General features: G+C 73.8%; 49 protein-coding genes, 2 pseudogenes and 1 CRISPR repeat array (2 of these 52 running past the window's edge). Of the genes and pseudogenes, 18 read left to right on the forward strand and 33 right to left on the reverse strand.

From position 1 onward, the window contains the following. Window positions 1-746: the 5' portion of a D-alanyl-D-alanine carboxypeptidase family protein gene (locus ACFQRF_RS23205; RefSeq protein WP_379873290.1), read on the reverse strand. Its footprint begins 508 nt before the window's first position; the window shows 746 of its 1,254 coding nt (coding positions 1-746); the start codon lies at window positions 744-746; the stop codon falls past the left edge of the window. Window positions 747-1,381: 635 nt separating this feature from the next. Between ACFQRF_RS23205 and ACFQRF_RS23210 the strand changes: the two genes are divergently transcribed. The 4 genes from ACFQRF_RS23210 (at window position 1,382) to ACFQRF_RS23225 (ending at window position 6,213) form a co-directional block, all read left to right on the forward strand. Then, complete coding sequence (locus ACFQRF_RS23210; protein ID WP_379873291.1) at window positions 1,382-4,435, forward strand: sensor histidine kinase; 3,054 nt, start codon at window positions 1,382-1,384, stop codon at window positions 4,433-4,435. 230 nt (window positions 4,436-4,665) lie between these two features. After that, complete coding sequence (locus tag ACFQRF_RS23215) at window positions 4,666-5,067, forward strand: roadblock/LC7 domain-containing protein (protein ID WP_379873292.1); 402 nt, start codon at window positions 4,666-4,668, stop codon at window positions 5,065-5,067. A 20-nt stretch (window positions 5,068-5,087) separates the two neighbouring features. Beyond that, the gene (locus tag ACFQRF_RS23220; protein WP_379873293.1) at window positions 5,088-5,588 is read left to right on the forward strand and encodes a DUF742 domain-containing protein; all 501 of its coding nucleotides are present in this window, start codon (window positions 5,088-5,090) and stop codon (window positions 5,586-5,588) included. A gap of 34 nt (window positions 5,589-5,622) precedes the next feature. Then, entirely contained in the window at window positions 5,623-6,213 is a 591-nt protein-coding gene (locus ACFQRF_RS23225) for a GTP-binding protein (protein ID WP_379873294.1), read from the forward strand. Window positions 6,214-6,294: 81 nt separating this feature from the next. Here ACFQRF_RS23225 and ACFQRF_RS23230 read toward each other — a convergent pair whose 3' ends face one another. Beyond that, entirely contained in the window at window positions 6,295-6,801 is a 507-nt protein-coding gene (locus tag ACFQRF_RS23230; protein WP_379873295.1) for an Lrp/AsnC family transcriptional regulator, read from the reverse strand. A 162-nt stretch (window positions 6,802-6,963) separates the two neighbouring features. On the opposite strand from ACFQRF_RS23230, the gene ACFQRF_RS23235 reads away from it, so the two are divergent. Next, window positions 6,964-7,467: a DUF2000 domain-containing protein gene (locus ACFQRF_RS23235; protein ID WP_379873296.1), complete on the forward strand. Its 504-nt coding sequence runs from the start codon at window positions 6,964-6,966 to the stop codon at window positions 7,465-7,467. 352 nt (window positions 7,468-7,819) lie between these two features. On the opposite strand, the gene ACFQRF_RS23240 is transcribed toward ACFQRF_RS23235, so the two are convergent. From ACFQRF_RS23240 to ACFQRF_RS23250, 3 genes are read right to left on the reverse strand one after another with little or no spacing between them, the layout of a single operon-like run. Continuing rightward, a complete protein-coding gene (locus tag ACFQRF_RS23240; protein WP_379873297.1) occupies window positions 7,820-8,974 on the reverse strand; it encodes an acyl-CoA dehydrogenase family protein in 1,155 nt (384 codons plus the stop codon). A 5-nt stretch (window positions 8,975-8,979) separates the two neighbouring features. Further along, window positions 8,980-11,331, reverse strand: coding sequence for an ATP-binding protein (locus ACFQRF_RS23245; protein ID WP_379873298.1), 2,352 nt, complete (start codon window positions 11,329-11,331; stop codon window positions 8,980-8,982). 56 nt (window positions 11,332-11,387) lie between these two features. Continuing rightward, window positions 11,388-12,998 (reverse strand): carboxyl transferase domain-containing protein, encoded by a 1,611-nt coding sequence (locus ACFQRF_RS23250; protein WP_465262340.1) that lies wholly within the window; start codon window positions 12,996-12,998, stop codon window positions 11,388-11,390. A 162-nt stretch (window positions 12,999-13,160) separates the two neighbouring features. On the opposite strand from ACFQRF_RS23250, the gene ACFQRF_RS23255 reads away from it, so the two are divergent. Next, on the forward strand, window positions 13,161-13,814 hold the full coding sequence (locus ACFQRF_RS23255) for an SACE_7040 family transcriptional regulator (protein ID WP_379873300.1): 654 nt from the start codon (window positions 13,161-13,163) through the stop codon (window positions 13,812-13,814). On the opposite strand, the pseudogene ACFQRF_RS23260 reads toward ACFQRF_RS23255, so the two are convergent. Next, window positions 13,769-14,212, reverse strand: a pseudogene (locus ACFQRF_RS23260) (PucR family transcriptional regulator); the annotation flags it as partial. The gene ACFQRF_RS23255 and the pseudogene ACFQRF_RS23260 sit on opposite strands and share 46 nt — an antisense overlap. Window positions 14,213-14,299: 87 nt before the next feature. Between ACFQRF_RS23260 and ACFQRF_RS23265 the strand changes: the two are divergent. Both ACFQRF_RS23265 and ACFQRF_RS23270 read left to right on the forward strand, forming a co-directional pair. After that, window positions 14,300-15,022, forward strand: a complete 723-nt coding sequence (locus ACFQRF_RS23265; RefSeq protein ID WP_379873301.1) for a DUF998 domain-containing protein — start codon at window positions 14,300-14,302, stop codon at window positions 15,020-15,022. A 285-nt stretch (window positions 15,023-15,307) separates the two neighbouring features. Then, window positions 15,308-16,678, forward strand: a complete 1,371-nt coding sequence (locus tag ACFQRF_RS23270; protein WP_379873302.1) for an NAD(P)/FAD-dependent oxidoreductase — start codon at window positions 15,308-15,310, stop codon at window positions 16,676-16,678. A gap of 60 nt (window positions 16,679-16,738) precedes the next feature. Here the strand turns inward: ACFQRF_RS23270 and ACFQRF_RS23275 are convergent, their stop codons facing one another. Continuing rightward, window positions 16,739-17,026 (reverse strand): metal-sensitive transcriptional regulator, encoded by a 288-nt coding sequence (locus ACFQRF_RS23275; protein WP_379873303.1) that lies wholly within the window; start codon window positions 17,024-17,026, stop codon window positions 16,739-16,741. A 326-nt stretch (window positions 17,027-17,352) separates the two neighbouring features. After that, window positions 17,353-17,958 carry a hypothetical protein gene (locus ACFQRF_RS23280; RefSeq protein ID WP_379873304.1) on the reverse strand — a complete coding sequence of 202 codons (606 nt, stop codon included), beginning with the start codon at window positions 17,956-17,958 and terminating at the stop codon, window positions 17,353-17,355. Between the two features lie 186 nt (window positions 17,959-18,144). Here ACFQRF_RS23280 and ACFQRF_RS23285 point away from each other — a divergent pair, with 186 nt between their 5' ends. The 3 genes from ACFQRF_RS23285 to ACFQRF_RS23295 all read left to right on the forward strand — a co-directional run bounded on the left by ACFQRF_RS23285 (window position 18,145) and on the right by ACFQRF_RS23295 (window position 19,907). Then, a complete protein-coding gene (locus tag ACFQRF_RS23285) occupies window positions 18,145-18,393 on the forward strand; it encodes a DUF2630 family protein (protein ID WP_379873305.1) in 249 nt (82 codons plus the stop codon). 121 nt (window positions 18,394-18,514) lie between these two features. After that, window positions 18,515-19,120, forward strand: a complete 606-nt coding sequence (locus ACFQRF_RS23290) for a DUF4126 domain-containing protein (RefSeq protein ID WP_379873306.1) — start codon at window positions 18,515-18,517, stop codon at window positions 19,118-19,120. Between the two features lie 112 nt (window positions 19,121-19,232). Then, on the forward strand, window positions 19,233-19,907 hold the full coding sequence (locus tag ACFQRF_RS23295) for an HAD family hydrolase (RefSeq protein ID WP_379873307.1): 675 nt from the start codon (window positions 19,233-19,235) through the stop codon (window positions 19,905-19,907). A 129-nt stretch (window positions 19,908-20,036) separates the two neighbouring features. On the opposite strand, the gene ACFQRF_RS23300 is transcribed toward ACFQRF_RS23295, so the two are convergent. The 7 genes from ACFQRF_RS23300 to ACFQRF_RS23330 all read right to left on the reverse strand — a co-directional run bounded on the left by ACFQRF_RS23300 (window position 20,037) and on the right by ACFQRF_RS23330 (window position 30,558). Then, complete coding sequence (locus ACFQRF_RS23300; protein ID WP_379873308.1) at window positions 20,037-20,651, reverse strand: superoxide dismutase; 615 nt, start codon at window positions 20,649-20,651, stop codon at window positions 20,037-20,039. Between the two features lie 206 nt (window positions 20,652-20,857). Further along, window positions 20,858-21,085: a hypothetical protein gene (locus tag ACFQRF_RS23305; RefSeq protein WP_379873309.1), complete on the reverse strand. Its 228-nt coding sequence runs from the start codon at window positions 21,083-21,085 to the stop codon at window positions 20,858-20,860. A gap of 198 nt (window positions 21,086-21,283) precedes the next feature. Then, complete coding sequence (locus ACFQRF_RS23310; protein ID WP_379873310.1) at window positions 21,284-21,538, reverse strand: hypothetical protein; 255 nt, start codon at window positions 21,536-21,538, stop codon at window positions 21,284-21,286. Between the two features lie 114 nt (window positions 21,539-21,652). After that, window positions 21,653-25,843: a TIGR02680 family protein gene (locus tag ACFQRF_RS23315; RefSeq protein WP_379873311.1), complete on the reverse strand. Its 4,191-nt coding sequence runs from the start codon at window positions 25,841-25,843 to the stop codon at window positions 21,653-21,655. Window positions 25,844-26,479: 636 nt separating this feature from the next. Then, on the reverse strand, window positions 26,480-27,892 hold the full coding sequence (locus ACFQRF_RS23320; protein WP_379873312.1) for a TIGR02678 family protein: 1,413 nt from the start codon (window positions 27,890-27,892) through the stop codon (window positions 26,480-26,482). After that, entirely contained in the window at window positions 27,889-29,496 is a 1,608-nt protein-coding gene (locus tag ACFQRF_RS23325; RefSeq protein WP_379873313.1) for a DUF2397 domain-containing protein, read from the reverse strand. Before ACFQRF_RS23325 ends, ACFQRF_RS23320 begins: the two co-directional genes overlap by 4 nt. Window positions 29,497-29,583: 87 nt before the next feature. Then, a complete protein-coding gene (locus ACFQRF_RS23330) occupies window positions 29,584-30,558 on the reverse strand; it encodes a GlxA family transcriptional regulator (protein WP_417498561.1) in 975 nt (324 codons plus the stop codon). Window positions 30,559-31,315: 757 nt separating this feature from the next. Here ACFQRF_RS23330 and ACFQRF_RS23335 point away from each other — a divergent pair. Then, window positions 31,316-31,804: a hypothetical protein gene (locus tag ACFQRF_RS23335; RefSeq protein WP_379873315.1), complete on the forward strand. Its 489-nt coding sequence runs from the start codon at window positions 31,316-31,318 to the stop codon at window positions 31,802-31,804. Window positions 31,805-32,367: 563 nt separating this feature from the next. Here the strand turns inward: ACFQRF_RS23335 and ACFQRF_RS23340 are convergent. The 6 genes from ACFQRF_RS23340 to ACFQRF_RS23365 form a co-directional block, all read right to left on the reverse strand. Next, window positions 32,368-32,823, reverse strand: coding sequence for a MaoC family dehydratase (locus ACFQRF_RS23340; RefSeq protein ID WP_379873316.1), 456 nt, complete (start codon window positions 32,821-32,823; stop codon window positions 32,368-32,370). A 158-nt stretch (window positions 32,824-32,981) separates the two neighbouring features. Next, the gene (locus ACFQRF_RS23345; protein ID WP_379873317.1) at window positions 32,982-33,353 is read right to left on the reverse strand and encodes a hypothetical protein; all 372 of its coding nucleotides are present in this window, start codon (window positions 33,351-33,353) and stop codon (window positions 32,982-32,984) included. A gap of 116 nt (window positions 33,354-33,469) precedes the next feature. Then, complete coding sequence (locus tag ACFQRF_RS23350) at window positions 33,470-35,650, reverse strand: phosphodiester glycosidase family protein (protein ID WP_379873318.1); 2,181 nt, start codon at window positions 35,648-35,650, stop codon at window positions 33,470-33,472. A 367-nt stretch (window positions 35,651-36,017) separates the two neighbouring features. Next, entirely contained in the window at window positions 36,018-37,157 is a 1,140-nt protein-coding gene (locus ACFQRF_RS23355) for an enolase C-terminal domain-like protein (RefSeq protein WP_379873319.1), read from the reverse strand. Window positions 37,158-37,410: 253 nt separating this feature from the next. After that, complete coding sequence (locus ACFQRF_RS23360) at window positions 37,411-37,587, reverse strand: DUF397 domain-containing protein (RefSeq protein WP_379873320.1); 177 nt, start codon at window positions 37,585-37,587, stop codon at window positions 37,411-37,413. Further along, on the reverse strand, window positions 37,580-38,347 hold the full coding sequence (locus ACFQRF_RS23365) for a helix-turn-helix domain-containing protein (protein WP_379873321.1): 768 nt from the start codon (window positions 38,345-38,347) through the stop codon (window positions 37,580-37,582). Before ACFQRF_RS23365 ends, ACFQRF_RS23360 begins: the two co-directional genes overlap by 8 nt. Before the next feature lie 176 nt (window positions 38,348-38,523). Here ACFQRF_RS23365 and ACFQRF_RS23370 point away from each other — a divergent pair, with 176 nt between their 5' ends. Then, window positions 38,524-38,796 carry a hypothetical protein gene (locus ACFQRF_RS23370; protein ID WP_379873322.1) on the forward strand — a complete coding sequence of 91 codons (273 nt, stop codon included), beginning with the start codon at window positions 38,524-38,526 and terminating at the stop codon, window positions 38,794-38,796. A gap of 136 nt (window positions 38,797-38,932) precedes the next feature. Here the strand turns inward: ACFQRF_RS23370 and ald are convergent, their stop codons facing one another. Continuing rightward, complete coding sequence (ald, locus tag ACFQRF_RS23375; RefSeq protein WP_379873323.1) at window positions 38,933-40,054, reverse strand: alanine dehydrogenase; 1,122 nt, start codon at window positions 40,052-40,054, stop codon at window positions 38,933-38,935. 578 nt (window positions 40,055-40,632) lie between these two features. Further along, window positions 40,633-41,928, reverse strand: coding sequence for an amidohydrolase family protein (locus ACFQRF_RS23380; protein ID WP_379873324.1), 1,296 nt, complete (start codon window positions 41,926-41,928; stop codon window positions 40,633-40,635). Window positions 41,929-42,239: 311 nt separating this feature from the next. On the opposite strand from ACFQRF_RS23380, the gene ACFQRF_RS23385 reads away from it, so the two are divergent. Then, window positions 42,240-43,292: a class I SAM-dependent methyltransferase gene (locus ACFQRF_RS23385; protein ID WP_379873325.1), complete on the forward strand. Its 1,053-nt coding sequence runs from the start codon at window positions 42,240-42,242 to the stop codon at window positions 43,290-43,292. A gap of 480 nt (window positions 43,293-43,772) precedes the next feature. Then, window positions 43,773-44,042: a CRISPR direct-repeat array (repeat unit 29 nt; unit sequence GTGCTCCCCGCACGCGCGGGGATGGTCCC). A gap of 322 nt (window positions 44,043-44,364) precedes the next feature. On the opposite strand, the pseudogene ACFQRF_RS27720 reads toward ACFQRF_RS23385, so the two are convergent. After that, window positions 44,365-44,505: pseudogene (locus ACFQRF_RS27720) on the reverse strand (pentapeptide repeat-containing protein); the annotation flags it as partial. Between the two features lie 560 nt (window positions 44,506-45,065). Between ACFQRF_RS27720 and ACFQRF_RS23390 the strand changes: the two are divergent. Both ACFQRF_RS23390 and ACFQRF_RS23395 read left to right on the forward strand, forming a co-directional pair. Continuing rightward, complete coding sequence (locus ACFQRF_RS23390; protein ID WP_379873326.1) at window positions 45,066-45,209, forward strand: hypothetical protein; 144 nt, start codon at window positions 45,066-45,068, stop codon at window positions 45,207-45,209. A 25-nt stretch (window positions 45,210-45,234) separates the two neighbouring features. Then, complete coding sequence (locus tag ACFQRF_RS23395; RefSeq protein ID WP_379873327.1) at window positions 45,235-47,268, forward strand: bifunctional copper resistance protein CopD/cytochrome c oxidase assembly protein; 2,034 nt, start codon at window positions 45,235-45,237, stop codon at window positions 47,266-47,268. A 156-nt stretch (window positions 47,269-47,424) separates the two neighbouring features. Here the strand turns inward: ACFQRF_RS23395 and ACFQRF_RS23400 are convergent, their stop codons facing one another. The 3 genes from ACFQRF_RS23400 to ACFQRF_RS23410 all read right to left on the reverse strand — a co-directional run bounded on the left by ACFQRF_RS23400 (window position 47,425) and on the right by ACFQRF_RS23410 (window position 49,628). Next, window positions 47,425-47,829 carry a hypothetical protein gene (locus ACFQRF_RS23400; RefSeq protein ID WP_379873328.1) on the reverse strand — a complete coding sequence of 135 codons (405 nt, stop codon included), beginning with the start codon at window positions 47,827-47,829 and terminating at the stop codon, window positions 47,425-47,427. Window positions 47,830-47,902: 73 nt separating this feature from the next. Next, a complete protein-coding gene (locus ACFQRF_RS23405; protein WP_379873329.1) occupies window positions 47,903-48,616 on the reverse strand; it encodes an AAA family ATPase in 714 nt (237 codons plus the stop codon). Between the two features lie 622 nt (window positions 48,617-49,238). Beyond that, window positions 49,239-49,628, reverse strand: coding sequence for a YbaK/EbsC family protein (locus ACFQRF_RS23410; RefSeq protein WP_379873330.1), 390 nt, complete (start codon window positions 49,626-49,628; stop codon window positions 49,239-49,241). Window positions 49,629-49,646: 18 nt separating this feature from the next. Between ACFQRF_RS23410 and ACFQRF_RS23415 the strand changes: the two genes are divergently transcribed. Then, window positions 49,647-50,798, forward strand: coding sequence for an exonuclease SbcCD subunit D (locus ACFQRF_RS23415; RefSeq protein ID WP_379873331.1), 1,152 nt, complete (start codon window positions 49,647-49,649; stop codon window positions 50,796-50,798). A 140-nt stretch (window positions 50,799-50,938) separates the two neighbouring features. Beyond that, window positions 50,939-53,947: an AAA family ATPase gene (locus ACFQRF_RS23420; RefSeq protein ID WP_379873332.1), complete on the forward strand. Its 3,009-nt coding sequence runs from the start codon at window positions 50,939-50,941 to the stop codon at window positions 53,945-53,947. Window positions 53,948-54,051: 104 nt separating this feature from the next. Here the strand turns inward: ACFQRF_RS23420 and ACFQRF_RS23425 are convergent, their stop codons facing one another. From ACFQRF_RS23425 to ACFQRF_RS23450, 6 genes are all read right to left on the reverse strand, one after another. After that, window positions 54,052-54,384 (reverse strand): hypothetical protein, encoded by a 333-nt coding sequence (locus ACFQRF_RS23425; RefSeq protein ID WP_379873333.1) that lies wholly within the window; start codon window positions 54,382-54,384, stop codon window positions 54,052-54,054. A gap of 222 nt (window positions 54,385-54,606) precedes the next feature. Further along, window positions 54,607-54,903 carry a hypothetical protein gene (locus ACFQRF_RS23430; RefSeq protein WP_379873334.1) on the reverse strand — a complete coding sequence of 99 codons (297 nt, stop codon included), beginning with the start codon at window positions 54,901-54,903 and terminating at the stop codon, window positions 54,607-54,609. Between the two features lie 215 nt (window positions 54,904-55,118). Further along, window positions 55,119-55,217, reverse strand: a complete 99-nt coding sequence (locus ACFQRF_RS23435) for a type II toxin-antitoxin system RelE family toxin (RefSeq protein WP_379873335.1) — start codon at window positions 55,215-55,217, stop codon at window positions 55,119-55,121. Window positions 55,218-55,380: 163 nt separating this feature from the next. After that, on the reverse strand, window positions 55,381-55,650 hold the full coding sequence (locus ACFQRF_RS23440) for a type II toxin-antitoxin system Phd/YefM family antitoxin (protein ID WP_379873336.1): 270 nt from the start codon (window positions 55,648-55,650) through the stop codon (window positions 55,381-55,383). Window positions 55,651-55,718: 68 nt separating this feature from the next. Further along, window positions 55,719-56,378, reverse strand: a complete 660-nt coding sequence (locus ACFQRF_RS23445; protein WP_379873337.1) for an O-methyltransferase — start codon at window positions 56,376-56,378, stop codon at window positions 55,719-55,721. 64 nt (window positions 56,379-56,442) lie between these two features. After that, window positions 56,443-56,852, reverse strand: partial view of an ABC transporter ATP-binding protein gene (locus ACFQRF_RS23450; RefSeq protein WP_379873338.1) — the 3' portion only. The gene runs 346 nt beyond the window's last position; 410 of the gene's 756 nt are visible here — the last part of the coding sequence; its start codon lies beyond the right edge, outside the window — the gene reads right to left on this strand; the stop codon is at window positions 56,443-56,445.

A 56,852-nucleotide genomic window follows, 5' to 3' on the forward strand; every position in this document is an offset into this window, starting at 1 on the left:
CGTTCCAGTCCGGCGGTGTCCTGCCGGGCGGCGGCGAGCCGCTCCTCCAGTTCCGACTGCTCGGCGAGGATGCCGGCCATCGCCGCCTGCTGCTCGCGCACGGCGTCCAGCGCGGCGTCCCGGGTCTCGGCGGTGCTCTCGGCGGCCAGCCGGCGCTCCTCGCGGGCCGCCGCTGCGCGCCGCCGCAACGTTTCCGCGGCGACCCCAGCGGCCTCGGCCCGGTGCAGGACGGCGTCCTGACGTTCGGCGAGCAGCTGCATGTAGCCGCTGCGCTCCAGCACCTCCTGAGGGCCGCCCGGCTCGGTCCAGGCGTGCATCATGCTCAGGTCGGCGCCCTGGTACGCCGAGCGCGCGTAGCCGGCCGCGCCGCGGCGCCGCTGCTGCCGGGCTTCGGCGGCGCCCGCCGCGACGCGTTCGGCCGCCGCCAGCTCCTCCTCGGCCTCGGCGAGGCGGTCGGCCTGCGCCTGGTGGGCGAGGACGGCCGCCTCGGAGGCGGCCTGCAGCTCGTCCAGCCGGCTGCGCACCTCGGCGAGCCGGGTGCGCAGGGCGGCGAGGGACTCGGCGTGGCCGGCCTCGGTGCGGCGCGCCCGCTCGATCTGACCGGTGTCGGGGGCGCGTTCGGCGGTGGCGTGCGGTGCCGGTGCCGCGAGCATGGCGGCCAGCAGCATCAGGGCCGCGGGGGCCGCACGGGCGGTCCGGTGGCGGCGCCGGGCCGGCCGGTCTGCTAGGCGGTCGCTGAGCTGCACGGACACTCCCCCCGGACGGTTCGGATCCGGCATCACGATCGCACGAGATTGGGGTCACGCACGGTAGCGACGTGCGAGTGTCCGAAACGTTATGAAAATCGCACCTGGCGGGGGAGGGGGCGCCGACCTGCGGCGGGACGAAGCCGTGCGGTGCGGGTCCGCAGGCGCCACAACGGTGTCGGATGTGTGGTGATCTCTGGTAATAGCGCAAAACGTGAACGTGTACCGCCTCTTGCCGCATTGGTACGCTATCGACCTCACGTGCACTGTTTCGGTTTAATGGTGCGCGACGCCTCTCCCCCTCATGAGGCGAGCCCAGCACCGAAATCCGGGGAGTCCCTGGTAGTCCTGCTTTTTCGATGACGGACAGCCCTCTCCGCCGGCGGATCGGCGGGCGCCGCGGTCCTCTGGGTCTCCTGACCGGTCCGCTCGCGACCACTCATGAGGGACCACGTCCATATGCCCGGAGGCGGTGACACGAAAGGGTGCGAGGGTCCGTGTCGACACGAGCGACGAACGGCGCAGCCGACGCCGCGCAGGATGGCTTGCCCGCGCAGGACGATGCCACGGAAAAGGCGCCACAGCGGCGGGCCCAGCGGTGGGCACCGCGTAACTGGCGGGTGCGGTCGCGCCTCATGGCGCTCATCGTCATCCCGACGGTGGCGGCGGTGCTGCTGGGCGGGCTGCGCATCACGGAGAACGTGCAGGACACGCTGACCCACGAGCGCATCGAGACGACGGCCACGCTCGGTGAGGCCATCGTGGAGCTGGCCAACCAGCTCGGGCACGAACGGCTTCTCACGGCGGCCTACATCGCCGAGTCCCCGAACCCGAACAACCGCTCCCAGCAGCGCCGCCTGGAGCTGGAGGAGCAGCAGCAGGTCGTCGACCAGGCGGTGAACGAGGTCCGCACCGGTGCGCTCGAACTGGGCGAACCCGGCACCGACCTCGCCGGAAACCGGCTGAGCAGCATGCTGACCTCCCTGGACGACCTCGGAGCCATCCGCAGCGAGGTCGCCGACACCCGGGTGACCGTGCTTCCCGCCGTCACCAAGTACCGGCAGCTGATCGACACGCTGGTCGGCTTCAACGAGACGATCGCCGAGGACACCGGCGACACCGCGCTCCGCGAGAGCGTGCGGGCGCTGACCGCGTTGAGCAAGGCGCGCGACCAGCTCTCCTACGAGGCCGCGCTCATGCTGCACTCCCTGATGCGCAACTCGATGTCGGGCGGCATCCAGGAGGCCATCGAGAGCACCCGCGCCCGCTACGACAACGAGATCCAGAACTTCACCAGCAGCGCCACCATCGACCAGCGCCGCATCTACGACGACACCTTCAGCGGCCTGGAGGTCAACCGCATGTCGACCATGCGGCTGCGGGTCATGATGCGCGTGGACACCCAGCAGTCGCTCACCGGCCTCACCGCCGGTGACACCGCCGGCGACTACTTCGACGTGGCGAACGAGTCGCTGGACCGGATGCGGGAGGTCGAGACCGCCCTCTCCGGCGAGGTGCGCGGCCAGGCCGCCGGCCTGAAGGCGGAGGCCCGCAACGACGCCCTCGTCGACTCCGGCTTCATCCTCCTGCTGCTCGCCGCCGTCCTGGTGATGACCCTGCTGGTCGTGCGCTCGATGGTCGGGCCGCTGCGGGCGCTGCGCGAAGGCGCGCTGCGCGTCGCCGAGACCGAGCTGCCGCGGGCCATCACCCGGATGCGGGAGAGCTCCGCCGGACCCGGCGAGGTCAAGGTCGCCCCCGTCGGCGTCGACTCCGCCGACGAGATCGGCGAGGTCGCCCGCTCCTTCGACGAGGTGCACCGGGTCGCCGTGCGGCTCGCCTCCGACGAGGCCGCGCTGCGCAGCAACGTCAACGCGATGTTCGTCAACCTCTCCCGGCGCAGCCAGACCCTGGTGGAACGGCAGCTGCGGCTGATCGACGGCCTGGAGCAGAGCGAGCAGGACTCGGACCGGCTCGGCGACCTCTTCCAGCTCGACCACCTCGCCACCCGCATGCGCCGCAACAACGAGAACCTGCTGGTCCTCTCGGGGCAGGACAACACCCGCAAGTGGGCGCAGCCCGTCCCGCTGGTGGACGTGCTGCGCGGCGCGATCTCCGAGGTCGAGCAGTACGAGCGGGTCAACGTCCGCGCGCCCTCGCACATCTCCGTGCTGGGCCGGCCCGTGAACGACGTCATCCACCTGGTGGCCGAGCTCGTGGAGAACGCCACCTCCTTCTCCGCACACGACACCCAGGTCTCGGTCACCGCCCGCGCGCTGGAGAGCGGCGAGGTGATGATCGAGGTCACCGACAGCGGAATCGGCATGCCGCCCGAGGAGATCGAGGCGACGAACGAGCGGCTGGCCAAGCCGCCGGTGATCGACGTCGCCGTCTCCCGCCGCATGGGTCTGTTCGTGGTCGGCCGGCTGGCCGCCCGGCACGGCATCCAGGTCCGGCTGCGCCCGGCGCACAACGGCGGTGTCACCGCGCTCGTCGCGCTGCCCGCCGACCTGCTCATCAGCCCGGTGGACGCGTCCGCGCCGCCGGCCCTGGGCACCGGGCGCGGCGGTGTCCCCGACACCTACGCCGAGGCGACGGCGGCGTTCGCCGCCAGCCCGGCTCCGTCGGACCCCTCGGACGTGTGGCAGTCGCCGAAGCCGGCCGAGCGGCCGTCCTGGCAGCGGGAGACGCCGTCGGGGCTTCCCAAGCGCAACGGGCAGGGCCGCAGCGACGAGCCGGAGCCGCCGGAGCACCCGCCGAGCGGACAGGACCTGTGGGGCGACACCGGCTGGCTGCGGCCGGCCGACCCGCCGGAGCAGAGCACCCCGCCCGCCGCACCGCGCCCGGCCGAGTCGCGGCCCGAGCCGCCCGTCCAGGAGCCCCAGCGGCGCTGGGAGCGGTCCGGCGAGTCCGCGAGCGAGCACACGGGATCGCACGTCTGGGAGCGGCCGGACCGCGGCGCGCAGACCGGCTCCTGGCAGCGGCCGGCTCCGGCGGCGCCGAACGCCGCGGCCTCCCCGGCGGCCACCGGCGGTGAGGAGGCGCACGGCGCCACGGCCGGCACGGGCTCGGGGGCGGACAACCGCGAGGGGTACGGTTCGACGGCGTACCTGTCCAAGAGGTACGGCGCGCCCAGCCACCGCACGGTCGTCCCGCCGAGCCCGGAGTCCAACAGCGAGCCGCTGCCCATATTCGACTCGATAGAGTCCAACTGGTTCCGGCGCCGCTCCGGCCGCCCGGCCGTCACCGCGCCGGACGTGACCGGCCCGCTGGACGCCGTGGAGGATCCGCGCCGCCCGGCCGCAGACGGTGGGCAGCGGCCCTCGGCCCGTCCCGCCAACCTGGACGCGGCCAAGTGGTCGTCCGCCCCCAACGGCACCGGCGCGCGCCCGCAGCGGCCGGCACCGGCCGCGGAGCCGGCACCGGAGCCGACGTGGGAGTCGGAGTCCGACCGCGGCTGGGAGGCGGCGCGCAGCGCGGCCGAGCCGCTCGCCGGGGGTCTGACCTCCGCGGGCTTGCCAAAACGCGTTCCCAAGGCAAACCTTGTTCCGGGCACGGCTCCCGCGCCCGAGAATTTCAAGCAGATCCCGGCTCGTTCGGCCGACCAGGTCCGCAACAGGTTCTCCAGTTTCCAGCAGGGGATTCGTCAGGGCCGGAGCGACGCCGGCGAGCGACAGCCCAAGGAGAAGTAGTGCGCACCGGGGCCACGCGTGCGGAGGCGGATCGGGCCGGCGACAGCCGGGCCGGCCCGATCCGCGATCCGTGCGGCCGTCCCGCCGGAGATCACGGATGAGCTATGAATTAGCATCATCCGCACTTCTTGGACAATGAACCACAATAAAGTCACTCATGATGCAATCTTGGCTTTTGGCCGGCTCCGAACCGCACGGCCATGCGAAGGCTGGGACCGACAGGAGAGCAGATGAATCAACCGGTGAACGAACTCAACTGGCTGATCACTGACTTCGCCAACCGTGTACCCGACGTCGCGCACGCGATCGTCGTGTCGGCGGACGGGCTGCCTCTGGCCGCCTCGGCGGGGTTCCCGACCGACCGGGCCGACCAGCTCGCCGCCATCGCGTCGGGCCTGTCCAGCCTGACCCAGGGCGCCGCCCGCGTGTTCGAGGGCGGCGCGGTCGCGCAGACCGTCGTGGAGATGGAACGCGGCCTGCTGCTGATCATGGCGATCAGCGACGGATCGTGCCTGGCGGTGCTGGCCGCCGCCGAGTGCGACCTGGGGCTCGTCGCCTACGAGATGACACTGCTCGTCGACCGGGCGGGACGGGCGCTGACCCCGGCGGTGCGCGCCTCGGGAATCCACTGACCCACCACCGACAGGAGGAAGTGGTGGCACCACCTCACGGTAGAGATGCCGGGAGCGCCTCGTGGTTCGGACCGCAGCCGGACAGCGCACCGCGCGCGGTGCCGGACGGTCCGATCGGCGGTGATGTTCCACGCGCAGGCCAGCAACCACCAGACCAACAGCAACAGCCGGCCGCGGGCGGGGCGCCGAGTTCACTGGTGCGGCCCTACGCGGTGACGCGAGGCCGCACCAAGCCGCGCGCCCAGCTGCCGATGGAGGCGTTGATCTCCGCGACGCTCACGGCGCGCAGCGAGTTCGGGATGCTCACCCCCGAGTGCCAGGCGATCAGCGACCTGTGCCGGGAGTGGCGGTCCGTGGCCGAGATCTCCGCCCTGCTGCGGATTCCGCTCGGCGTCGCCCGGGTGCTCGTGGCGGACATGTCGGAGCAGGGCCTGGTCCAGATCCGAACGTCGCTCAACACCGATGGCCGGCCCAACGTCAACCTGCTTGAAAGGGTGCTCAGTGGACTTCGCAAGCTCTAGCGCGGCCGACGAGGGCGGTGCTGTGGCGAGCGCGATGACGTCGGTCAAGATCGTCGTCGCCGGAGGCTTCGGCGTCGGCAAGACGACGTTCGTGGGCTCCGTCTCCGAGATCGTGCCGCTGACCACCGAAGCGGTCATGACCAGCGCAAGCGTGGGCGTCGACGACCTGGCGAAGACGCCGGACAAGCAGACGACCACGGTCGCCATGGACTTCGGCCGGGTCTCCCTCGACTCCGACCTCATCCTCTACCTGTTCGGCACGCCCGGCCAGCATCGCTTCTGGTTCATGTGGGACGACCTGGTCAAGGGCGCCATCGGCGCCGTCGTCCTGGTCGACACCCGCCGGCTCGCCGACTGCTTCCCCGCGATCGACTACTTCGAGGAGGCGCGGCTGCCCTTCATCGTGGCGATCAACGGGTTCGACTCCTACTTCCCGCACGACGCCGCGGAGGTCCGCGACGCGCTGACGCTCAGCGACGACATTCCCATCGTCCAGTGCGACGCGCGCGACCGTCAGTCGACGAAGGCGACGCTGATCCGGCTGGTGGAGCACGCCATCAGCGTCGGAGACGCCGCCTCCGCCGGGCAGCCGACCTCCACCGGGGGGCAGACCTCGTGGAGGTAGTCGCGCACCGGCGCCGCCGATCGTCCTGAGAGGCGCACCCACGGCTCCGTCCCCGTAGGTGCGCCTCCACAAGGCCGGCGGTCAGCCGCCGCCCGGGCGGCGGCGGGTTCGGGCGGGCGCCGAACGGACCGGCTCCACCGCGGCGGCGCGCAGGTGCTCGTAGACCACGCTGGTCTCCACGTCGGCCACCTCGGGGCGCTGGGTGAGCCGGTCGATGACGAAGCCGTACAGCGCGTCGGTGTCGGGCACCGCCACGTGCACCAGGAAGTCCCGGTTGCCGGACGTCACGAAGACCCCCACGGTCTCCGGCAGCCGCGCCACCCATTCGCGGAACGCCTCGATGTTGCGGCGGGACGGCGGCCGGATCCGCACCGAGATCATCGCCTGGACGTGCCGGCCGAGCGCGTCGAGGCTCACCTCGGCGCGGTAGCCGCGCACCACCCCCTTCTCCCGGAGCGCCCGCACCCGCTCCAGCGAGGTCGAGGCCGCCACCCCCACCGCGGCGGCGAGGTCGCGGTTGGTCATCCGCGCATCCTTCTGCAGTTCCCGCAGAATCGCGCGGTCGAGTTCGTCCAGGTCCACCGACATCCTTCTCCTGCCGAATTTCCTTCGGTGCGGCTTTCCTCGAACCGCATGTCCGGCTAACGTGCAGCGCGACCACCGCATCTTGCGCGACCCTACACCGATGGTGCCGTCGATGCTTCGCGTCTCCCCCGTGCACGCCGGACCGAGGAACGAGGAGAACCCCGAATGACCGACCAACTGACCCGCCCGGCCCCCTTCCGGCTCGACCCGGCCGACATCACGCTGGACGTCTCCACCCGCGGGGCACGCGTCAAGTGGGTCATGGTCATCGACGACGCCCTCGCCCCCGGCATCGCCGCCAACGCCGCCGGCTGCCTGGCGGCGGCCGTGGGCGGCCGGGTCCCCGGCATCCTCGGCCCCGACGGCACCGACGCCGCGGGCGGCGACCACCCCGGCCTGCCCTGGACCGGCTGCTCCATCCTCGGCGCCGACGGTGCCACGCTGCGCCGGATCCGCGAGAAGGCGCTCGGCAAGGACGGCATCCTCCTGGTCGACATGCCCCGGGCGGCCCAGGTCAGCCGGGTGTACCAGGGCTACCTGGAGACGCTGGCCGCGACCGACCCCGCCGACATGGAGTACAACGGGATCAGCCTCCTGGGCCCGCGCAACAAGATCGACAAGATCGTGGGACGCCTGCCACTGCTCGGCGCGGCACCGGCGGGCGCGTGAGGCCGGGGCGGCCACCCGCTCGCGCCGGTCGCCCGGATCCTGCCGTGGGTACGTACTCGCCATGACGGAACGGAGTGAACCGCGCGACACCCCCGCGGAACGACGGCGGCGGCGGGAAGGGGCCCGGCGGCGCCGACAGCGTCGGGACGCCCCGGGATTCCCGGACGGGATCGTGGGCGGCGACGCCGTCGGAGAGACCGAGCCGCCGCGGGCTCCGGCCGACGGCACGGACCGGCGGGCCGGGAACGAGCCCCGGACCGCCCGCCGGCCGTGCACCCCCTTCACCTTCGGCGAATGCTATTGCGGGAAGTGCCACCCCTCGTCGTCATGACGGGCGCGCCGCCATCCGCCCTCAGGCGGGAAGCCCCAGCTCCCGTGCGATGAGCATCCGCTGCACCTCGCTGGTGCCCTCGCCGATCTCCAGGATCTTGGCGTCGCGGTAGAAGCGGCCCACCGGGTACTCGTTCATGAAGCCGTACCCGCCGAAGATCTGCGTGGCGTCGCGGGCGTTGTCCATCGCCGCGTTGGAGGCCACCAGTTTCGCGATGGCGGCCTGCTGCTTGAACGGCTCGCCGGCCAGCATCCGCGACGCCGCGTCGTGGTAGGCGAGCCGCGCGGTGTGCACGCGGGCCGCCATGTCGGCGATCTTGAACTGGATGGCCTGGTATCGGCCGATGGCCTGCCCGAACGCCTCCCGCTCGCCCGCGTAGCGCAGCGCCTCGTCCACGCACCCCTGTGCCAGGCCCACCGAGAGCGCGGCGATCGCGATCCGGCCCTCGTCCAGGATGCGCAGGAACTGGGCGTAGCCCGCCCCGCGCCCGCCCACGAGATGGTCCTCCGGGACCCGGCAGTCGGTGAGGACGATCTCGTTGGTGTCGGAGGCGGTCCAGCCGACCTTGGAGTACTTCTGGCCGACCCGGAAGCCCGGCGTGCCGGCCGGGACCAGGATCGCCGAGATCTCCGGGCGGCCGTCCGGGCGCCGGCCGGTCACCGCGGTGACGGTCGCCAGCGCGGTGATGTCGGTGCCCGAGTTGGTGATGAAGGACTTCGTCCCGTTGATCACCCACACGCCGTCCACCAGGTCCGCCGTGGTCCGGGTGGCCGAGGCGTCGGAGCCGCCGCCCGGCTCGGTGAGCCCGAACGCCCCGAGCGCCTCGCCCGAGCACAGGCGCGGCAGCCACGTCTTGCGCTGCTCCTCGGTGCCGAAGCGGTGGATGGGCATCGCGCCCAGCGACACCGCCGCCTCCAGGGTGATGGCCACCGACGAGTCCACCCGGGCCAGCTCCTCCAGCGCGAGGCACAGCGCGAAGTAGTCGCCGCCCATCCCGCCGTACTCCTCGGGGAAGGGCAGCCCGAACAGCCCCATCCGGCCCATCTTCGCGACGATCTCGTACGGGAACGCGCACCGCTCGTAGAAGTCGCCGATCACGGGCGCGACCTCGTCCCGGGCGAACTCCTCGACCGTGCGGCGCAGCTCCTCGTGCTCCGGTGCGAGTCGGTGATCCATGACGTTCACTCCTCAGCGGTGGCGGCCCCGGCCGGCGTGGCCGGGGTCTCCGGCGATTCCGGGGCGATGACGGCCAGGATCGTGTCCATGGCCACGGGCTGACCCGGCCGGACCTCCAACCGGGTGATCACACCGTCGAGGGGCGCGGTGACGGTGTGCTCCATCTTCATGGCCTCGACCACGGCGACCGGGGCTCCCGCGCGCACCCGGGCGCCCGGCTCCACCGGGACGGCCAGCACGGTGCCCGGCATGGGGCTGCGGACCGTGCCGTCGCCGGCCGCCGCCGTGGCGCGGGCCGGGGCGAGGGCGGGCTGCTCGGCGATCCGCCAGGCGGAGCCGCCGGACCCGAGCCACAGGGTGGCCTCGGGTGCGGTGTCGTGCGGTGCGATACCGGCGCCGCCGCCGTCCCGCTCGGCGCGCGCGTAGCGGTACGTGCGCCCGCCGTAGGAGACCTCCAGCGCCCGGCCGCCGGTCGTGCGGGCGGCGGTGGCGGCGACCACCGGGCCGTCGGCGACCCGCACCTGGTAGTGGTGCGGCCGCCGGGCGTCCCGGCGGACCCGCACCGTCACCGGTTCGCCGCCCGGGGCGCGCAGCCGCCACGGGGTCCACGCGGGTCCGCCGACCCGCCAGCCGTCCGGCACATCGAACCGGTCGAGGACCGGCCCGGGCGGCTCCAGGGCGAGCTGGCAGTCCAGGGCGGCCGCCGCGTACACCTCCTCGGGCGGGTCCGTGGCGGGGGCCAGGTGCGGGCGCGCCCGCTCGGTGAGGCCGGTGTCCAGCCGGCCGGCCGTCACCTCGGGGTGGCGCAGTAGGCGGCGCAGGAACGCGACGTTCGTGGTGCAGCCGAGCAGCGTGTACTCGCCGAGCGCGGTGTCGAGGCGGCGCAGCGCGGCGGCGCGGTCCGGCGCCCACGCCACGACCTTGGCGAGCATCGGGTCGTAGGCGGAGCCGACCGCCGCGCCCTCGGCGAGGCCGGAGTCGACGCGGACGTCCGGGCCGCGCGGCTCGTCCAGCAGCAGCACGGAGCCGCCGGTGGGCAGGAAATCGCGGGCCGGGTCCTCGGCGTAGACCCGCGCCTCCACGGCGTGCCCGGTGAGGTCGATGTCGGCCTGGGTGAAGGGCAGCGGCTCGCCCAGGGCGATCCGGAGTTGCAACTCGACGAGGTCGATCCCGCGCCGCCCGCCCACGGTGACGACGGCCTCGGTGACTGGGTGCTCGACCTGGAGCCGGGTGTTCATCTCCAGGAAGGCGTAGTCGACGGCGTCCGTCCACAGGGAAGGGTCCTGTGGCGGCAGGGTGAGACCTTGGTGGGTTTGACTTGAAGCAAGGGGTTCCCCCGGAACCTCCACATCGGCCTGCCCGCCGTCGGCCCCGGCGGCCGGATCTCCCGTGGCGGCAGGGCCGGTCGGGGCGCCCGCGACGATGAATTCCACCGTCCCCGCGCCCACGTACCCGCACGCCTTGGCCGCCGCCACCGCGGCCTCGCCCATGGCGGCGCGCTGCGCCGGGGTGAGCAGCGGCGACGGCGCCTCCTCGATGATCTTCTGGTGGCGGCGCTGCAGGCTGCACTCGCGCTCGCCCAGGTGCAGCACGGCGCCGTGGGAGTCGGCGAGCACCTGCACCTCGATGTGCCGTGGGCGTTCCACGAACCGTTCCACCAGGAGCGTGTCGGAGCCGAAGGCGCCGCGCGCCTCCCGCCGCGCCGCGGCCGCCGCGTCGGGCAGTTCGGACGGCTCGCGCACCAGCCGCATGCCCTTACCACCGCCGCCCGCCGACGGCTTGATCAGCAGCGGGTAGCCGACTTCGGCGGCGGCCCGCAGCAGCTCGTCGTCGGACATCGGCGCGCCGTCCCGCTCCGCGAAGCCGGGGAGCAGGGGGACACCGGCGTCGGCCACGGTGCGCTTGGCCCGGATCTTGTCTCCCATGGCCTCGATCGCCTCGGGCGGCGGGCCGACGAACACCAGGCCGGCGGCGGCACAGGCACGCGCGAAGTCGGCGTTCTCGGAGAGGAAACCGTACCCGGGGTGGATCATGGTCGCGCCGGTGGCGTGCGCGGCGGCGATGACGGCCGGCCCGTCCAGGTATCCGGCGGTGCCGCCGTCGCCCACCTGCACGGCGACATCGGCGGCGCGGGTGTGCGGAGCGCCGGCGTCGGCGGCGGTGTGGATCGCCACCGACCGCAGGCCGAGGCGGCGCAGCGTACGCATGACGCGCACGGCGATCTCGCCCCGGTTGGCCACGAGAACGGTGGGGGTGACAGCCTCCGTGGCGGGAACGGACAAAGCAGCCTCCGTGGCGGGAACGGGCGATGTGGCGTCCGTGGCGGGAACGGACGAACTGGCCTGGTCCGGTGTCATCTCCGCCTTCGCTTCCTCCGTGACGGGTACCTGTGTGTCGCGTCTCCGGGGCCCGGTCACATCCGGAAGACCCCGTAGCCGACGGGCTCCAGCGGTGCGTGCCGGGCGGCCGCCAGGCCGAGCCCGAGCACGGTGCGGGTGTCGGCCGGGTCGATGACCCCGTCGTCCCACAGTCGCGCGGTGGAGTAGTAGGGGCTGCCCTGTTCCTCGTACTGGGCGCGGATCGGCGCCTTGAACGCCTCTTCGTCCGCGGCCGGCCACTCCTCGCCGCGCGCGGCCATCTGGTCGCGCCGCACCGTGGCGAGCACCGAGGCCGCCTGTTCGCCGCCCATCACCGAGATCCGGGCGTTGGGCCACATCCACAGGAACCGCGGCGAGTAGGCCCGGCCGCACATGCTGTAGTTGCCGGCGCCGAACGAGCCGCCGATGACCACGGTGAACTTGGGGACGCGGGCGCAGGCGACCGCCGTGACCATCTTGGCGCCGTGCTTGGCGATGCCGCCGGCCTCGTAGTCGCGGCCGACCATGAACCCCGAGATGTTCTGCAGGAAGACCAGCGGAACGCTGCGCCGGTCGCACAGTTCGATGAAGTGCGCGCCCTTGAGCGCGGACTCCGAGAACAGGATGCCGTTGTTGGCCACGATCCCGACGGGGTGGCCGTGGATGTGCGCGAACCCGGTGACGAGGGTGCCGCCGTACTCGGCCTTGAATTCGGTGAACTCGCTGGCGTCCACGATCCGGGCGATCACCTCGCGCACGTCGTAGGGGGTGCGGGTGTCGGTGGGGACGATCCCGTACAGCTCTTCGGGGTCCAGGGCCGGCGGCCGGGCCGGCACCCGGTCCCAGGCGGGCGCCGGGCGCGGCCCGAGGGTGGCGGCGATCTGCCGGACGATCCCGAGCGCGTGCGCGTCGTTCTCGGCGAGGTGGTCGGCGACCCCCGAGACCCGCGCGTGCACGTCGCCCCCGCCCAGCTCCTCGGCGGTGACGATCTCGCCGGTGGCGGCCTTCACCAGCGGCGGGCCGCCCAGGAAGATGGTGCCCTGGTCCCGGACGATCACCGCCTCGTCGCTCATCGCCGGCACGTAGGCGCCGCCTGCCGTGCAGGAGCCGAGCACCGCGGCGATCTGCGGGATGCCCAGCCGCGACATGGTGGCCTGGTTGTAGAAGATGCGGCCGAAGTGCTCGCGATCGGGGAAGACGTCGTCCTGCATGGGCAGGAACGCGCCGCCGGAGTCGGCGAGGTAGACGCACGGTAACCGGTTCTGCAGCGCGACCTCCTGGGCGCGCAGGTGCTTCTTCACCGTCATCGGGTAGTAGCTGCCGCCCTTGACCGTGGCGTCGTTGGCCACCACCACGACCTCACGCCCGGCGACCCGGCCGACCCCGGTGATGATGCCGGCCGCGGGGGCGTCCTGGCCGTCGCGGCCGTACAGCCCGTAGGCGGCGAGTGGGGAGAGCTCCAGGAACGGCGAACCGGGGTCGAGCAGCGCGTCCACCCGGTCGCGCGGCAGCAGCTTGCCGCGCTCGACGTGCCGGATCCGGGTCTTCTCCGGGCCGCCCAGCGCGGCGGTTGCGATGCGTTCGCGCAGTTCGGTGGCGAGCGCGCGGTTCGCCGCGGCGTTGGCTGCGAAGGCCGCGCCCGCCGTGTCGATCGCCGATGTGAGCACGGGCGCCCCGCTCATGGGTTCCTCCGGTGGTGCCGCCGTGATCGCTGTGTTAGGGATCGCTAACATGTTCGATGTTAGTGGCCGCTAACATCGGTGTCCAGGATCACAGCCGGGCCGCGGGCGGCGGCAGCCGGTTCCGGGCGGGCCGGAAGGAGTGGGGCCATGGCGAGCAGTCCGGCGGGCTCCCGCCGCGCGACCATTCTGCGGGCCGCCGCCGGCCTGTTCGCGGCGCGCGGCTTCCACGGGGTGTCGATCGACGACCTCGGGCGTGCCGTCGGCACCACGGGACCGGCGCTGTACCGGCACTTTCCGGGCAAGGAGGCGCTGCTGGCCGCGATGCTGCTGGACGTCAGCGAGCGGCTGGCCACCGGCGGCGAGACGCGCGTCGCGGCGGCGGACGGCCCCGAGGCGGCGCTGAACTCGCTGCTGGACGGCCACATCGCCTTCGCCCTGGACGAACCCGCGCTCATCACCGTGCACGACCGCGAACTGGGGAACGTCCCCACCGCGGAACGCCGCCGGATCCGCCGGCTGCAGCGCGGCTACCTGGAGCAGTGGGTCCGGGTCCTGGCCGACCTGCGCCCGGCCGCACCGGCCGCCGTCCTGCGGGCCGCGGTGCACGCGGCGTTCGGCCTGCTCAACTCCACCCCGCACATCCTCGGCCATCTCCCACGGGAGGACACGGCCCGGCTGCTGCACACCATGGGACGCGCGGCCCTGCTGTCGGCCGGGCCGGCGGGCGACGCGGGAACGGCGCGGCAGGCGCCGGAAAGCCGCTCCGCCGCGGCCCGCACGTCGCCGAACGCCTCCAGGTAGGCGACCAGCGAGCCGGCCAGGTCCGAGCCGTGCGCGGCGTCGTGCGCGGTCAGCAGGTCGACCTGGGGGTCGCGCAGCCGTGGGTCGGCCCGCAACCGTGCCAGTGTCTCGCTGACGAGTACGCGGGATCGGACGTCGGAGATGGTGGCCACGTCCATGGCCGGATCCCGGCCCATCGCGTCGAGTACCCGGTCGGCCTCGGTTCGCGAGCGCGCGACGTCGCCGAGTGAGTCCACCAGTGAGCCCATTGCGCCCTGCACCGTGCCGCCGAGCATGGCCCGCGCGGCGCCGACGATCCGGCGGGTCAGCGCCAGTACGGAGGACTCCGCCGACGGGCGCGCCAGGTCGGGGAGCAGTGCGTACACCCGGCCGCCCAGCGCGGTGACCAGCGCCCGCCGCATGCGGTGCCGCCCCGTGGGCATGGGCACGGGCGGAACCGTTCCCACACGGTTCGGCGTCCCCGAGACCGGATGGAGGCAGCGCACGTGCCCGAAACCGACGAAGCAGGAACCCACCGCACGCCCTGGACCACCCGCATCGGCGCCGTCGTCTGGCTGCTGGGGGCCGCCCAGTTCCTCATGGCCCACCTCGTGGTGCAGGCGGCGTGGCCGCGACCCTACAGCTGGTCGGACAACAACGTCAGCGATCTGGGCGTCGTCGGCTGTTCGGACTGGGGCGGCCGGTACATGTGCTCCCCGCTGCACGATGTCATGAACGCGTCCTTCGTGCTCCAGGGCGTGGCGCTCGTCGCCGGCACCGTTCTCGTCCGCACCCTGTGGCGGCGGGGCGCCCTCGCCTCGCTCGGCGCCGGGGTGCTGCTCGCCGCGGCCGGCGTGGGCTGGATCGTGGTGGGGCTGGCGCCCGCCGACGTGCACCCGCCCGCACACTCCGGTGGTGCGCTGCTGGTGGCCGTCGGCAACCTCGGGCTCGTCCTCGCCGGTCTCGGGCTTCGCGGGAGCGCGCTTCGGGCGATGGCGCCCGTGGCCCTGGTGCTCGGCGTGGTCGGGGTGGCCGCCACGGTGCTGTTCCTCGCCAAGACGTACCTGGGGCTGGGCATGGGCGGTATGGAGAGGTTCTGGATCTTCCCCGCGCAGATCTGGACGCTCGCGGCGGGCTGCGGGCTGTTGAGCGGCCGTCCAGGGGCCGCCCTGACGTCGGCGCGGCGCGGCCCCCGGCCAGGGGCCGGCCGTGCCCGGCACGGCTCGTGACAGGCCCGCGGCGCGGCGGTCGGTGCGTCCCCGGCCGCCCGTGCCCGCCGCCCGCTCCGGCGGGCGCCGGTGCAGGCCACGCGGCCACGGCGGGCGCGGCAGAGGTCAAGGTGTCGCCAAGGCGCGGTGCCGCCCGGCGCGCCCGGCGGAGCGGGACGGCGGGACGCGGTTACGTTTGACCCCCGAGTCGCCGGGCAACGTGACTCGCACGACGCGATCCGTCCGGTGTCGGCCGAACGGTACACGGCGGGACGCCGGGCCACCAGGAGGGAGAGTGGTTCGACGATGTCACGGCCTCGCATCGTGGTGGTCGGCCCCGGATTCGCCGGGGTCAACGCCATCCGCCGGCTGGAACACCGCATCCCCAAGGGCGCGGCCGAACTCGTGCTCGTGGCGCCCAACGACTACATGCTCTACACGCCGCTGCTCCCGCAGGTGTCCTCCGGGCTGCTCACCCCGCAGTCGCTGGCGGTCTCGCTGCACCGGCTGCTGCGCCGCACCCGCATCGTCCCCGGCTCCGCCGTGGGGGTCGACCCCGAGGCCCGGACGGTCCTGGTGCGCAAGATCTCCGATGAGCTGACGTACGAACCCTACGACCGGCTGCTCCTCGCCCCCGGCAGCCTCACCCGTGTCTTCGACATCCCGGGACTGACCGAGTACGGCTTCGGCAATAAGAACCTCGCCGAGGCGGTCGTACTGCGCGACCACGTGCTCGGGCAGCTGGAGCTGGCCAACGCCAGCCAGGACCCGGTGGAGCGCGAGGAACGCTCCCGTTTCATCGTCGTGGGCGGGGGCTACACCGGGGTGGAGACGGCGGCGTCGCTGCACCGGCTCACTGAGGAAGCCGCCGACCGCTACCCCGACCTCGCCTCCGCGATCCGGTGGCATCTGGTGGACATCGCGCCGCGGCTGCTCCCCGAACTGGGACCCCGGCTCGGCGAAGAGGCCCTCGACCTGCTGCGCCGGCGCGGCATCGAGGTCCGGCTGGAGGTGACGGTCCGCGAGGTGACCGAGAACAAGGTGACGCTCACGGACGGCCGGGTGCTGCCCTGCCGGACGCTTATCTGGACGGCCGGCACGTCGCCGAGCCCGCTCGTGGCGTCCCTGGGCGCGCCCACCGACCGGGGGCGGCTGCAGGTCGGCCCGGACCTCGCGGTCCCGGAGGCCCAGGAGGTGTTCGCGGTCGGCGACGCCGCGGCCATCCCCGACCTGTCCAAGGACGATGAAGGGACGCTCTGCCCGCCCACCGCCCAGTACGCCATCCACGAGGGGCGGGCGGCGGCGGACAACATCATCAACTCCCTCCTCGGCCGGCCGCTGCGGCCCTTCGCCTACTCCGACAAGGGCCTGGTCGTCGACCTGGACGGCCGTGACGCGGTGGCCCGCCCGCTCGGGGTGGACCTGGCGGGGCTGCCCGCGATGCTGGTGACCCGCGGCTACCACCTCGCCACGGTGCCGTCCGGCCCGGCGCGGGCCAGGGTGGCGGCCAACTGGGCGATCCGCATGCTGCTCGGCGGCGAGGTGTCCCGGCTGGGGTTCATGCACGGCAAGCCGTCGACGTTCATGGACATCGAGGCGGGCCACTACCTCGACCCCGAGCACGTGCGCGCCGAGACCGCACGGCTGCGGGAACGTGCGGAGCGGGCGCGCGGCTGAGGGCACGGCGGGCCGCGCCCCGGGAGCGGCCGACCGGAACCCGGCCGGGGGAGGCGGGCGTCAGGAGCGCACCAGCCGGGCGATGGCGTCCGACGCCTCCCGGACCTTGAGATCGGCCTCCTCGCCGCCGTTGGCCACCGCGTGCGCCACGCAGTGCTTCAGGTGTTCGTCGAGCAGCGCGAGGGCGAACGAGCGCAGCGCCTTGTTCACCGCCGCCGTCTGGGTCAGGACGTCGATGCAGTAGGCGTCGTCCTCCACCATCCGCTGGAGCCCGCGCACCTGCCCCTCGATACGGCGTAGCCGGTTGAGGTGCTGCTGCTTGTTGTCGTGGTAGCCGTAGGTGGCCATGCCCGCGCTCTCCTGTCCGTTCCCGCCACGGAGGTCCTGTTCTGCGTTCCCGCCACGGAGGTCCTGTTCTCCGTTCCCGCCACGGAGGCTGTCCCTGTGTTCTTCGGTTGTCAACAATACCCCCTCAGGGTATATCTCGCTGTCCGCTGCATGTCCCCGGCCGCGCGCGTCCGGAAGTGTCCCCGTGCGAACCCGGCACCGGACCCGCACGTTCTCCTCCGAGTATCGGCGCTCCGGGCGATACGTCGGAATTGCCGACGAAACCGGCCCATGCCGCCACCGTGGTCCCCCTCCAGGCGCTCCGCCATGGGACCGCCGCACCGCGCTCAGCGCCGCAGCCCCAACCGGTCGAGTTCCAGGCCGGCGAGCCGCGTCGTGGCCTGTGCGTCGCCACCGTGCCACGCGCCGGCCGGATCGGGATGCACTTGCGCCAGACGGCCGACCGGGGCGTTGGCGAGCGCCCGCAGGGCCAGCAGCCGGTCCGCGGCGCCGCCGTCCAGGCCACGGGCCCGCCGCACGTCGGCCGCCTGCCGGATCCACCGTGCCCGGGGCGGCAGCCACACCGTCAGCGCCACCAGGATCGGCAGCAGCGCCGTGAGCAGCGGCAGCGCGACGGCCGCGTCGCCGACCGCCTCCTCGAACCGCCGTCCCGCGTCCGTCAGCGTCTCTCCGGCGTCCCCGACGCTGCCGAACGGGGCGCTCAGGCCGTCGCCGACCAGCGGCAGTTCACGGACCCGCTCCGCCGCATCGGCCATGTTGCCGCTCAGCCCGGTGCCGGCGTCCGCCAGCAGCGCTCCCGGACCGGCCAGCCGGACCAGCGCGTCGCGCAGCAGCACCGCCGCCCACACCCAGGCGGCGATCCAGACGAGTGCCGCCGCGTCGGCGCCGATCTGCAGCAGACGACGGGCGGGTCGGTCGGCGTAGATCCTCAACGTGCTCTCCAGGCGGTGCGATGGGGGACGGGGCGAGAAGCGGGGCGGTCGCGGCCGCCCGCGACGGGCGGAACCTTCCCACCGCGCGCCCGCGTCAACCCATGCCGCCACCGGGAGGCCCGTGAGCTGCGGTCATGCGCCACCGCCCCTTGTCATCCGGCCGCAGCGGCATCGACCATGGAGAACATGAACCATCCGAGGAACCACGAGACGGAGCTCATCCGGCGCATCGGGGAACTCGTCACGGAGGAGCGCGACCTCAGAGAGCAGAACGAGCACCGGCTCACGCCCGAGGAGCGGCAGCGGATGCGCGAACTCGACACCGCGCTCAACGAATGCTGGGACCTGCTGCGCCGCCGCCGGGCCGGCGAGCGCCACGCCCGCGACGCCGACCTCCCGGTGCGCCCGGCCGCCGTCCCGCGAGGCCGCCGGTGAGCTGACCCCGGGCGGCGCACCCCCGCCCGCGCACGCCGAGCCCGGACCGCCCGGAACCGTGCGGCGCGGCCCGGCGTCTCTTCCTGTGCCCCGTCATCCCCCGACGACTGGAAGAGGACGCATGCTAGAGGTGCTGACCGGAGCGGGACTGGCCTCCGCCGCCGGGCTGAACGCCTACATCCCGCTACTGGCCGTGGGACTGCTCGCCCGGTTCACCGACGTACTGCCGCTGTCGGCTTCCTGGCAGTGGCTGGAGCACCCGGCCGTCCTCGTGATCCTCGGGGTGCTGCTGGTCGTCGAAGTGGTCGCGGACAAGGTCCCCGCCGTGGACAGCGTCAACGACGTCATCCAGACCTTCGTCCGGCCGACGTCGGGCGGCATCACCTTCGGCGCCGGCGCCACCGCCATCAGCACCGACGAGATCGCGGCGGCCGGCACCGGAGACGGCTCGTGGTGGCCGATCGTCTCCGGAGTGGTGATCGCGCTCGTCTTCCACGGCCTCAAGGCGATGGCCCGGCCGGTGCTCAACACGGTGACCGGCGGGGCCGGCGCCCCGGTCATCAGCACGATCGAGGACGTCATCAGCACCGTGACGGCGGTCCTGGCGATCCTGCTGCCCGTCATCGTCCTCGTGGTGCTGCCACTGACGATCGTCGCCATCGTCTGGATCCGGCGCGCCCGCCGGCGCCGCCGTGCGGAGGCCGCGGGCGACCCGGCGACCGCCTAGCGGCCCCGGCCCGGGGCGGTGATCCCGGCGGGGTGCCGGAACGCGGGAACGGCATCCCCACGGCACCGCCCGAGGCGCGGTGCCGTTGACCCGCTGCTTTAGAGTGCACTGCGTGGCACACGACGCGATCGCACTCCGGAACGGCATCACGCACATCGTCTGGGACTGGAACGGGACCCTGCTCGACGACAACCACGCCAACCTCGCCGCCCTCAACCAGGTGTGCGCCGAGTTCGGCCGGGAGCCCGTCGAACTGGAGTACTGGCGCTCGGTCTTCCGCCGGCCGCTGCTCGCCTGCTACCAGGAACTGTTCGGCCGGCCGCTCGCGGACGAGGAGTGGGAGCGTCTCAACCGGACCTACGACCGGCACTACAGTTCGCTGCTGCCCTCCTGCCGACTCGCCGACGGGGCGCTGGAGGTGCTCGCCGCCTGGCGGCAGCGGGGCCGCACCCAGTCGCTGCTGTCCATGGCGTCGCACCGGCACCTGGTGCCGATCATCACCGAACGCGGCCTGACCGGGCACTTCACCCGGGTCGACGGGCGCCGCTTCGACAGCGTGCACGACTCCAAGGCCGAGCACCTCGTCGACCACCTCACGGCCCAGGACATCGACCCCGCGACCGTGGTGCTGATCGGCGACATCGACGACGACGCCCGGGCCGCGCGCGAAGCCGGGGCGCACGCCATCCTGGTCGCCACCGGCCTGATGTCCCGGGAGCGCCTGGAGGCGACCGGGCATCCCGTGGCGGGCTCCGCGGCCGAGGCCGTCGCGATGATCGCCGACTGACGGCCCCCGCCCGGGCTGGGACGCGTCGAAACGCGGAGACGCTGAAGGGCGGCGCCGGGAAGCGCCGCCCTTCAGAAAGAACCCTCCGTGCCAAAACGGAGCACACGCGCAGGAAGCGCGTGTGCGCTGCTAGGCGAGCGTCACCTGGCGCGCGTCGGCGAAGCGCCGCTGCACGTCGGCCCAGTTGACCACGTTCCAGAACGCCTTGACGTAGTCGGCCTTCACGTTCTTGTACTGCAGGTAGAAAGCGTGCTCCCACATGTCGAGCATCAGGAGCGGGTAGGAGCCCGCCGCCAGGTTGCCCTGGTGGTCGTACAGCTGCTCGATGATCAGCCGCTGGCCGAGGATGTCCCAGGCGAGGATCGCCCACCCCGAGCCCTGGATGCCGGTGGCCGCCGCGTTGAAGTGCGCGCGGAAGGCGTCGAAGGACCCGAAGGTGTCGCTGATGGCCGCACCGAGTTCACCCTCGGGCTTGTCGCCGCCGTCCGGGGACAGGTTCGGCCAGAAGACCGTGTGGTTCACGTGCCCGGCCAGGTTGAACGCGAGGTTCTTCTGCAGCAGGTTGACCGTGCCCAGGCTCTCCTTGGCGCGGGCCTCCGCGAGCTGCTCAAGCGCGTCGTTCGCCCCCTTGACGTAGGTGGCGTGGTGCTTGTCGTGGTGCAGCTCCATGATCTGCCCGGAGATCCACGGCTCCAGCGCGCTGTAGTCGTAGGGCAGATCGGGCAGCGAATATGGCGCGGACATCTACGCACCTTCCTCTGACAGGGTTTTCTGCGATGGGATCGCGAGTCTCTCGCGGGTAAAAAGCTATCAGCAGGGCCGGCCGACGGCCGGTGTTGCCCTTGCGACAGGGCAGGTCGGGAATAACCCGGGGCCGCACCTACCCGGCGGCGGGCCGGTCATGCGCGGCACGCGCGCGAGAGTGAGACTTCTCAGCAGGGGCGACCCCATTACGCCGTCCGTCCACCGCCCTTGGACGGGCTCCGCGGGCGGTAGTTCGAGTCCAGGCTCGCGATGTCTCGGTGGGTGTCGGCCACCGACCCCACCGCGGCCTCGGCCTCGGCGTCCCCGTCCCGGGCGGCCTTCGCGGCTCCGACGAGCGCCGCCAGTGTGGCGGGATCCATCGCGACCGGCGGGTATGGGTCGTGGGCGGGCGTGCCGCCCGGTGATTCGGTCATGGTGATCTCCTTCGTGTCGCCATTGACGCGTCGAAGTCGGCGATCGTCCCGCGCCGCCATGTGCACGCGGGGCGCTCGTCTGCGAGGAGCGGTGCGGGTACGGCCGCATCCGCCGAAGTGGGTCAGACCGGCGACGTCGGCTCGTGCCGCCGGGACTCCGCACGGTCGGCCCGGGAGGGCGCGCCGTGGTGTGCCGCGCTACCCGGCGCTTCTTCGGGGGGACCTGGGTTGGTAGAACTCATTCAGGTCGTGCCGCCGCTTGAAGTCGGTCGTGATGGCGGCCGACTCCCGCAGGCCCGCCTCTCGCTCCGCGGGGTCGTCCGAGCGGCTGAGCCGGGCGGCGTCTCTGAGCGCTCGAACCTCGCCCACGGTCATGGGCGGGTGGTCGAAGGTGGCGGATAGGTCCGGCCGGTGTTCGTCGTCGTTGTCCGAATCGGAGTCGCGTCCGCTCACCGTACTCCTTTTTGTCGAAGAATCGGGGTGTGGCAACAATAGCGGAACACCGCGTCACCGGGAACCCCGGGAGGCGCCGCGACCCGACCGGCCGGCCTCCCGGGACGATCGCGCCTACGCCGCCGGCTGTTCGAACCCCGACCCGTTCCACGTGTACTGGGCGCACGCCACGCCCCACGCCCCCTTGCGCTTGAGGATGTCGTAAATGTGCATCCGCTCGATCTTCGGCGAGACGCCCCAGCCGGACGGCCAGGTGATGGCCCAGTCCATGTCGAGGTCGACCAGGAGCTCCAGTAGACGCGCGATCGTGGGGTCGTCCAGGCGCTCGAACGCCTCGTCCAGCAGGACGAGACGCAGCGGGCCGTCGATCGTGCTCTCGTCCGCCTGGAGGGTGTCGTAGAACGCCGCGCTCGCCGCGAACAGCGTCACGTAGGAGACCAGGCGGGTCTCGCCCGAGGAGAGCTGGCGGACCCGCCGGTTGCGGGGGCGGCCGTCGGGGCCCGTGTCGTGGATGCGGACCCGGTAGGTGTACCACTGCCGGTAGTCCAGGGCGCTGGCCAGGACCTCCGCGTAGCCGCTGCTGCGGCCCTCGGCGCGGGTGGCGCGGATCCGCTCGGTGAGGGATCGGCGCAGCCGTTCGTCCTCGGCGTCGGTGCGCTCGACCACGGATTTCTTCGCCAGCGCGAGGGCGCTCCGCTCGGCGGGGTCGAGGTCGGGGGCCGGTTCCCAGGACAGCGCCACCCGGACGCCCTGACTGGAGTGCGCGTCGGCCAGGACGGCGTTCATCCGCTCGGTGAGGCGCTCGGCGGCGTGGATCTGGCGGCGCAGGTCCTCGGTGATGTCGCCGAGCAGGAACTCCTCGAAGATCCGCTCCTCGCGGCCGGACAGGTTCCGCTCCGCCTCGGCCAGGCGTTCGGCCGTGCGCCGGGCGGTCACCGCGACCGGCGTGGTGCCGGCCTCCTCGCTGACGGCGACGGTCAGCACCGTGCCGGCGCGGTCGGCCTGCACGTCGTGCGAGCCGGCCAGCGCGGTTTGCAGCGTCTGGATGCGGGCGGTGACCTCGCGCTCCAGGGCGGGCAGGTCGCGCCGGGACGGCCCGGCGTTCTCCGCGAGCCCGGCGCGCAGCGCCGTGCGCAGTTCGGACCGCTCGAACGGGGGCTCCGGCGTGCCGGTGGCGGCCTCCCAGACGCCGGGAACGCCCGCGGTGTCGGTCAGCGCGTCCTCGGCGTCGGCCACCGCGGCCCGGGCGTCGGCGACCTTGCCGCCGGCGTTGCCCGCCGCGTTGTCGGCGTCGGACAGCGCGCGGATCGCCGCGTCCACGGCGTCGCGCGTCGCGGGAACGGAGCCGCGCAGCGCCGACCGCTCCTCCTGCAGCAGCCGGACGCGCTCGCTGACCGCCTCGGCGTCCTGGCCGAGACTGCCGCGCAGAGTCCGCAGCGTCGCCTCGGCCTCGGCGTAACCGCGGTGCGCCTCGCGGGCGTCCGCCTCCGCCTCGGCGCGGCGCTCGGCGGTGCGCTCGTGGTCGGCGTACGCGGCCTCGACCGCGCGCACCGCCTCGGAGTGGTCGCGGCCCAGGAGTTCGGCCATCCGGTCCAGGGTCCGCGCCGCGGCGCGCACCCCGTCCTCGATCTCGCGGAGCTCGCCGACCCCCGATCCCACCCCGAGCGCCCCGCACTGGCGCTGGTGCTCGGCCCGCTCGGCGTGCAGCCGGGCGCGGGCCCGCGCGTGCTCGGCTTCGGCGCGTTCGGTGTCGGAGGTGGCGCGCCGGGCGGCGCCACGGCGGCCCTGCGCGTCGTAGTGCGCCCGCAGCGTCTCGGCGATGTCGGGGAAGGCGTCGACGCACGCGGTCCACGCCTCCTGGCGCCGTTGCGCCGCCGCCAGCGCCGCGGCGTGTTCCGCCTCCCGCTCGGCGAGGCCGGCCAGCGCCCCCTCCAGTTCGGCGACGTGGCGCTTGCGCGCCTGTGCGCGGGCGCCGGCGCCGATGTGCTCGGCCTCCTCCTTGCGATGCCGCCCGGCGAGCACCCCGGACCGCCACGTGCCGTCCAGACCGACCGCCGGACCGGTGGCCGTCGCGCCGGGCCCGCCGGGCAGCAGCGGGACCGAGCGCAGCAGCGCGGCGACGCGGTCCGTGGGGACCGGGCCCTCGGCGTCCACCGCCGGGCGGAGCACGTCGGCGAGGGTACACCCGGCCGGCGCGGATCCGGTGGGTGCGGCGAGGGTGTCGTCGCCGTCCGCCGCCGCGGCGGCGCCGTCCGGCCGCACCCATGCGTTGAGCAGGCCGCACGCGTGCAGCGCGGCCTCCAGGCCCGCCTGCTCCGCCACCGGCAGATCGGGCGTGAAGTCGACGAGCTGGTAGAACGGCGCGCCCTCCCACGGGTCGCGCGCGGCCGTGGTCAGCGCCGGGGCGGGCAGCGCCACCTCGGCCGCGTCCCACAGCCGGGCCAGCTCGCGTTCCAGCCGGGCGCGCTCGGCCGCCGCGTCGGCGACGTCCCGCTCGGCCACGACGACGGCGCGCTGCGCCTCCCGCAACGGCTCGCGCAGCGCGGCGCGGACCTCCCGGTGCGCGTCGCGGAACGCCTCGGGGTCGGCGAGCACGTCGTCCGTGGCCGGAACCGGTGGCAGGTCGGCGGCCACGGTGGCGGGCACCTCGCCCACGGGCACCCGGCCGCGCCAGCTCGCCACCGCTTCGGTCCACTGCCCGGCCACCGCGCGCAACCGGTCCGCGGCCTCCCGGACGCGCTGATCGGCGGCGGTCGCGATCTCGGCCAGCTCGGCGGCCCGCTCGGCCAGCCGCGCGGTCTCGCTCTCGGCCTCCTCCAGCCGTTCGCCCTCGCGGAGCAGCCCCACCAGGATCGGGGCGCGCTGCGCGACCGCCTCGCGGGCGGCCGCCACCTGCCCGGCGGCGGTAGCGGCCCGCGCGGCGAGCTCCGCGGTGTCCACCCGCGGGGCCAGTTCCCGGGTCAGCTCCTCGGGCCGGGCCTGCGGGTCGGGCGACAGCAGCACCCGCGCGGTCTCCACCGGCCGGGTCAGGTCCGGTTCCAGGCCGGGCAGCGCGGCCAGCGCCGACGGCAGGCCCACCGCACGCAGCGCCACGCGCGCGTCCTCGGCGGTACCGGCGACGGCCGCGCCGACGCGGGCCAGCGCCGCCGCCGCCCGCTCGACCGCCGCGACCGACTGCCCCTCGGCCGCCCGCAGGCTCTCGGCGTGCCGCAGCGCGCCGGCCACGTGCGCCCGCTGCGATTCCACCGCCCGGATCCGGTCCGCCAGCTCCCCGAGCGCGCTGTAGGCGGGCGACGCCTTGAGTGCGGCGAGTTCGGTGTCGATGGCGTCGACGCGTTCCTCTGCCGCGTCGCGCTCCCGCCGGGCCTGCTCCAGCGCCGTGCGGCGCTCGGCCTGCTCGCGCTCGCGCCGCTCCAGCGCCCCCTCGGCGCGCGCCAGGGCGGCCTCGGCGCCGTCCAGCCGGTCGGCGCGGTCGGCGAGCACGGCGCGCGCGTACCCCCGGTAGCTCTGCAGGAACTCCTGCAGCGCGGCGTCCGCCTGGCGCAGCCGCGCCACGTTGCGGCGGACCCCTTCCAGGTTGTCCAGCCCCGTCGCGGTCCGCCGGATGATCTGCGGGTCCACCGGCGGCAGCGCGTCGGTGAGCAGCTGCTCCAGCTGGCCCTGCAGCACCTTCAGGCCGATGTCGGGGTTGCGCAGCGTGCGCTGCAGGTGCAGCAGGTCGGTGTAGCGGCTGCCACCGTTGATCCCGTAGACGGCCGCCGCGACACGCTCGCGGAACTCGTCCTGGCCGGGCACCACCGCGTCGCCGCCCAGGTGCTCGCGCAGCCGGGCCGGTCCCGGCGGCACGCCCTGTTCCAGCAGCGGGAAGTCCAGGTTGACCCGCAGCGGGGTGACGAACCGCCAGGAGTCGGTGACCTGTCCCGACGACCGGCTCGCCTTCACCCCGATCCCGCAGGTGAGGTACTCCTCCGTGCCGTCGCCCGGCTCCCGGCGCAGCTCGATCCAGGCGTAGCCGAGCCGGCTGGCACCGTCGGCGTAGTCATCGAGCATGAGCCGGCTCATGCTCACGGTGTCGAAGCCCTTGCACCCCATGTTCCGCAGGTCGCCGTCCAGGCAGAGCGGCAGCAGCAGTTCCAGGGTGCGCGACTTGCCCGAGCCGTTGGTCCCCTTGAGGATCACCCGGCCGCCGGACAGGTCGAAGACCTGCTCGCCGTACTGCCAGATGTTCACCACGCCGCCCCGGTGCAGCCGCCAGCGCCCGCCCGGTGTCGCCTCGCCGTCCACGTGCTCCTCGTTCGTCGTCAACTTTTCGGCCGTGCACGACCGAGCCGGTGCCTCATCGGCCACACCACCGTGCGCTCCCGCGCGGCCGGCTCGCGCGCCCGGAGTCATGTCCACCGCGGCTGCGGGCGCGGCCCGTGACCGGGGCCGCACGCTGGGACGGACCCCAGCGGCACGCGCCCGGTCAACGCCGGCTGGGCCGTGTCCGCGGCACTCCGGTCGATGCCCCGCAGGCTCGCCAGCGGACGTGAGAAGGCTACCGGCCCGCCGCGCCTTTCGCGGCTGGCAGGCGTGATTCCTCCCGGGCGGGAACGCCCGGGTTCCTCGCCGGAACGTGCTCACGGCGAACAGCAGCAATCGAGCACGGACACCCACGAGTGCGAAAGACGTTCCGTCCCTTGAGAGACCCTGGTGAGATCGACATGGCATCCCGCAGACCCGACGCCTCCGGCGTCGCCGCGCCGGGTCTTCCGCTCGCCGGAAGACCCACGGCCCGGACCGGTAGGTGAACCGGACCGGCTGACCGTGGTCGACCCGGCGCCGGTGCAGGACATCGGCGAGCAACCGACGACGGAGGACGACCCCGGCGAAGTCCGGCCTGATGCCGGTCTCCGGTCCCTGCCCCCGGTTGCGAGCCCTGGCCGTGCTCGCCGGTGCCCGTCAGCGGCCGGTGCTCCGCGGCCCGTCCACCGCGAAGAGGGACTCCTGCCCCTCGGGCGGCTCCGCCGGTTGCCCGGCCGGGGACGGTTCGGGCTCGCCCTCGGGGCCGTCGGGCAGCGGGCGGTACCGGGCCGCCGCCGGGCTGAGGGCCACCGCGCCTCCGGGCAGCGCACGGGCCAGGCCGGCCTGGATCAGCGTGCGGGCGACCGCCTGGGTCAGGCGGTCGGCGTCGCGCACCGCCTCCCGTGACCAGGCGCGCGGGTAACGGTCCACCAGCCCCGCGACGGCCGCGGCGAACCGTTCCGCGCTCACCACCCGCCAGCCCGGGGCCGGATCTTCATCTCCGGGCGCGCCGCCAGAAGGGCGCCCGCCGTCATGCCGGTCACCGTCCCGGGCGTCTTCGGCGTCCGCGACGGTCAGCTCCGCCAGCGCCAGCAGCGCAACCCGGGCCGTGCTGCCGGCGGCCGGGAACGCCAGGTCGGTGAGGTAGCCGTCCGGGTCCACCGCCAGCACGCCCTCGGCGCGCGCCTCCAGCCGCAGCCCGGTGACGTCCTCCAGCAGCTCGGCCTCCCGGCGCAGGTTCTGGCGCAGCCACGCCCGCTGGGCGGGGGAGAGGTCGGAGCGGTGCACGACCGGGTCCTCGACCAGGCGGCGACGCAGCCGGTGGACCTCTCCCGCTCCGCGGCCGCTCGGGGCACTTCCCGCTCCGCAGCCGCTCGGGGCGCTTCCCGCTCCGCAGCCGCTCGGGCTGGAGTCCATCCCGGCTTCGTTCCCGGCGACCGGCTCGCCGGGCGCCACCACGCGGGACAGCGGGGCGGCCACCAGGTGGCGGAGCAGTTCGACGTCGACCGTGAGCAGCGCCTCCCGGCCGGCGTCCTCCGCCCAGGGGGCGACGCTGCCGTCGGTCTCGGTCAGCACGCCCAGGTCGATCAGGTGCCGCAGCGCCGCGGCGAGAGCCCGCCGGTCCACGATCCCGGTGCCCAGCTCCAGCCCCGCCTCCGCGGCGGCGGCGCGGACGTCGGCCACCAGACCGGACAGCAGCAGCTGCCCGCCGCCCCCGGTGAGCACCGCCAGCACGAGCGCCAGGTAGGCGTACCCGCGCGGGGTGAACGGCGTGCCGTTCGGCTTGTGCGCGCCCCGGGTGCCGCCCGTGGGCGGGTCGGTCTTGTACAGCCGCGCGAACGTCGGCTCCACGACCAGCCGGTAGCCGAGGTAGGACTGGAAGAGCGTCTGCAGCCGGTCGGCGTGCCGGCGGACCGTGGCGAGCACGTCGCCGTCGGGGCCATCGGCGCGCAGCAGCGGGCGGCGCAGCAGGGTGCGCACGCAGCGCCGCAGTTGCGCGGTCCCGATCTCGTCCAGGCCGCGCAGCGCGACGCGTTCGCCGAGGTCGATCGGCGGCTCGGCCCGGCTCATCGCACCCGCTCCGTGACGCGCAGCCGGATCTCGGTGTCGCGCAGCTCCAGGTGGCCGAACACCGAGCCGATCCGGGCGGTGTGCCCGGGCCGGTGGTCCAGCACCAGGGTGAGCCCGCTGACCGGGTCGCTCGCCGACCCCTGGCGGTCGGGCGCCTCACGGGCGTCGCCGGCCAGGGTGAGCAGTTCGCACAGCACGTCCAGCGCGTCACCCGACAGCCGTGCGGCGGCGAGGGCACCGGCGGCCGCGGCGAGTTCGGCGACGGCCGCGGCGCGGCGCTCTTCCCGCTGCGCCGCCTCGGCGAGCAGCGCCGCCCGGCCGAGCGGGTCGTCGGAGACGCGCGGCACCCGCCCGCCGGGGGCACGGTCCGACCGGCCGCGGACGCTCACCTCCACGTCGACGCGGTCGCCGTCCCGCCACGAGGTGGCGGCCGGGGTGCCGTCCCCGGCCGCCGCCAGGCCCAGGTGCCGGGCGGAGTACAGCCCGAACGCCCCCGCGTACAGGTCATGCGCGCTCTCGGGGTCGGCGGCGTCGAACCACCGCGCCAGCGTGAGCAGGTCCCGGCGGCGGCCCGGATCGACCCCGCCGGTGCTGGTCACGCGCTTGACGTTGGTGAGCAGCGCGGTGATGGCGCGGCTGGTCGCCTCGCGCAGCCCGCTGACCTCCGACGGGCGGCCGGGACGCCCGACGAACCAGTCCGAGAGCGCATCCCAGTCGGCCGCCCGCCGGCCGGGCGCGCGCTCCATCAACTCGGTCTGCCCGCGCGGGCCGGTCCGCTGCGTGAGGTCGCCGACGCCGCCGCCGAGCAGTTCCAGCAGCCGGTCGCGCTGCCGGGTCAGCATGCCCAGCCGGGCCACGATGGGCTCGGAGTAGCGCAGCACGTCCTTCGCGATGAGCTCGACGTACTCCAGCAGCATGTGCTTGAAGCCGGACATCTCCACGGGCGCGAGGTCGTAGCGCGCGATCACCGAACCGAGGTAGGCGTAGAAGTCGCGGACGGCCGCCGCGAACTCGTCGTGCTGGAGGAACAGGGTGGTGACCTGCTGGGCGAGCCGTTCCCGGAGCCGGCGCGCCACAGCGGAGTCCGGGCCGCGGCCGTGCTCGGCGGCCGGCAGCTCCCCGAGGGTGCCCTGGATGGCCACCAGCCCCTGCTCGATCGCCGGCAGCAGCTCGCGGGAGACCTCGCGGGCGCCGTCGGCCACCGCGAGCACCGCGTCCACCTCGCGCTGGACCCGGGTGGCGAGCTTGGCGACCTGGTAGCGCACCCGGCTTCGGGTGAACTCGGCGATGGTGGCGGCCGGTTCCCGGCGGCCCGGCACCAGGTTGCCCCAGCGGGCGAGCTGCTCCAGGCGGTCGATCACGGTGTCGATGCGGGACTCGCCGGGGTCGACCTCGCCGCGCCGCTCGGCCTCGGCCAGCGCCGTCGCGACCTCGCCGGCGCCGAGGTCGGCCAGCAGGGTGGAGGTGAACAGCCGCATGATCGCCAGGTAGCTGCGGCGTTCGGGGGCGCTGAGGTAGGCGTACAGCCGCAGCCGGTCCGGCTCGCCGGTCGCGGAGACCGGGCGCCCGGCCGGGGAGTCGGGGGAGTCGGGGGTAACAGGCATGACCTGCCCCAACCTAGCGGCTTCCGGTCGCTGACGCGGACGGACGGTGATGGGCGCCCGGCGGCGGCCGAGCGAGGCGGCCGGGTGTCAGGCCCCGGAGTGCGCCGTCTGCGTCGCCCGGTACCGCGATGGCGAGACGCCGTACCGGTCGATGAACGCCTGGCGGAGGGCCTCGGCGGAGCCGAATCCGCACCGCCGCGCCACGGCGGCCAGCGGCAGTTCGGTGGTGGCCAGCAGGTGCCCGGCCGCCTCGGTGCGGGCCTGGCGGACGAACCGGCCGGGTGTCTGGCCGAGATGCTCACGGAACAGCCGGGAGAGGTGCCGCGCTGTCACCCCGGCGCGGCCGGCCAGGGCGGCGGTGCTCAGGTCGTGGTCCGGGTGGCGCGCGACGTACTCGACGAGCCCGCGGACCAGGTCGTTCCTGGGCGGCGGAGCGGCCGTGAACAGGCTCATCTGCGCCTGGTCGCCCGGGCGCTGCAGATAGGTGACCAGGTGCCGCGACACGATCCGGGCCAGCTCGGGGCCGTGGTCCTCCTCGATGAACGCAAGCGTCAGGTCCAGGGCGCTGGTGATGCCGGCGGCCGTGGCGACGTTGCCGTCCCGGATGTAGATGGGATCGGGGTCGACGGTGACACCCGGGTGGCGGGCGGCCAGCCCGGCCGCGTACCACCAGTGCGTGGTGGCGCGACGGCCGTCCAGCAGCCCGGCGGCGGCGAGGACTTCGGCTCCGGTGCACACCGACGCCGTCCGCCTGCTCTCCCGGGCCAGCCGGCGGATATGGCCGACGAGCCGTGGGTCCGCTGCGGCCCGCTCGTGCCCAAGGCCGCCCGAGACGATGAGGGTGTCGAGCGGGCCCGTGACCCGTTCGAGGGACTGCTGGCTCTGCAAGGTCAGCCCCGTCGCACACGCGATCGGGGCGCCGCCGGGGCTGACCACCCGGACGCGGTAGGGCGCGGCGCAGGCCCCGAGCTCGTTGGCCATGGCGAAGGTGGTGCTGACGCAGGCGATGTCCAGTAGCTCGGCCGTGTCGTAGCCGACGATCACGACCGGCCGGTCCTTCATGCGCCCATTCATGCGGCGACCCTACGCCGGAGTGCCCGGGGTCCCAAGATTCCGGACATCGTGCGGGCCGCGGCTGTCCGGGGCGACGGGCCGGGCGGCAGCCTGGACCAGGAGCCGCCGGGAACGGCCGTCGAGCGGTTCCGCGAGCCGGGCGCTCCGGCCGCGCCGTCTCGGGATCCATCCCGGGACCTCGGGCCGTTCACCGGTGAGCCGACGACCGGCTCACCTGGCCGGGAAGGAAGGCGGGAATTTCGATGATCTTGGCACGCCGCCCGCGTGACCGCGGAGGGGAACGGCCCCGTGCCGCGCGACATCGCCCACGGCACATCGACCCGTCGGCGCGCGAGCGCGAGGAGGGCTTCGGTAGGAACGGGTCCGTGGACGCGCGTCCTGCGGCCGTCTGCGCGGGCCGGTCCCGGGCGCGTCAAGGCGGTCCGTGCCGCCATGTGGGAGATGGGCGGCAGGCGCCGGTCGCAGCGCGTGGGCCGGAGGTGGTCGCCGCCGCGACGGCCGGAGTCGCGGGCGATCAGGGCCGGGCGGGCCTGGGAAGCCCGGCGGCCGTGGTAGCGGGGCAGGTCTCCAACGATGGCGGTGAACTCGGCGCCGGGAATGGTGCCCATGCCGGGCACCGACTCGGTCATATCGGCGCGTTCGCCGATGTGCACCCTCCCGAGGATCTCCCGGTCGCCGACATTGAACCGTTCGTCCAGCACCGGCGGCCGGTGGGCAACGTCGCGGACCGGCCAGGGGCCGCCCGATGACCGGCTCCGCGCCCGAGACCGCCCCCGGCGATTCGCCGGCCGCCCGCGCGCGCAAGGCGCCGAGGGCCACGACCCGCGCCTCCGGCGTCCTCGCCGCCATCGGGCACCGCTGGCCCACGGGGCTGGGGATCGCCCTCGCCGTCGCCACCTTCGTCGACGGCGTCCCGCCCTCGACGTCACTGGCGGGAATCCTCGTGGCCATGCCGGTGTGCTACCTGGTCTTCGGAGCCCTGAGGGGGGAGCTCCGCCGGCCGGGCGTGCTGGCGCTACAGACGGCGGGGCTGCTCGGCTTCGGCGGGCTCGCGCTGCTGGCACTGTCGGTCGACGCCGACCTGTGCCGGTACCTCCTGGCGGCCGGCTGGCTGGCGCACGCCGTCTGGGACTTCGCCCACCACCGCAACGGGCGGGTGGTGCCGCGGGCGTGGGCGGAGGGGTGCGGCGTCGTCGACCTGCTCGGCGCGGCCTCGATCCTCCTCCTGGCCTAGATGGTTCACGGGGTCATGGGTGGCCGGTCAGTGACCGTAACCGATCGCGCGTGCTGGACGGCTGCGTCGATGAGCCGGTTGCGCCGGATCGTGGCGTTGATGGCGAGGACGCGCTGGCAGGTGCGTGTCCAACCTTCCTCGGGTGCGTGCGGCGTGGTGTGCCAGAGAGCCGGTTCTGCAGGGGCCAGAGGGCCGCGTCGATGTGCCGGTGGGGCCGGACCGGGGAGACGCCAGAGGGCGTCCTCGTCGGGCCGCGCCGGGCGGACGAGCGTGCTGGTCCGGGGAGGTCGTGGCACTCTCGGTCCCGGCCCTCGCGAATCCCCCTGCACCCGGACCGGCGCGCCCCGGCGCCACGTCCCAACGCCACGGCCCCTGGCAGATCGACCTGTTGCGCCGCCGGACTCCGGGCGGCGTTCGGGCCCGGATTCCGGTTACGCCGTGATCCACGCCTTGTACGGCCGGGCCGATCCGCTGGCAGGCCAACGTCGATCCCACGATGGAGCGCGCCCGCCGACACGCTTCCGGCGCGGCGAAAAGCCGCCGGGAGAGATCACGAAAGCGGGTCAGGGGACCAGCAGCGTCAGGGTCTCCGCCACCAGTGCCGGGCGCTCGGCGCCGTCGATCTCCACCTCATGCCGCATGGTGAGCAGGACGCCCTTCGGCGAGTCCGCCACCGCGACGAGCTCGACGCCGTCGCGGACCCGCGACCCCACCGTCACCGGGGTGAGGAACCGCACCCGGTTCAGGCCGTAGTTCACCAGCAGCCGCGGGGACCGTTCCAGAACGTACACCTCGGCGGCCAGGGCCGGCAGCAGCGACAGCGACAGGAAACCGTGCGCGATGGTGCTGCCGAAGGGGCCTCCGGCGGCGCGGTGCGGGTCGACGTGGATCCACTGGTGGTCGTCGGTCGCCTCGGCGAACATGTCGATCCGGTCCTGGGTGATGGTGTGCCACTGGCTGTGGCCGAGGGGCTGTCCCTGGGCGGCGACCAGGGCCGCCGCGTCGGTGAACGTCCGCATGCTGCTCCTTCGTCCGTGGGCCGGGGTCGGTGGCGGCGGAGCGGGGTCCTCCTCCCGGGGAGGACGACCCCGACCCTACCCCGTACCGACCGTTTGGTCTGGGGTGGCGGGCGCACGTGTGCGCCGGAAAGAACGGCCCGGACGGGCCCGCGGCCGGGTCAGCCCTGCGCGAGCTGCTGGAGACGCTGCGGGGACAGGCCGAGGTAGTGCGAGATGTCGGTGGGGGACAGCCCCGCATCGGCCAGCCCGTAGACGGCCTCCCGGGCCTTGGCCGCCGCACCGCGCATCGCCTCGTCGGCGTCGTGCACCGCGCGGCGGGTCTCCAGGACGAGCTGGTCCAGGTCCTCGCTCACCCTCGGCAGCAGCTCGATGTGCACGCTCTGCTCGTCCACCTGCGTCTGGGCGGAGATGTACTCACGGGCGCGGGACTCCGCGTCACTGAGCGAGGGGGACCAGGTCACCCCCACCTCCGCCACCCGCAGCTCCCACCCGTTCTCCCATTTGCGGGCGTGAACCTCGTACAGCGCCACCGCTACCCTCCCTGCCGTATCGTCAGGAGGACTGATCATCCCGGAAAGCCCGTAGGGGCGGCAAGACCGGCGCCGGCATACCCGGCGATACCGGGAGGAAACAGAGCGCTGTCGGCTCACCCGACCGGAGTCACCACCGCCGCCAGCCGGTCGAACACCACCTGACCGCTGTAGCCGCCCGACACCCGGGTCTCCACCAGGTACAGGCGTTCCACGGACACCGGCTGCGCCAGGCCCTCGGGGATCGGCAGGTCGGCGCGCCGCCAGCCCTGCCAGTCCACACGCGGTCCGTACACTGCGCGCCGCTGTCCGGTGGCGTCGACCACGCGGGCCGCGATCTGCCCGCCGTTGCCGTCGCCCCGCACGTGCAGCCGCAGCTCGTGGGTGTGCCCGCCGATCGCCAGCGGCTCCGGCGGGACGGCGTAGGCGGCGCGGGTGCCCCGGGAGCCCGTGAAGTCGTAGGAGAGCGCCAGCGCGGTGCCGTCGCGGCCGGACGCGGGCGCGACGTCGGCAGTGGCCTGGGCGGCCTCGGCGGTCCAGCGCGCGGCGTCGTCGAAAGTGGTCACCACGCGACGCGCGCTGCCGACACCCACCGGCACGGAGGTGCGCAGGTCACCGACGGCGATGTCGATCTCCCCGGCTCCGGTGCCGCCCGCCGGCCGCACCCGGAACGTGCCGTCCTCGCGGGCGGTCACCTCCACCAGGCCGGTGTCGGTGCGGACGGTGGCGTCGCCCGGCTCGATGGGCACCCGGGCGCCGCCGGTCGCCGTGCCCAGCAGCGTGAACGCCGCCGTGCCCGAGGTCTCGCGGAACGCGATGCCGCTCACGCTGGCCGCGATGCTCTCCGGCGGTGGCAGCACCTCCAGGTCGATGGCACCGGCGGCGGATCCGGCGGTGGCCGTCACCCGGGCCGACGCCGGCCGGTCGGTCGCGGGCGCGGTGTAGCGGCCGTCGGCGACCGTCCCGGCGGACGCGCTCCAGCGGACGTCCGGCCCCTGAGCCTCGCCGCGCACCGGCCCGAAGCCGTCGTCGTGCGCGGTGGCCACCAGTTCGCGGGTCAGGCCGGAGAAGACGCGGTGTGGATCACCGTAGGCGCCGGAACCGGGGCCGGGGGCCGGACGCGGGTCCTGCCTCGGGCGCACCCAGAGGCCGTGCGGCTGCCCGTCGCCCTCCGGAGCGTAGACGGCCAGCCCGTTGGGGACCGCACGCTCGGCCTCCCCGGTGCGGTTCCACGTCAGCGGCTCGTGCTCACCCGGCCGGCGCGCGAGCAGGGTCGAGGATCCGCCACCGTCCAGTTCCAGGGCGTCGGCGGCCCCTGCCGCGCGGAGCCGTTCCGCCATCTCCCGCAGGGTCGCGCCACGGCTGCCGGCGTGCCGGCCGTCGGCGACGAGGATCGTCATCTCACCGCCGTCGGCGGAGAAACCGATGGCGGTCCGCGGCTGCCGGGCGGAGTCGTCCACGTCGAGGATCCGGCCGTCGCGGATCAGGACGTTGCGGCCGCCGATGGCGGTGTGCAGCGGCGGGAACGGACGACGCCCTTCGGCGCCGTCCGCGGTCAGGGAGTGCCGGACGGTGACGCGGTCGCCGACGGCCAGGCCCGCCAGGCGGTCGGCGGCCGCCTCCCGGCCGAGAAGGACGGTCTCGTCCGCGGCCACCGGTGCGCCGCCCGGACGCGACCGGACCTCGCGCACCACGCCATCGGCCAGCACGACCTCGGTGGCGCGGTCGGCACCGGCGACCGCGTCGGCGCGCGGATGGCCGCCCCAGCGGGCGGTGAACACGCCGACCCCGTCACGCGGGATCTCGTGACTGTTCAGGCGGTCGACGCGCAGCGGACCGTCGGGCAGGTCGGCGGTCCCCTCGAACAGCAGTTCCTGGACGCGGCCCACCGCGTCGGAGTCGATGGTGACCGCGTTGCCGCGGTTCGCCGTGGGGGACTTCAGCACCTCGCCGTCCTGCACGGCGCCGCCGAGCGGTGCCAGCGAGTCGCCGGCGTCGAAGAAGTCGCCGTTGACCGCCGCGACGGCCCCGGTGCTCGTGGCGTACTCGCTGACGGGAGCGGCGGCGGCGACCTCTCCGGCGTCCACGTAGCCGACCCGCGCGCCCCCGTCCAGGTCAACGGCGAGCGAGCTGAGCCGCAACGGCCCGTCGCCGCCCGTGGACTCCGAGGTCGTGAGGGTCACCCCCGGGGCGACCGGCATCGACCGCCGGGTCTCCGAGTCGGCGCCGGCCGGCGCCGCGTGCAACCCGGCCAGCAACAGCGGGACGGCGGTGAGAACGGCGGCATGGCGGAACACGTTCGACCCCTTCGGACGTCGGGCGCCGGTACCGTCCGACGGTCACCGGTGATCCCGTGGTGACTGCGCTCCGTGACGAACTCCATCGGAGTGTAAACCAGGGGTCACGCGCGCTACAGGATCGGCCCGTCGGCGTGTCCGCACTGCGGCACCGGCGGCGCCTCCGGGGTGTTCCGCGCTCCGGCGCCGCCGCGCCGGGCGCGGTCCGCCGCGCGGCGGGAGACGAGGTGAGGCGGTCGTGACGGGCTCCGGCCTCGCCGTGGACGGCGGGCACGCCAGAGGTCGGGACGCCGAGGATCCGCCCTGTCGCCGGTGGTGCCGGTGTGACCGGTGCGCGCCGCGGGACGGGCGCCCGCGGGCGGCTCCGTCAGCCGGCCGCGTCGCCCGACAGGCGGGCCGACCGCACCGCCAGGGCGCGGACCGCCCGCTCGTCGACGGTGTGGCCCAGGCCCGGCTGGGTCAGCGGGACGGGGATGATGCCGTCGTCCGAGCGCACCGGCGGCGTGACGACGTCGCGGGTGAACCAGCCGCCGGCTCCGGGGGTCTCGCTGGGCAGGGTCACCCCGGACAGCGACGCCAGTGCGACCTGCGCGGCGCGCCCGATGCCGGTCTCCTGGTCGGCCCCGCACCAGACCTGCCAGCCGGCGTCGACCGCGCGGTCGTGCGCCCGGCGCGCCGGGGTGAGGCCGCCCATGCGGGCCGGGCGCAGGTTGAGAACGCCGCCCGCCTCCAGCCGGATGGCCTCGTCGAGGTCCTCCAGGGAGCCGATCGAGGCGTCGAGCGCGACCGGGGTGCGCAGATCGCGCCGCAGGCGGGCGTGCGCGGCGAGGTCATCGGCCGGAAACGGCTGCTCGATGGCCAGCAGACCATAGCCATCGAGCGCCCGCAGCGCACCGAGGTGCGCGGGGTCCTCGGTGTAGCGGCCGTTGCCGGCCACCTGGAGCACCAGGAACGGGTACGCGTTCTGCACGGCCCGCACCGCCTCGACGTCCCACCCCGGCTCGATCTCCAGCCGGATGCGGCGGAACCCGCTGCCCACCTGCCGGTTCACCTCGAAGACCAGCGACTCCAGCGAGGGCTGCCGTGGGATGGTGACCCCCGCCGTGACGGCGGTGCGGGAGCCGCCGAGCGCGTGCGACAGCGGGGTGCCGCGCTGCCGACTCCACAGGTCCCAGCAGGCGATGTCCAGCCCGGACTCCACGGCAGGGTCGCCGGGGAGATCGTCCCAGGCGGCCGCGACGTCGGTGGGCCGCTGCCAGGCATGCCGCAGCAGCGCGGGCGCGAAGTCCCGCACGAGCGACCCCCACCGCTCGGAGTCGGCCAGGGTGATCTCGCCCCACCCGCAGGCCCCCGACGGATCGGCGACCCGCACTAGAATCCGCTCGGCGAACCGCGGCCGCCCACCGTCCGGCAGCTGCCGGGACTTGGGCTGGGCCAGCGGAAGCCGCACCCGGGTGACGTCGACGGTCGCGACGCGGGTGAGAGTCGCCGGCTCCGTGCGTGACACGCGGGCTCCGCCTCCAAGGGAACGGGGATCAGGGACTGAGGGCGCCGCCCTCAGTTCGACGGTATCCCCTCTCACCCGGCGCAACCAGCGGATCGGTCGTGGTTGTGGGAAAACCCGCTTACCCGTGAGTCACCTTCCGGTGGGAGGGATCGGGTGCAGTGCCCGCGCGCCTTCACCAGATCGAGACTCCGAAACCGGAGAAGGAAGAGACCCCCGGTCACACGCACGGAGGTCCTGAAAGGAAGGGGTGCTATTACAGACGGTCAGCCTTCACATCCCGCAGGAACGCCGCCCACTCCATCCCCGCGAACGTGAGGTGTCCGGCTTCTCGGTGCTGGCTGTCCCGGACGTCCGCGCCCTCTGCCCGCTCCCGAACCTCTACGCAGCTTGAGCCATTGGGCGAGTAGTTAGAGGTATGCCAGTCACTCATAGAGATCCTTCAGTGCTGCAAGCGAGAGATCGACAGGCAGGGAGGCCGCCAGTGCCGCCGTGAACCGGGCGCTAATGCGCTCGTGTGTGTCGGTGGACAGCGTCACACTACCGTCCTCGTAGTCACTGGTAATCACCAGATCCCCGCTCCGTAGCCGGAACAGCATGAGTGGTGTAGTGGGGACGACCAGGATTGAGCCGATCGGCACCACATGGAGCACCACCCGCCCTGTGTCGACCCACTCCAAGAGGTGCTGTGCTTGCTGCTTGGCAACCTCATCTGGCATACCCGTCACAGCCGACAGCGGAAAAACCGCGGTCACACGTTGCAGATCGGTAAGTTCGCTCAGGCGACCGCATCGCAACTTCGTGAGCCGGTCCAACTCTTCCGGTGTCGCGAGCGGTTGACCAGCGGAGAAAACGAATCGCGCGTACGCCTCGCACTGGAGGTAACCCGGCACCAGGGTCGGCGCCGCGATGGAGAGTTGCCGTGCGGCGCGTTCGATGGCGTCCAGGTCACGGGCCCACTCGGGGAGTCCGCTACCCGTGGTGGAGCGGCGCCACGCGGCGAGCAGTTTCCCGTTGGCGTCGAGCGCGGCGTCGAGGCGTTCCACGTTATCCCGTTTAGGTAGCGATCCTCCCTTCTCCCAGCGGTTGACACTGGAATGGCCGGTACCACTTCGAGTCGCCAGCTGAAGTTGCGTCAGTCCTGCCAGTTCGCGGAGTTGGGTGAGCGCTTCGGAGAACGACGAGGCGGGCATGCCTCGCACGGTAGCAACCGGATTCCACATCGGTACGGCAAATTCCAAGAAACGTTTGGAGGCTGTGGAATTGCCGTCCGCGTCTCCAACCTGGGCTTATGGAAACCGCGAGTGAACCGACGCGCCCGATTCCGAACGAGTCGGCCGCAGAGCCGATGTCGCCGCCGAGGAAAGCGGTGTGCAGCCTGATGCATTGGCTGCACGACCACGGCATCGCGCCCCTTCCCGGCCCCGTGATGTGGGCGGTGACCGCTCTCAAAGGCGGCAACCGCCACACGGTCATCCTCCGTACCGACCCCGACGGCCTGTACTGGTACCACGAGTGGGAGGCGCTCCGCCGCGGAGACGACCCCGACCATGAACGGGCGTGCCCGGCGGGTGACGAGAAGGACCTCGCACGGCGCATCGCCAACGTGCTGGCGGTTCAGGGGCCGAAGTCACCGATCTGAGGAAGCAGGATGCCCGGCCGTTCCCGGGACGGACGGGCTCCCGGAACGGCCGTACCTTCGGGCCCGCCCACCCCGACGCGACCGGTATCCGCGGCGGCCGGCGTGCCCGTGGGGCGAACGCCGGCCGCCGACGCCGTCACACCCGCCCCAGCACCTCCGCGACCGGCTGGGACTTCAGGTCGTGCGCCTCGGCCACCGCCTCGTTGGTGAGCTCCCCGCCGAACGTGTTCAGCCCGAGCGCCAGCGCCGGATCCTCCGCCAGAGCCCGCCGCCAGCCCTTGTTGGCGAGGGCGACGGCGTAGGGCAGCGTGTCCTTGGTCAGCGCGTGCGTCGAGGTGTTGGGCACCGCGCCGGGCATGTTGGCGACGCAGTAGAACACGGTGTCGTGCACCGGGAACGTCGGGTCGGCGTGCGTGGTGGGGCGGGTGTCGGCGAAGCAGCCGCCCTGGTCCACCGCGATGTCCACCAGGACCGCGCCCGGCTTCATCCGTGCGACGAGGTCGTTGCCGACCAGCTTCGGGGCCCGCGCGCCCGGGATCAGCACCGCGCCGATCACCAGATCGGCCCCCAGCACCGCCTGCTCGATCTCGAAGGCGTTGGAGGCGACCGTGCGGATCCGGCCCTGGTACAGCGCGTCGGCGTGCCGCAGCTTGTTGATGTTGAGGTCGAGCAGGGTCACCTCGGCGCCCATGCCGACGGCCACCTGCGTGGCGTTCATGCCGGACACACCGGCGCCGAGCACCGTCACCCGAGCCGGCCGGACGCCGGGAACGCCGCCCATGAGCACGCCGCGCCCGCCGTTGGGGCGCTGCAGGGTGGCGGCGCCGACCTGCGGGGCCAGCCGTCCGGCCACCTCCGACATCGGGGCGAGCAGCGGCAGCGAGCCGTCCGGCAGCTGCACCGTCTCATAGGCGATGCCGGTGACCTTGCTGCTCAGCAGCGCGTCGGTGCACGACCGGGAGGCGGCCAGATGCAGGTAGGTGAAGAGGGTCTGCCCCTCCCGCATCCGGTGGTACTCCTCGGGGACGGGCTCCTTGACCTTGAGGATCAGCTCGCCCTCGCCCCACACCTCGTCCGCGGAGCCGAGCATGCGGGCGCCCGCCGCGGTGTACTCCTCGTCGGGGATGGAGGAGCCGAGGCCGGCGCCGCGCTCGATGACGACCTCGTGGCCGTTGGTGACCAGCTCGTGGACGCCGGCGGGCGTGATCGCCACCCGGTACTCGTGGTTCTTGATCTCGCGGGGCACACCGACGCGCACGGTTCTCCTCCTCTGTGCAGGTACCCCTCCACTGTGACTCAGGTGTGCGACGACTGTCATCAGCATCGTGCCTGAGAACGCGGAGTGTTCCTGACAGGGTGTAAGCCATCCCGGCGCGGTGCCGGCCCGGACGTTGACGGGTGTTCGCCGGACCGTCGGTGGGCACGGCGCAGGACGCCGAGGAGCGGCTTGTGACGATCTGCCTGGACGCGCTTCGCGCCGCGATCCACGTCCATCCGGACGGCCGCGCCCTGCCCGGCGTGACTCCCAACGCCGGTGGCCGCGCACCGCCTCGGCCGGGATCGGCCGATCACCACCTCTCACCCCGCCCACCGCGCCGGTCCCCGGCACGACCGCCGCGCACGAGAGGACGCCCCGGTCCTGCCCACCTCCGCGATACGACTCCCACGAGCACCACCCACCCGGAGTGACGCACCGCGGCCGGCCCTGTGGGCCAGGGCGGGCCAACGCGTCTGCGCGCCCAACGCCGCAACCCGACGAACCGGCCGATCTGGGCACCGGCCACACGTTCACCGATCGCTCATGGCCACAGACTGAACCCGATCCCGCCCACCGCCTCAGGCCCGCGCGGGCAGCACCGCGCCACCCGCCCGGCGGACGCCGGGTGGGAACGGCGGCGTCTCCACCGCGACCTCCTGACCGGACACCCAGGTGGCCAGCACCTGTCCACGCAGCAGGCGCCCCGCGTACGGGCCGCCGCCGGCCGGTACCCGTTGCTCCGCGTCGGGGTCGAACGCCACCAGATCGGCGTCCCGGCCCGCGGCGATCGCGCCCTTGGCGGCGAGGCCGACCAGTTCGGCCGGTCGCTGCGCGGTCCACCCGGACAGGTCGGCCAGCCCGAATCCGCGCCGCCGCGCCGCCGTCCACAAGGCCGGCAACGTCCATCCCACGGCCGCAACGCCCGTGCCGGGCCGATGACCCGAACCGATCGACGCCACCACGCCGCCGCCCGTGCCGTCGAGCAGTGCCCGCCACAACGCGCCCCGATTGGCGTCTGAGCGGAGCGGCGGGCGGCACCGGAATTCCGGATCGGCGTCGGGCACCACCTCGGCCGGCAGACACAGGTGGTGCGGCGCGGTCTGCGCGCTCACCCGGATTCCGACGGCGTGGGCGGCGGCCAGCATGGCCGCGCACTCCGCCGCGGCGAACGGCGCGATGTGCGCCCGGCCACCGGTGACCCGGGCCGCCGCGATCACCCGCTCCAGGCCGCGGCGCTCCGCCCGTGGCGGCCGGGCGACCAGCATCGCCCCGTTGCCGGGCCCCGAGGGCTCGGTCAGTTCCGCGCCGTCCTCGGCGTGCACCACGAGCAGCGCGTCCATGGCGGCGAGCTCGGCCATCGCCTTGCGGAGCTGAGAGTCGTCCACCGCCGTGACGTCCGGGGCGCCGCCGTCGGACAGCGAGCAGTGGAAGCCGACGACCCCGGCCGCCCGCAGGTCGGCGAGGTCGGCCGGAGTGCTGCGTGGGGTCATCCCGCCGAGGAAGGCCACGTGGGTCCACCCGGCCTCCGCGACCGCCCGCAGGTGCGCCTCCAGTGCGTCGGTGCAGGTGACGGCGGGGGTGGCCGGAGCGGGGGTGACCACGATCGTCGTCACCCCGCCGGTGGCCGCGGCGGCGGTGGTCTCGGCGTAGCCCTCGACCAGGGACTGCCCGGGGCGCTGCACGCCGACGTCGATGTCCACGCAACCGGGAAGCAGGGCGGCGCCGCCCAGGTCGGCCTCCCGCCGTCCCGAGATGGCGGCGCCGTGGTCGGCGACGACCGAGATCCGCCCACTGCGCACCCCCACCGCCGCCGGACCGACGCCGTCGGGCGTGACGACCCGCTCGGAGCGGATGACGAGATCGAATTGCCGCACCTGACCTCCTTCGCCGTGTTCCCGACCGCCCGGGAAACCGGCCGCCGCGCGGCGATCGCCGCGCGGCGGCCCGTTTCCAGCAGGCGAACACTCGGGAAATGCCTGGTTCGATCGGGCGACTGTCCGGCGTCCGGGGCACCGCCGTCGCTATTGTCATCAGCATCCCCGCCCGAAGGCGGGCGACGTGTTCTCATTCTGCTCAGCCGCTCTTCGGTCCGCGGGTTTTTCGTGGGATATCCGGTCGGCGTTGCCCGCCGCGCGCCGCGGACCGTGCGCTGCCGGACTACCAGATACTCGTGGAGGTTCACGACATGCGGATGCCGAGCCCCCGCCTGTGGGCACCCCCGGCCGTGGCCGGGGCGGTCGGCGTCGCGGTCCTGGGGGTGCTGGTCGCCAACGGGACGGTCGACTGGATCGCGGGCGTCCAACTCCTCGCGCTGTGGGGGCTGGCGCTGGCCGTCGGACTGCTGCTCCTCGTGGTGCGGCGGATCAGCCGCAACATGGACCGGCTCGGCCGTCGGCTGGAGAAGTACCACAAGTCGGCCGCCAGCGAGGGCGGGATCGCCCAGCGGCTGGAGTCGATGCACCGGATGCTGCGCCTCGTCCGCGACAACGACGTGCCCTCCCTGCACGCCGACGCCCGCCAGCTGGGCAGCAAGCTCATGGAGGAGCAGCGCGGCCGGTTCGACCGCCTCACCAAGCACGTCACCGAGCAGGGCCGCCGCGACTACCAGCAGCAGGTCGCCGAGCGCGAGCTGCGGGAGTTCATCGCCCCGGACCGCTTCATGCCCGCGCTACGCGGCTGGGCCGCCTCGCCCGACGTGCTGTGCGTACTGGTCGAGAAGATCCGCGAGCGCCGCCCCGGCCTGGTGGTGGAGTGCGGCAGCGGGGCGTCCAGCGTGTGGCTCGGCCTCGCCCTGCGCCGGGTCGGCGAGGGTCGGCTGGTCGCCCTGGAGCACGACGAACGCTACGCCGAACTCTCCCGCGACCTCGTCGCCGCACACGGCCTGTCCGACGTGGTGGAGGTCCGCTACGCCCCGCTGCGCCCGTGGTCCCCGAAAGACCCGGAGGGCGAGGAAGAGGCCCAGTCGCAGCCCTGGTACGACCTGGACGCGATCGCCGACCTCACCGACATCGACCTCCTCTTCGTCGACGGCCCCCCAGGAGGCACCGCCCGCCTGGCCCGCTACCCCGCCGGCCCGGTCCTGCTGCCGCGCTGCTCGCCCCGTGCCGTGGTGGTGCTGGACGACACCGTCCGCACCGCCGAACAGGAGACGAGCGACCGCTGGCTGGCCGACCACCCCGGATTCGACCGCGTGAAGGTCGAGACGGAGAAGGGGACGCACGTCCTCACGCGGAAGTAGGACCGCGCGCACTCGCGCGGGGGCGGCGATGTGGTGCCGGGAGCCGTATCCTGGGGCGTCGGAGTAGGTTGCCGAATGGTAACGGTCCCGAGGAAGTGCAGGTCGCGAAGGTGAGCCCCGCGTGGGTGGGGCTCACTGCGGCCCGTTCGGTGTTCACGTTGATCTTCCCGATCCACCCCGCACCCGGGGGATGGCGTCACGACTTCTGACAGCCGTACCGCGCACGCTAAGTCGGCTGCTTCCCCGGTCGGCAGCGCGCGGAGCGGCTGTGTCCGGGGCGTCGAAGTATCGAGTCTCAGGTGCGGGTGTCGGTTGGTCGGCGTCGCCCAGGAGCCTGGGATGGCGAGTCGGTATTCCGCTCCGTCCACGTCAACGTCGCTGAGGGTGAGGCTTGGTTCTCCTGGGCTGGCTGAGTCACCGTTCATTGGGAAAGTGGTCGAAAACGCGACTCCGCGCTGATAACGTCGCAGGTCAGCAAGAGTGCTCCCCGCACACGCGGGGATGGCCCCCACCCCCCGATCGGAGACCCGGAGCCGCCGTGGTGCTCCCCGCACACGCGGGGATGGCCCCCGCCGTCAGACCGTCGCGACGCCACAGCGCCGGTGCTCCCCGCACGCGCGGGGATGGTCCCACCCGAGACAAAGAGGACCCGACCGAAGCACCGTGCTCCCCGCACGCGCGGGGATGGTCCCTTCGCCGCGACCGAGACCGAGATCCTGGAGCGCTCCCCGCACGGGCGGGGATGGACCCAGGGCAAGAGCGCCCGCGAATTCGGCCACCGGCGTGAGCCCCGCATGGGGGATGGACCGATGACGGTGTCGCCGAGGTCGACGTCGACGCCGTGAGCCCCTATGGGCGGAGCCGGCCAGGCGCCCTTGAGCGGCGCGTATCGCGAGCCGGTGACGTCCCGGTGGGGTGCAATGAATCCGTTGCGCTCGACCTGTCCGTCCGGAAACGGGGCCTTGGCACCCCGGCGCTGTGGGCGCGGATACGTCCCACCGTCGTTGAGGATTGCCGCACGAAGTTCCATTTCAGAGAGCCCGATGGGGCCGGCCCCTGGAAGGTTCGCCCTCACGAGATTCGCGCTGTCGAGACGCGTTCCCCGTAGATCGGCGCCCTCAAGATCGGCCTCCCCAAGGTCGGGGCCGCGCAGGTTCGTTCTCCGACGATCGACCGGATGGGGCTCTGGACGTTGCGGACGGCGGGCGATCACGGTCAGTGCCGCCTGAACGTCGGCCGAGGGCGCGCATCAGACTTCCCCGGTCGGGCCGGTCCGGGCTCCCGGTCGGCGGGTGCATCCACCGCGCCCGCTCCCACGAACCGTCCTCCGGGGCGATACCGTCGGCCGGTGCGTTCTCCCGGACGAAGGAGACCAGCACCTCCACCTCGGACTCCCGCGGCCGTGCCGCCCGCCGCCTGCGACAAGGTCTGACGTACCGCGTTGACCGCCGCCGCCTCGTCCTTGTCCGGCTTGTCCGGCAGCCGCCGCACCCACCGGTGGTGCCCGGCCCCGTCCCATCCCCAGGGCTCGCATGCACGGCATTCCGGCATCCGGTCACCTGAGCCCCGTCCCGGGACGCGGTCCTGGCACCGGGACGGCCGCAACCGGCCATGGGGACGACGTCCTCTCCGCCGCTCGCGTGGCCGCCGCCTCTCCCGCGCCTCCGCGGCGTACGCTCCTCGTGGGCCCGGCTGGCGGCGGGGATCGGGCGGCGCGCCGCGTTGTCAGGGCAAGTCCGACACGTTGTAGTAGGTCGTCTACTCTGGACCGAGGTGGTGTCCGCGCTGGACCTGATGCACCTGTTGTTCGGTGACGCGGCAGCCGAGATCGTCCCCTGGCTGTGGGGCGGGCTCGGCGTGCTGGTCGGCGCGGGGGCCGCGGTTGCCGTCATCCGGCGGCAACGTCAACGGCAGTGACCATGACCACACTGGAGCGGCACGCGTGGCTTCCCCCGTTACCCGCGAGAGCGAACCCCGGCGGCACGAGGGGACGGGCGCCGTCGTCCAGACGGCGGTCGTGTCCGTCGCCGTCTGCCTCATCGCGCTGATCATCGCCTTGGTCGCCGGGGGAGCGGTGACCGCCCAGGTCATTCCAGGGCTGCCCGACGCCGGCATGCTCACGCGGTGGGGGCTGCCCGTCACGAAGACCGCGCTGGACGTGTTCGCCACGCTCACCCTCGGCGCGCTGCTGCTCTCCGCCGTGCTGCTGCCCTCGGACCGCGGCCGGCTCGGCGGGCAGGCGGAGCGGTACGTGCGCGCCGCCTCCTGGCTGGCGCTCGGCTGGGCCGCCGCCGCCGGGGCCACGCTCGTCTTCCAGCTTTCCGACCTGCTCGGTCTGCCCGCGGGCGAGGTCATCGGCGACCAGCTCACCAGCTTCGCCGGATCGGTCCCCCAGGGTATCGGGCTGATGCTGGTCATCCTGGTCTCGACCGCGGTGGCGCTGCTCGGGCGCACCGTGGCGTCGGCCGCTGGCGCGCTCGGGCTGCTGGGTCTCACGCTCGTCGGGATCGTGCCGCCCGCGCTCACCGGGCACTCGTCGTCGGCGCCCAACCACGACCTCGCGACCACGGGTCTGGCGCTGCACGTGCTCGCCGTCTCGGTGTGGGTCGGCGGGCTGGCGCTCGTGGCGTACCACGCGCTGCGGGCCGGTGGGGAGCAACTGCCGGTGGTCGCGGACCGCTTCAGCCGTATCGCGCTGTGGGCCTACATCGGGGTGGCGATCGGCGGCGTGGCCAGCGCGGCCAGTCGGCTGTACTCGGTGAGCGACCTGTACACCACCTCCTACGGCGTCCTCATGATGGTCAAGGCGGCGCTGTTCCTCGCGCTCGGCTACGTCGGGTGGCTGCACCGCCGACGCACCGTCCCCGCGCTCACCGACGGCGGAGGGCGTGGTCTCTTCGTGCGCCTCGTGGTCGTGGAGATCGTCGTCATGTCGGCCGTCATGGGGCTGGCGGCGGCCCTCAGCCGCACCGCGCCGCCGCCCCCGCTGGACGGCACGTTCGACCCGGTGCGCGAACTGCTCGGCTTCCCGCTCCCGCCGCCCATCTCCGCCGGCCCGCTGCTGACCCTCTGGCGCCCCGACCTCTTCTACATCCTGCTCGTCGTGGTGCTCGGCGGGCTCTACACCGCGGGGGTCGTGCGGCTGCTGCGGCGCGGCGACCGCTGGCCGTGGGGCCGCGCCGTTGCGTGGTACGCGGGCCTGCTCACCATCGTCGCGACGAAGCTCTCCGGGGTCGCCACCTACGCGATGGTGCTGTTCAGCACGCACATGGTGCAGCACATGGTGCTGTCGATGCTGACCCCCATCCTGCTGGTGCTCGGCGCGCCGGCCACTCTGGCGCTGCGCGCGCTCCGGCCCGCCGCGCGGCGCGGCGACCGTGGCCCCCGCGAGTGGCTGACGCTCTTCCTGAACAGCCGGTTCTCCCATTTCGTGACGCACCCGGGCTTCGCCACGCCGGTGTTCGTGGTCAGCACCTACGCGCTGTACTTCACGCCGCTGTTCGGCACGCTCATGAGCAGCCACCTCGGGCACCTGGCGATGAGCGTGCACTTCCTGCTCGCCGGCTTCCTCTTCTACTGGATCATGATCGGTGTCGACCCGGCGCCGCGGAAGATCCCCTACCTGCTGCGCATCGTGCTGCTGCTGCTCGTGATGGGCCTGCACGCGTTCTTCGGTATCGCGATCATGATGCAGAGCGCGCCGATCGGCATGGAGTACTACGGCCAGTTCGACGTGCCGTGGCGGTCCAGCATCGCGGAGGACCAGTACGCCGGGGGCGGCGTGGCGTGGGCGGTGGGCGAGCTGCCGACCCTGCTGGTGCTGATCACGCTGGTCGTGCAGTGGTCGCGGGACGAGGAGCGGGCCGAACGGCGCCGGGAGCGGCACAGCCGCCGGGACGGCTCCGACGACGCCGACATGGACGCCTACAACGCTTACCTCCAGCGCCTGGACGACCACGCCCGCAAGAACGGCTAGGGGCCGGAATGCAAGGGGCACGGCCGCAGGCGCGGCCGTGCCCGAGAGCGTGCGATCCGTCCGCCGTCGTCCGTGGTGCCCGGGTGAAGGGCCGCGGGAGGGCCGGGAGTTCGGCGGCCTGCCGGGTTCGTGGCGGACGGCCGGCCCGGGACGGGGCTAGCCCAGAATCATTCCGGCACCGGCGGTGAGCAGGGCGAGCACCGCGCACACGGCGAGCGCTGCCGCCGCCAGGCCCGCGAACGTCCAGGTGCCCGCGACGCGGCGCACCGAGCCGGGTGAGACGCGGAGCAGCAGCGGGGTCATCGCGAGGTTGACGACGTAGCCGACCGCGATGACGCCGAATGCGGTGAGGAACGCGCCCCCGAAGCCGGGGGAACCGGGCAGCGCGGCGACGGCCAGCACCGGCAGGACCACGAACACCGCGAGCATGACCGCGACGACCAGCCCGCGTGCCCCCTTCGATCGGTCGGATATCCGCGAGACCATCAGCAGGCCCATGAGCGCCGCCGTCATGACGGCGCCCGCGATTCCGAACACGGCGATGTTGACCAGCGCATCCACCCGGACATTCTCCCATCGCCGCGCGGGTGCCTCCGCCGGGGCGCCCGCGCGGCCATGGGAAGGGGCCGGGCGGCTAGAGCGGCGCCAGCAGGGCGGCGGAGTAGACCGCCGGACAGGTCAGCACGCGCATGGCCGGGCCGTGGACCGGTGCCGGAACGGACTGGAAGTGGATGCCGTCCAGCCTGCCGGCGCGGGCCCGGTCCAGGACCAGCAGGGAGGCGGCGCCGGGCACGACGGCGGACGGGCCGCCGCAGCTCCCGGCGGTGAGCAGCCGCCGCCAGCGGCGCTCGTGGGTGCGGAAGCTGTGCGCGGTCACCATCCGGCCCCGGACCAGCTGGCCGACCCGGGCGGCCGTGGGGTCCACGTCGAGGAGCAGCAGGTGCACCTCGACGCGCCGGAGCCGGCAGTAGCCACCGAGCAGCAGCCGCACCGCCCGCCGGGTCGCCGAGTCGTGAACGATGACCGGGCCGCCGGAGCGCAGCGCGGCGATGACCCGGCAGTAGTGCATGACGTGCACGACCCACCGCCAGGCGGGGTAGGGCAGCCGGCGCAGCCATGGGGTCAGCCGGTTGCGTGACGCCTGGGAGTCCACGACCCGCACGCCGTCGGCCGCGAGCACCGTGTGCTCCTCGGTCCCGGTCAGGCCGTAGAGCCGGGCCAGCAGGGTGCTCTTTCCGGCGCCGGGGATGCCCCCGAGCAGCAGCAGAGAGCGGGCCGGGTACCGCAGGATGTCGGTGGACCGGCTCGGGGATGTCGTCCGCTCCGAGGCGGGGGGCAGTGTCTGCATCACCTCTAATCTGTACCGGCTGGATAAGGGGCGCCTAAACGCCCTCGTCAACCGGACCACTCGCCATGAACCGGGCGGAGCCTGGTCAGGACGGTTCGGGTTCCTGGCGGCCGGAACACGGTCGCCGGGCGCGCGCAATCGGGTCCGGCCGCCCTTTTCGGAGCGCCGCATTGACGTTTTCGGGATAATGACGCACGGTGATCATATCGGCGAACGTGATCACGCTATGCAGTCGGACGGTGTGTCGCCAGGGGAGCGACCTCGCGTTATACACAGCCGTCGCGACACCCTGTGGATATCCCCGGTCACCCTCCGCGGCTACCGCCCCGCCACTCCGTATTATCGGAACCGTTACCCGAGGGCCATTCCCGCCGGAAGTGCGATTCCGTTGATCACCGCGAATTCCCGGGAAGGTGCGGGCGCATCGGACGTTCTCCGGGGGCGTTCCGAAATTCCGCCGTCGACGGTCCCTCGCCGTCGGTCCCGCCGTGCGTCGCGGGCTGGACCGGCCGGGCCGAAGCGAGTTATCCACAGGTCGACATCGGCGTGTTATGTGCGGCTTCTCGCTGCTGTTCGCGTGCCACTCGCGCGTTCCGGGCCGGTTCCGGCGCACCCAATCCCGTTACGGACATCGCCGGAGCGCCCAAGGGCGTGTCCCGGCCGCCGCGAACGTGTCCGGAGCGGCGAAGGAGGCGTACGTCCCGCCGGCCAGTGCCTTCACCTTCGCCATGTCCACCCGGGCGTCGCCCGGGACGACGGCGAGGACGTGGCGCTTCGCCCACTTGCCGGTCCGCAACATGACCACGATGCACTTGGCCGCCGCTTGGGCGACCGGATGCCCGCGCAGGGCGCTGACCGCCTCGGTGCGTCCCTCGGGGGCGTGATCCTCCTTGTCGACCGCGCGGCCGGCGCCCGGGAACCCGGCACCGCCCGCGCCGAGCCGGTAACGTGCTCGGTGCTGCTGGGTTGGCGGTCCGGGCGCCGGGCGCGCGGCTGACGAGGGGAGCGACATGCGGGACGGGGTGCCGCGGTGAGGATTCTGCACACGTCCGACTGGCACCTGGGCAGGTCGTTCCACCGCGAGAGCCTGATCGGCGCGCAGGCGGCCTTCATCGACCACCTCGTCGAGACGATCCGCGCCGAACGCGTGGACGTGGTGGCCGTGGCCGGCGACCTGTACGACCGCGCGCTGCCGCCGATCGACGCCGTCCGGCTGTTCGGCGAGGCGCTGGCGCGGATCCGCGACACCGGCGCCCGCGCCGTGCTCATCAGCGGCAACCACGACTCCATGGTGCGCCTGGCCTACGCCGCCGAACTCATCGACACGTCCGGTGTCCACTTGCGCAGCTCCCTCGACACCGTGGGGCGCCCGGTCCTCGTGGACGACGAGCACGGCCCGGTCGCCTTCTACGGCATCCCCTACCTCGAACCCGAGATCGTCCGGCACCACTGGGACCTCCCGGACCGCAGCCACGCCACGGCGCTCGGTCACGCCATGGAGCTCGTCCGCTCGGACCTCGCCACCCGGCCGGCCGGCGTGCGCTCCGTCGTGCTGTCGCACGCGTTCGTGGTCGGCGGTGAGCCGTCCGACAGCGAGCGCGACATCACCGTGGGCGGCGCCGCGCACGTGCCCGCCGGCGTCTTCGACGGCGTCGACTACGTCGCCCTCGGCCACCTGCACGGCGCGCAGCGGATGGCCGCCGGGGTCCGCTACTCGGGCTCGCCGCTGGCCTACTCCTTCTCCGAGGAACACCACGTCAAGGGCTCCTGGCTGGTGGAACTGTCCGCCGACGGGCTGTCCGGCGCGGAGTTCGTCCCCGCTCCCGTCCCGCGCCGGATCGCCCGCATTCGCGGCCGGATCGACGACCTGCTCGCGGCGCCCGAGTGGGAGCGCTACACCGGCCACTGGCTGCAGATCACCCTGACCGACCCGGTCCGTCCGGGTTTCCCCATGGACCGGCTGCGCGAGCGCTTCCCGCACGCCCTGCACCTGGACTTCGCGCCCGAGGGCGGCCCGGCCGACGACGGCGTGAGCTGGGCCGAGCGCATCGCCGAGCGGTCCGACCCCGACCTGGTCCTGGACTTCGTCGGCTGGGCGCGCGGCACCGCCGCCACCCCGGCCGAGCGCCGGCTGATCCAGACGGCCTTCGAACGGCTCCGGGCGCGGGAGGCCGGCCGTTGAGCCCGGGCCGGCCGTCCCGGGCGGCCCGCCCGGCCGCGGCCCGGCGGCGTGGACCCGCGCGGCGGCCCTTCACGCCCAGAGCCGCCGGAGACCGGACCCGCGAACCGTCCCGTCCACCCCGCGAGGAGGAGTAGCCCCCCATGCGACTGCACTCCCTGACCGTGCAGGCGTTCGGTCCGTTCGGCGGCACCGCGTCCGTCGACTTCGACGCGCTCAGCGCCGGCGGGCTGTTCCTCATCCACGGCCCCACCGGCGCCGGTAAGACCTCCGTGCTGGACGCCGTGTGCTTCGCCCTGTACGGCCACGTGCCCGGCGCCCGGGAGTCGGCGCGGTCGCCGCGCAGCAACCACGCGCCGCCCGACCGTGAGCCGCTGGTGACCCTGGAGGCGACGATCCGCGGCCGGCGGCTGCGGTTCCGGCGCTCGCCGCAGTGGGAACGCCCCAAGAAGCGCGGTGCCGGCACCACGCAGGAGAAGGCGCGGGTGGTCGTCACCGAACGGGTCGCCGGAGAGTGGCGCGGCGTCACGAACCGGCTGGACGAGGCCGGTCAGCTCGTGGACGACCTCCTCGGGCTGAGCCTCGCCCAGTTCTGCCAGATCGTGCTGCTGCCGCAGGGGGAGTTCGCCCGGTTCCTGCGCGCCGGGGCGAAGGAGCGCCGGGAATCGCTGCAACGGCTCTTCGACACCGGGGTGTTCGCCGACGTGGAGTCGTGGTTGATCGAGCACGCGCGCTCGCTCGGCCGCGCCGCCGGGGAGGCCGAAGCGGAGGTCGGCCGGGTGGCCGACCTCGTCGCCGAGTTCGGGGGCGGACCGCGGCCGGACCCCGACGACACCGAGCTCGACGCGCTCGTGCCGTGGGCGGCCGAACTCGCCGTCGTCACCGCGGCCACCGCGCGCGACGCCGCCGAGGTCGCCGCCGGGCTGACCGCCGAACGCGACCGCGCCCGCGCCGCCCTCGACCGGGCGCGCGAAACGGGCGAGCGGCAGCGCCGGTACGCCGAGGCCGCACACCGCGCGGCGGCCCTGCACGAGCGGACGGCCGAGCGCGCCGCGATCGACGCCGAGCTGGCCGCCGCCGAACGCGCGGCGTCGGTCCTGCCGCTGCTGTACGCGGTCGAGCACCGCCGCCGCCAGCTGGAGAAGGCCGAGCTGGCCGCCTCCGAGCGCCGGGCCCTCGTCGGCCGGCTCGCCGATGTCCCGGACCTCCCCGGCACCGGGGACACCACGACTCAGGACGTCCTGGCGGCGTTCGGCGCCGCCGAGCGGGACCGCCGTGACGAGGTCGCCCGCCTGGCCCAGCTCCGTGACGACGCCGACCGGCTGCGCGCGCTGCGCGAGGAGGCGGCGGCACTGGCCGACCGGATCGCGGCCACGGACCGCGACCTGGCCGGCACCCGGCGGCTGCTGGCCGCGCTGCCCGGCCTGCGGGCGGCGATCGACGACGAGCTCGCCGCCGCCCGTGAGCGGGCGGCCGGCCGGGACGCCGCGGTCGACGCGCTCGACCTCGCCCAGTCCCGGCTGGCCGCCGCCCGCGCCTGCGACGAGCTGCGCGACCAGGCCGCCGCGGCCGAGCGGGCGCGCGTCCGCGCCACCGACGAGGCCCAGGCGGCACTGGACACGCTGCTCGCCGTCCGGCGCCGCCGCATCGAGGGCATGGCGGCCGAACTCGCCGCCGCGCTCACGGCCGGTGCCGCGTGCCCGGTGTGCGGGTCGGTCGAGCATCCCCGGCCGGCCGACGGCGGCGCCCGCCCACCCTCGGCCGACGAGGAGGAGGCGGCCCAGCGGGTCTGCGACACCGCGCAGGAGCGGCGGAGCCGCGCCGAGGCGGCCGTCGCCGCGGTGACCGAGCGGCTTTCGGCGGCCGCCGCCACCGCCGGGGAGCTGACGGTCACGGAGGCCGAGGCGCTGGTGCGCACCCGGGAGGAGGCGCTCGCCGAGATCGACGCGGCCACGGGAGCCGTGCGCCGGCTGACGGACCGGCTCGCCGAACTCGACGCCGCCGCCGAGGAGACCCGCGCCCGCGAAGCGCGGCTGGCCCGGGAGGGCGCCGAACTCGGCGAGCGCCGCACCGCGCGCGAAGAGGAGGCGCACGAGCTCGCCGAGCGGCTGGACGCCGCGCGCGGCGCCGACCCCGACATCGCCGCGCGGGCCGCCCGGCTCGGTGCGGAAGCCGACCTGCTCGCCTCGGCGGCCGAGGCGCTTCGCCAGCGCGACGCCGCCGTCGGGGAACTGCGGTCGGCGGAGCGTGAGGCGGCGCGGGCCCGGGACGAGGCCGGGTTCGGCGGCGACGAGGCGGTGCGCCTGGCCGAGCGGACCGAGACGCAGCGCCGGTCGCTCCGCGAGCGGGCGCGCGGCTACGACGACGAACTGGCCGCCGCCCGCGCCATCCTCGCCGACCCCGACCTCACCGCCGCCAGCGAACTGCCCGCCCCCGACCTCGACGGCGCGGTGGCCGCGCTCCGGGCGGCCGAGGCGGCGGCCGAGAGCGCGGTGGCCTGGCGGGACCGCCTGGCCGGCCGGGCGGCGCGCCTCGCCGAGCTGCGCGCCGAACTGGCCGACCGGCTGGCCGCGTCCCGGCCGGCGCGGCAGCGGCACGCCGTCGCCGACGGCCTGGCCCGGCTCGCCGCCGGCACCTCCGGTGACAACCGCGAGAACGTGCGGCTCTCCTCCTACGTGCTCGCCGCCCGCCTGGAGCAGGTCGTCGCGGCGGCCAACGACCGCCTGGCGGTGATGTCGGGGGGACGCTACGAGCTCCGGCACACCGTCGACAAGGCGGCCGGCGACCGGTCCCGCTCCGGCGGCGGCCTCGGCCTGCGCGTCCTCGACTCCTGGACCGGCCAGGACCGCGACCCGGCGACGCTGTCCGGCGGCGAGACGTTCGTCGGCTCGCTCGCGCTGGCCCTCGGCCTCGCCGACGTCGCCGGTCAGGAGGCGGGCGGCACCGACATCGGCACCCTGTTCGTGGACGAGGGCTTCGGCACCCTGGACGAGGACACCCTGGACGAGGTGCTGGGCGTGCTGGACGACCTGCGCGACGGCGGGCGCGCGGTCGGGGTGGTCAGCCACGTGGCGGACCTGCGGACCCGGATCTCCACCCGGCTGAAGGTGATCAAGACGAACTCGGGGTCCCGGCTGGAGCAGACCGGGTGACAGACGGTTCCTGACGTCGGGCCATGGCGGCCCGCACCCGCAGGGGCGGTGGCACCTCATCATCCCACCGCCCCGTTGTCCGCGCGGCTCGGGCGCGGGGACGATCAGCGCTCGTCGACCCCAACGGCGCCGACCCCGCTGCCGCCGCCGCATTTACCGCTGGAGGTGGCCCTCTGCCCGGGCGCGACGGTGGCCCAGTTTCCATGGGTGTCCGGCCACCAGCCGCAGGTGATCACGGCCCGGAAGGTGCGGGACTGTTTGGTGGGGTTGTGGCAGGTGACGCTGGCGAAGCGCCCGTCGATGCGGTCACTGCACCGCAGCACCCGTGCCTCGGCGGGCAGCGGGGCGATCAGCGTCGCGCCCAGCGCCGTGGCGGTGAGAGCGACGGTGATGCGCCACCGCCGCGGCGTGACGACGCTGTGGTAGGTGCGGGTCAACACGGCCTCCTGTGTCGTGAGCAGGGGGTTTCACTTTCCGTGTGATTCCCATCGCGGAGCGTGCAAAAGCCGTCCGATGTCGGCCGGATCCGGCCTGGCCGAGTTCGGCCGCCCAGCTGTGTCCGTCCAGGTCGGAGCGGGTTCGCGCTGACCGTGCGGGAGTTCCCGGCCGCCGGAGGACGCCGCGGCGAGCGGGGGCGCGCCCATCGCCCGGCACCCTCCCTAGAGCACCACGCCGACATCCACCCGCCCGTGATCGATGAGCTGCGCCTTCCACTGGGCGAGGAAGTTCTCGTAGTCGTGCCGCCGGATGCTCCACAGGCCGGGCGCGGCCAGCAACTGGGCCTGGGTCAGGGACAGCGGCAGCGGCTTCCCCCGGCCGGCGAACTCGCTGAGCACGACGGCGAGGTGGTCGATCTCCTCGGTCTTGTCCGGTACCTCCTCCTTGAGCCATTCGAGTTTCGGGAAGATCTCCGATGCGGCGTCGATCGGCAGATTGACGAGGTACGTCTCGGACACGCGGACCTCCGGGCGTGGGTCATGACCGCCGCGCATGCGGAAGCGGCTGACGAGGCTCGTTCTGAGCGGGAAGTGGCAACGGAATTTCGGTGGGACCGGATCCCATTACCGGTCGTCGCCGTAGAAGGGCTCACGGTGATGTTACCGGCAATGAAAATGCTGCGGCGCTGATTTACGGAGCTGCCCGGGTGGCCGTCGTTGCCAGGCCCGTGAAGTCACGAACCTCGATAGAGCTGCCGCCTGTGTGCGACGCTCAGGACGAGCACGATCAGACGTCCGTCTTTGATGGCGTAAATGACCCGGTGATCGCCCACTCGAATCCGCCACAGATTGTTGTGACCTGTCAGGCGGACGCAACCAGGTGGCCTTGGTCATCTCTCGGACCGACAAACGCGTGACGTACTCGGGTCCTTACGGATTTGTCGAGCTTTCGGAGTTGCTTAAGGGCTTCAGGGGCGTAAACAAGAGCGAAACGGGTCATATGTCGAGATACCGATCCGCTTCCTCAGAGCTCACCGGCTGGGTCACGCCCGCTTCGATATCGGCAAGCCGCTCGGCCGCGACACGCGCCTCCTCGGCCTCGACCAGTTCCTCGTAGTGGGCCACGAGGGCGGCGGGAACGATCGCGGCGGCTCGCTCGTGGTTACGGCCCCGGGTGATGTAAGTGATCTCTTGGCCATAGGCCGCGCGGTTGACTCTCTCGGAGAAATGATCGCGAGCATGGGAGACGGAGAGCTCGATGTCCATGAACTCTTTATGCGCCAAGTTGGCGAACTTGGCGAGTCGGAGCGGTTGACCAGGCGACCGCCCCGCCGTCACCTCCGGCGCGCCACCGTCAGCCCGTCGCCGATCGGCAGCAGCACCTGCTCCACCCGCTCGTCGTCGCGGGCGTGCGCGTTGAAGGCACGGATCCCCTCCACCGCCGGGAGGGTGACGGACGGGTCGACCACCCGGCCGTGGGAGAGCGTGTTGTCGACCAGCAGCGCGCCGCCCGGGCGGATCCGGGGGACCAGTTCCTCCCAGTAGCCGACGTAGCCCTCCTTGTCGGCGTCGATGAACGCCAGGTCGAACTGCGGGCCGGGCGGCAGGGCGCGCAGCGTGTCGATCGCCGGGCCCAGGCGCAGGGTCACCTTCCCGGCGACGCCGGCGCGTTCCCAGTACCGCCGGGCCACCGACGTCCACTCCTCGCTGATGTCGCAGGCCAGCAGGGTGCCGTCCTCGGGCAGCCCGCGCGCGACGCAGATCGAGGAGTAGCCGGTGAACGTACCGACCTCCACGGCGTCGCGGGCCCCGATCAGCCGCGCGAACAGCGTCATGAAGGCGCCCTGCTCGGGGCCGATCTGCAGGCCGGTGACGTCGGGGAAGCGGCGTTCGGTCTCGGCGACGAGGTCGCGGAGAACGCCGTCCACGGGCGCGCTGTGCGCGACCATGTACGCGTGCAGTTCCGGGCTCAGGTGCTCGCTACGCCGTGTCACGGGGCCAGCGTAGCGAAGCGCCCATGACACGGACCACAGCGGGGCCGGCGTGGTGCCGCCGCGGTCAGGCCGCCGGTTCCGGCAGCCGCGGGACGGCGTCGCGCAGCGTCCGCGTGTACTCGTTCCGCGGGTTGTGCAGCACCTCGGCGGTCGGTCCCTCCTCGACCACCCGGCCGCGGTACATGACGGCGGTGCGCTCGCACAGCCGTTCCACCACCGCCAGGTCGTGCGAGATCAGCAGGTAGGCGAGCCCGTGCTCCTCGCGCAGCCGCTCGAACAGCTCCAGCACCCGCGCCTGCACGGTGACGTCCAGCGCGCTGGTCGGCTCGTCCAGGATCAGCACCCGCGGCCGGACCGCGAGCGCCCGGGCGATGGCGACCCGCTGCCGCTGGCCGCCGGAGAGCTGGTGCGGGTAGCGTTCGGCGTGCTCGGCGCCGAGGCCCACGTCGGTGAGCAGCTCGGCGACCCGGTCCC

Source organism: Marinactinospora rubrisoli (assembly GCF_042664915.1).
Lineage (GTDB): Bacteria > Actinomycetota > Actinomycetes > Streptosporangiales > Streptosporangiaceae > Marinitenerispora > Marinitenerispora rubrisoli.

Bases quoted from the DNA above. Each gene is read 5' to 3' on its own strand.
- ACFQRF_RS23210 (WP_379873291.1), top strand. From the start codon at position 1,382: ATGGCGCTCATCGTCATCCCGACGGTGGCGGCGGTGCTGCTGGGCGGG.
- ACFQRF_RS23215 (WP_379873292.1), top strand. From the start codon at position 4,666: ATGAATCAACCGGTGAACGAACTCAACTGGCTGATCACTGACTTCGCC.
- ACFQRF_RS23225 (WP_379873294.1), top strand. From the start codon at position 5,623: ATGACGTCGGTCAAGATCGTCGTCGCCGGAGGCTTCGGCGTCGGCAAG.
- ACFQRF_RS23230 (WP_379873295.1), bottom strand. From the start codon at position 6,801: ATGTCGGTGGACCTGGACGAACTCGACCGCGCGATTCTGCGGGAACTG.
- ACFQRF_RS23235 (WP_379873296.1), top strand. From the start codon at position 6,964: ATGACCGACCAACTGACCCGCCCGGCCCCCTTCCGGCTCGACCCGGCC.
- ACFQRF_RS23240 (WP_379873297.1), bottom strand. From the start codon at position 8,974: ATGGATCACCGACTCGCACCGGAGCACGAGGAGCTGCGCCGCACGGTC.
- ACFQRF_RS23245 (WP_379873298.1), bottom strand. From the start codon at position 11,331: ATGACACCGGACCAGGCCAGTTCGTCCGTTCCCGCCACGGACGCCACA.
- ACFQRF_RS23255 (WP_379873300.1), top strand. From the start codon at position 13,161: ATGGCGAGCAGTCCGGCGGGCTCCCGCCGCGCGACCATTCTGCGGGCC.
- ACFQRF_RS23270 (WP_379873302.1), top strand. From the start codon at position 15,308: ATGTCACGGCCTCGCATCGTGGTGGTCGGCCCCGGATTCGCCGGGGTC.
- ACFQRF_RS23275 (WP_379873303.1), bottom strand. From the start codon at position 17,026: ATGGCCACCTACGGCTACCACGACAACAAGCAGCAGCACCTCAACCGG.
- ACFQRF_RS23285 (WP_379873305.1), top strand. From the start codon at position 18,145: ATGAACCATCCGAGGAACCACGAGACGGAGCTCATCCGGCGCATCGGG.
- ACFQRF_RS23290 (WP_379873306.1), top strand. From the start codon at position 18,515: ATGCTAGAGGTGCTGACCGGAGCGGGACTGGCCTCCGCCGCCGGGCTG.
- ACFQRF_RS23300 (WP_379873308.1), bottom strand. From the start codon at position 20,651: ATGTCCGCGCCATATTCGCTGCCCGATCTGCCCTACGACTACAGCGCG.
- ACFQRF_RS23305 (WP_379873309.1), bottom strand. From the start codon at position 21,085: ATGACCGAATCACCGGGCGGCACGCCCGCCCACGACCCATACCCGCCG.
- ACFQRF_RS23320 (WP_379873312.1), bottom strand. From the start codon at position 27,892: ATGAGCCGGGCCGAGCCGCCGATCGACCTCGGCGAACGCGTCGCGCTG.
- ACFQRF_RS23325 (WP_379873313.1), bottom strand. From the start codon at position 29,496: ATGCCTGTTACCCCCGACTCCCCCGACTCCCCGGCCGGGCGCCCGGTC.
- ACFQRF_RS23330 (WP_417498561.1), bottom strand. From the start codon at position 30,558: ATGAAGGACCGGCCGGTCGTGATCGTCGGCTACGACACGGCCGAGCTA.
- ACFQRF_RS23335 (WP_379873315.1), top strand. From the start codon at position 31,316: ATGACCGGCTCCGCGCCCGAGACCGCCCCCGGCGATTCGCCGGCCGCC.
- ACFQRF_RS23340 (WP_379873316.1), bottom strand. From the start codon at position 32,823: ATGCGGACGTTCACCGACGCGGCGGCCCTGGTCGCCGCCCAGGGACAG.
- ACFQRF_RS23360 (WP_379873320.1), bottom strand. From the start codon at position 37,587: ATGAGTGACTGGCATACCTCTAACTACTCGCCCAATGGCTCAAGCTGC.
- ACFQRF_RS23365 (WP_379873321.1), bottom strand. From the start codon at position 38,347: ATGCCCGCCTCGTCGTTCTCCGAAGCGCTCACCCAACTCCGCGAACTG.
- ACFQRF_RS23385 (WP_379873325.1), top strand. From the start codon at position 42,240: ATGCGGATGCCGAGCCCCCGCCTGTGGGCACCCCCGGCCGTGGCCGGG.
- ACFQRF_RS23405 (WP_379873329.1), bottom strand. From the start codon at position 48,616: ATGCAGACACTGCCCCCCGCCTCGGAGCGGACGACATCCCCGAGCCGG.
- ACFQRF_RS23410 (WP_379873330.1), bottom strand. From the start codon at position 49,628: ATGTCGCTCCCCTCGTCAGCCGCGCGCCCGGCGCCCGGACCGCCAACC.
- ACFQRF_RS23420 (WP_379873332.1), top strand. From the start codon at position 50,939: ATGCGACTGCACTCCCTGACCGTGCAGGCGTTCGGTCCGTTCGGCGGC.
- ACFQRF_RS23440 (WP_379873336.1), bottom strand. From the start codon at position 55,650: ATGGACATCGAGCTCTCCGTCTCCCATGCTCGCGATCATTTCTCCGAG.